Annotated in this window: 52 protein-coding genes, 5 tRNA genes and 2 pseudogenes (2 of these 59 cut by a window edge); 31 read left to right on the forward strand and 28 right to left on the reverse strand. The window is 44.4% G+C overall.

Going from position 1 to position 57,671, the window contains the following annotated elements; all coding sequences use genetic code 11:
* From ACX17N_RS06640 to ACX17N_RS06660, 5 genes are all read right to left on the reverse strand, one after another.
* A protein-coding gene (locus tag ACX17N_RS06640; RefSeq protein ID WP_458891758.1) for a UDP-N-acetylmuramoyl-L-alanyl-D-glutamate--2,6-diaminopimelate ligase crosses the window boundary here: on the reverse strand, window positions 1–535 show its 5' end (the start). It extends 959 nt beyond the left edge of the window; only the first 535 of its 1,494 coding nucleotides appear in the window; the start codon lies at window positions 533–535; the stop codon falls past the left edge of the window.
* Window positions 536–545: 10 nt separating this feature from the next.
* Complete coding sequence (gene ftsI / locus ACX17N_RS06645) at window positions 546–2,369, reverse strand: penicillin-binding protein PBP3 (RefSeq protein WP_458891759.1); 1,824 nt, start codon at window positions 2,367–2,369, stop codon at window positions 546–548.
* Between the two features lie 12 nt (window positions 2,370–2,381).
* Window positions 2,382–2,645 carry a cell division protein FtsL gene (gene ftsL / locus ACX17N_RS06650; RefSeq protein WP_458891966.1) on the reverse strand — a complete coding sequence of 88 codons (264 nt, stop codon included), beginning with the start codon at window positions 2,643–2,645 and terminating at the stop codon, window positions 2,382–2,384.
* Window positions 2,646–2,726: 81 nt separating this feature from the next.
* Complete coding sequence (gene rsmH, locus ACX17N_RS06655) at window positions 2,727–3,638, reverse strand: 16S rRNA (cytosine(1402)-N(4))-methyltransferase RsmH (RefSeq protein WP_458891760.1); 912 nt, start codon at window positions 3,636–3,638, stop codon at window positions 2,727–2,729.
* Window positions 3,639–3,813: 175 nt separating this feature from the next.
* The gene (locus ACX17N_RS06660) at window positions 3,814–4,815 is read right to left on the reverse strand and encodes a sulfate ABC transporter substrate-binding protein (protein ID WP_458891761.1); all 1,002 of its coding nucleotides are present in this window, start codon (window positions 4,813–4,815) and stop codon (window positions 3,814–3,816) included.
* A 403-nt stretch (window positions 4,816–5,218) separates the two neighbouring features.
* On the opposite strand from ACX17N_RS06660, the gene ACX17N_RS06665 reads away from it, so the two are divergent.
* From ACX17N_RS06665 to ACX17N_RS06685, 5 genes are all read left to right on the forward strand, one after another.
* The gene (locus tag ACX17N_RS06665) at window positions 5,219–5,515 is read left to right on the forward strand and encodes a hypothetical protein (RefSeq protein ID WP_458891762.1); all 297 of its coding nucleotides are present in this window, start codon (window positions 5,219–5,221) and stop codon (window positions 5,513–5,515) included.
* A 126-nt stretch (window positions 5,516–5,641) separates the two neighbouring features.
* The gene (gene gltX / locus ACX17N_RS06670) at window positions 5,642–7,150 is read left to right on the forward strand and encodes a glutamate--tRNA ligase (RefSeq protein ID WP_458891763.1); all 1,509 of its coding nucleotides are present in this window, start codon (window positions 5,642–5,644) and stop codon (window positions 7,148–7,150) included.
* A 57-nt stretch (window positions 7,151–7,207) separates the two neighbouring features.
* Window positions 7,208–7,283: transfer RNA gene (locus ACX17N_RS06675), tRNA-Ala, on the forward strand.
* 30 nt (window positions 7,284–7,313) lie between these two features.
* Window positions 7,314–7,389, forward strand: a tRNA-Glu gene (locus ACX17N_RS06680).
* 134 nt (window positions 7,390–7,523) lie between these two features.
* The gene (locus tag ACX17N_RS06685) at window positions 7,524–7,865 is read left to right on the forward strand and encodes a hypothetical protein (RefSeq protein ID WP_458891764.1); all 342 of its coding nucleotides are present in this window, start codon (window positions 7,524–7,526) and stop codon (window positions 7,863–7,865) included.
* A 22-nt stretch (window positions 7,866–7,887) separates the two neighbouring features.
* Here the strand turns inward: ACX17N_RS06685 and ACX17N_RS06690 are convergent, their stop codons facing one another.
* The gene (locus ACX17N_RS06690) at window positions 7,888–8,859 is read right to left on the reverse strand and encodes a cation diffusion facilitator family transporter (protein WP_458891765.1); all 972 of its coding nucleotides are present in this window, start codon (window positions 8,857–8,859) and stop codon (window positions 7,888–7,890) included.
* 131 nt (window positions 8,860–8,990) lie between these two features.
* Here ACX17N_RS06690 and ACX17N_RS06695 point away from each other — a divergent pair, with 131 nt between their 5' ends.
* Entirely contained in the window at window positions 8,991–9,791 is an 801-nt protein-coding gene (locus tag ACX17N_RS06695; RefSeq protein WP_458891766.1) for a DUF4198 domain-containing protein, read from the forward strand.
* 46 nt (window positions 9,792–9,837) lie between these two features.
* Here the strand turns inward: ACX17N_RS06695 and ACX17N_RS06700 are convergent, their stop codons facing one another.
* The 4 genes from ACX17N_RS06700 to ACX17N_RS06715 are packed head-to-tail and all read right to left on the reverse strand — an operon-like array spanning window position 9,838 to window position 16,102.
* Complete coding sequence (locus tag ACX17N_RS06700; protein ID WP_458891767.1) at window positions 9,838–13,029, reverse strand: efflux RND transporter permease subunit; 3,192 nt, start codon at window positions 13,027–13,029, stop codon at window positions 9,838–9,840.
* Complete coding sequence (locus ACX17N_RS06705; protein WP_458891768.1) at window positions 13,019–14,266, reverse strand: efflux RND transporter periplasmic adaptor subunit; 1,248 nt, start codon at window positions 14,264–14,266, stop codon at window positions 13,019–13,021. Before ACX17N_RS06705 ends, ACX17N_RS06700 begins: the two co-directional genes overlap by 11 nt.
* A 1-nt stretch (window position 14,267) precedes the next feature.
* Window positions 14,268–15,635: a TolC family protein gene (locus tag ACX17N_RS06710; RefSeq protein ID WP_458891769.1), complete on the reverse strand. Its 1,368-nt coding sequence runs from the start codon at window positions 15,633–15,635 to the stop codon at window positions 14,268–14,270.
* 56 nt (window positions 15,636–15,691) lie between these two features.
* On the reverse strand, window positions 15,692–16,102 hold the full coding sequence (locus ACX17N_RS06715; RefSeq protein WP_458891770.1) for a cation efflux protein, CzcI-like: 411 nt from the start codon (window positions 16,100–16,102) through the stop codon (window positions 15,692–15,694).
* Window positions 16,103–16,303: 201 nt separating this feature from the next.
* Between ACX17N_RS06715 and ACX17N_RS06720 the strand changes: the two genes are divergently transcribed.
* Window positions 16,304–16,741, forward strand: a complete 438-nt coding sequence (locus ACX17N_RS06720) for a tetratricopeptide repeat protein (protein WP_458891771.1) — start codon at window positions 16,304–16,306, stop codon at window positions 16,739–16,741.
* A 53-nt stretch (window positions 16,742–16,794) separates the two neighbouring features.
* Here ACX17N_RS06720 and ettA read toward each other — a convergent pair whose 3' ends face one another.
* The gene (gene ettA, locus ACX17N_RS06725) at window positions 16,795–18,456 is read right to left on the reverse strand and encodes an energy-dependent translational throttle protein EttA (RefSeq protein ID WP_458891772.1); all 1,662 of its coding nucleotides are present in this window, start codon (window positions 18,454–18,456) and stop codon (window positions 16,795–16,797) included.
* A 294-nt stretch (window positions 18,457–18,750) separates the two neighbouring features.
* On the opposite strand from ettA, the gene ACX17N_RS06730 reads away from it, so the two are divergent.
* Both ACX17N_RS06730 and ACX17N_RS06735 read left to right on the forward strand, forming a co-directional pair.
* A complete protein-coding gene (locus ACX17N_RS06730; protein ID WP_458891773.1) occupies window positions 18,751–20,028 on the forward strand; it encodes an O-acetylhomoserine aminocarboxypropyltransferase/cysteine synthase family protein in 1,278 nt (425 codons plus the stop codon).
* A 284-nt stretch (window positions 20,029–20,312) separates the two neighbouring features.
* Complete coding sequence (locus ACX17N_RS06735; protein ID WP_458891774.1) at window positions 20,313–21,200, forward strand: SDR family NAD(P)-dependent oxidoreductase; 888 nt, start codon at window positions 20,313–20,315, stop codon at window positions 21,198–21,200.
* A 123-nt stretch (window positions 21,201–21,323) separates the two neighbouring features.
* Here ACX17N_RS06735 and ACX17N_RS06740 read toward each other — a convergent pair whose 3' ends face one another.
* Window positions 21,324–23,513: a SulP family inorganic anion transporter gene (locus tag ACX17N_RS06740; RefSeq protein WP_458891775.1), complete on the reverse strand. Its 2,190-nt coding sequence runs from the start codon at window positions 23,511–23,513 to the stop codon at window positions 21,324–21,326.
* A gap of 259 nt (window positions 23,514–23,772) precedes the next feature.
* A complete protein-coding gene (locus ACX17N_RS06745; RefSeq protein WP_458891776.1) occupies window positions 23,773–26,136 on the reverse strand; it encodes a Tex family protein in 2,364 nt (787 codons plus the stop codon).
* A gap of 335 nt (window positions 26,137–26,471) precedes the next feature.
* On the opposite strand from ACX17N_RS06745, the gene ompR reads away from it, so the two are divergent.
* The 3 genes from ompR to ACX17N_RS06760 all read left to right on the forward strand — a co-directional run bounded on the left by ompR (window position 26,472) and on the right by ACX17N_RS06760 (window position 30,984).
* Entirely contained in the window at window positions 26,472–27,236 is a 765-nt protein-coding gene (gene ompR, locus ACX17N_RS06750; protein WP_458891777.1) for an osmolarity response regulator transcription factor OmpR, read from the forward strand.
* A 270-nt stretch (window positions 27,237–27,506) separates the two neighbouring features.
* Complete coding sequence (locus ACX17N_RS06755; protein ID WP_458891778.1) at window positions 27,507–28,967, forward strand: ATP-binding protein; 1,461 nt, start codon at window positions 27,507–27,509, stop codon at window positions 28,965–28,967.
* Window positions 28,968–29,466: 499 nt separating this feature from the next.
* Window positions 29,467–30,984, forward strand: coding sequence for an acetyl-CoA hydrolase/transferase family protein (locus ACX17N_RS06760; RefSeq protein WP_458891779.1), 1,518 nt, complete (start codon window positions 29,467–29,469; stop codon window positions 30,982–30,984).
* A 48-nt stretch (window positions 30,985–31,032) separates the two neighbouring features.
* Here ACX17N_RS06760 and ACX17N_RS06765 read toward each other — a convergent pair whose 3' ends face one another.
* The 5 genes from ACX17N_RS06765 to ACX17N_RS06785 form a co-directional block, all read right to left on the reverse strand.
* Window positions 31,033–31,545 (reverse strand): hypothetical protein, encoded by a 513-nt coding sequence (locus ACX17N_RS06765; protein WP_458891780.1) that lies wholly within the window; start codon window positions 31,543–31,545, stop codon window positions 31,033–31,035.
* Between the two features lie 143 nt (window positions 31,546–31,688).
* Entirely contained in the window at window positions 31,689–32,429 is a 741-nt protein-coding gene (locus ACX17N_RS06770; protein ID WP_458891781.1) for a class I SAM-dependent methyltransferase, read from the reverse strand.
* 110 nt (window positions 32,430–32,539) lie between these two features.
* Window positions 32,540–32,615: transfer RNA gene (locus ACX17N_RS06775), tRNA-Phe, on the reverse strand.
* Between the two features lie 139 nt (window positions 32,616–32,754).
* Window positions 32,755–32,830 (reverse strand) — tRNA-Phe (locus ACX17N_RS06780).
* A 222-nt stretch (window positions 32,831–33,052) separates the two neighbouring features.
* Window positions 33,053–33,436, reverse strand: coding sequence for a GNAT family N-acetyltransferase (locus tag ACX17N_RS06785; RefSeq protein ID WP_458891782.1), 384 nt, complete (start codon window positions 33,434–33,436; stop codon window positions 33,053–33,055).
* A 96-nt stretch (window positions 33,437–33,532) separates the two neighbouring features.
* Between ACX17N_RS06785 and hisB the strand changes: the two genes are divergently transcribed.
* The 4 genes from hisB (at window position 33,533) to hisA (ending at window position 36,296) form a co-directional block, all read left to right on the forward strand.
* Window positions 33,533–34,126, forward strand: coding sequence for an imidazoleglycerol-phosphate dehydratase HisB (gene hisB / locus ACX17N_RS06790; protein ID WP_458891783.1), 594 nt, complete (start codon window positions 33,533–33,535; stop codon window positions 34,124–34,126).
* Window positions 34,126–34,743: an imidazole glycerol phosphate synthase subunit HisH gene (gene hisH, locus ACX17N_RS06795; protein WP_458891784.1), complete on the forward strand. Its 618-nt coding sequence runs from the start codon at window positions 34,126–34,128 to the stop codon at window positions 34,741–34,743. The genes hisB and hisH overlap by 1 nt, the downstream gene beginning before the upstream one ends.
* A 102-nt stretch (window positions 34,744–34,845) precedes the next feature.
* A complete protein-coding gene (locus tag ACX17N_RS06800; RefSeq protein ID WP_458891785.1) occupies window positions 34,846–35,478 on the forward strand; it encodes a 3'-5' exonuclease in 633 nt (210 codons plus the stop codon).
* 86 nt (window positions 35,479–35,564) lie between these two features.
* Complete coding sequence (gene hisA / locus ACX17N_RS06805; RefSeq protein ID WP_142767627.1) at window positions 35,565–36,296, forward strand: 1-(5-phosphoribosyl)-5-[(5-phosphoribosylamino)methylideneamino]imidazole-4-carboxamide isomerase; 732 nt, start codon at window positions 35,565–35,567, stop codon at window positions 36,294–36,296.
* Between the two features lie 76 nt (window positions 36,297–36,372).
* On the opposite strand, the gene ACX17N_RS06810 is transcribed toward hisA, so the two are convergent.
* Window positions 36,373–36,921 carry a helix-turn-helix domain-containing protein gene (locus tag ACX17N_RS06810; RefSeq protein WP_458891786.1) on the reverse strand — a complete coding sequence of 183 codons (549 nt, stop codon included), beginning with the start codon at window positions 36,919–36,921 and terminating at the stop codon, window positions 36,373–36,375.
* A 95-nt stretch (window positions 36,922–37,016) separates the two neighbouring features.
* Here ACX17N_RS06810 and ACX17N_RS06815 point away from each other — a divergent pair, with 95 nt between their 5' ends.
* Window positions 37,017–37,916, forward strand: a complete 900-nt coding sequence (locus ACX17N_RS06815) for a DMT family transporter (protein ID WP_458891787.1) — start codon at window positions 37,017–37,019, stop codon at window positions 37,914–37,916.
* Between the two features lie 54 nt (window positions 37,917–37,970).
* On the opposite strand, the gene ACX17N_RS06820 is transcribed toward ACX17N_RS06815, so the two are convergent.
* Entirely contained in the window at window positions 37,971–39,383 is a 1,413-nt protein-coding gene (locus tag ACX17N_RS06820) for an NAD(P)/FAD-dependent oxidoreductase (RefSeq protein ID WP_458891788.1), read from the reverse strand.
* 36 nt (window positions 39,384–39,419) lie between these two features.
* A complete protein-coding gene (locus tag ACX17N_RS06825) occupies window positions 39,420–40,751 on the reverse strand; it encodes an APC family permease (RefSeq protein WP_458891789.1) in 1,332 nt (443 codons plus the stop codon).
* 98 nt (window positions 40,752–40,849) lie between these two features.
* Here ACX17N_RS06825 and ACX17N_RS06830 point away from each other — a divergent pair, with 98 nt between their 5' ends.
* Window positions 40,850–41,209, forward strand: coding sequence for a helix-turn-helix domain-containing protein (locus ACX17N_RS06830; protein ID WP_458891790.1), 360 nt, complete (start codon window positions 40,850–40,852; stop codon window positions 41,207–41,209).
* Window positions 41,210–41,595: 386 nt separating this feature from the next.
* Here ACX17N_RS06830 and ACX17N_RS06835 read toward each other — a convergent pair whose 3' ends face one another.
* Genes ACX17N_RS06835 through ACX17N_RS06845 form a run of 3 tightly spaced genes read right to left on the reverse strand, consistent with a single transcriptional unit; the run spans window position 41,596 to window position 43,600 of the window.
* Complete coding sequence (locus ACX17N_RS06835) at window positions 41,596–41,982, reverse strand: DUF4870 family protein (protein ID WP_458891791.1); 387 nt, start codon at window positions 41,980–41,982, stop codon at window positions 41,596–41,598.
* Window positions 41,983–42,014: 32 nt separating this feature from the next.
* Window positions 42,015–42,635, reverse strand: coding sequence for a DUF1294 domain-containing protein (locus tag ACX17N_RS06840; RefSeq protein WP_458891792.1), 621 nt, complete (start codon window positions 42,633–42,635; stop codon window positions 42,015–42,017).
* Between the two features lie 14 nt (window positions 42,636–42,649).
* Window positions 42,650–43,600 carry a homoserine kinase gene (locus tag ACX17N_RS06845; protein ID WP_458891793.1) on the reverse strand — a complete coding sequence of 317 codons (951 nt, stop codon included), beginning with the start codon at window positions 43,598–43,600 and terminating at the stop codon, window positions 42,650–42,652.
* A gap of 113 nt (window positions 43,601–43,713) precedes the next feature.
* On the opposite strand from ACX17N_RS06845, the gene hisF reads away from it, so the two are divergent.
* Window positions 43,714–44,472 carry an imidazole glycerol phosphate synthase subunit HisF gene (gene hisF / locus ACX17N_RS06850; RefSeq protein WP_458891794.1) on the forward strand — a complete coding sequence of 253 codons (759 nt, stop codon included), beginning with the start codon at window positions 43,714–43,716 and terminating at the stop codon, window positions 44,470–44,472.
* 288 nt (window positions 44,473–44,760) lie between these two features.
* On the opposite strand, the gene ACX17N_RS06855 is transcribed toward hisF, so the two are convergent.
* Entirely contained in the window at window positions 44,761–45,399 is a 639-nt protein-coding gene (locus tag ACX17N_RS06855; protein ID WP_458891967.1) for a sterol desaturase family protein, read from the reverse strand.
* Window positions 45,400–45,501: 102 nt separating this feature from the next.
* On the opposite strand from ACX17N_RS06855, the gene ACX17N_RS06860 reads away from it, so the two are divergent.
* Both ACX17N_RS06860 and ACX17N_RS06865 read left to right on the forward strand, forming a co-directional pair.
* On the forward strand, window positions 45,502–46,503 hold the full coding sequence (locus ACX17N_RS06860) for an AraC family transcriptional regulator (protein ID WP_458891968.1): 1,002 nt from the start codon (window positions 45,502–45,504) through the stop codon (window positions 46,501–46,503).
* A 130-nt stretch (window positions 46,504–46,633) separates the two neighbouring features.
* A pseudogene (locus ACX17N_RS06865) lies at window positions 46,634–46,903 on the forward strand (aquaporin); the annotation flags it as partial.
* A 61-nt stretch (window positions 46,904–46,964) separates the two neighbouring features.
* Here ACX17N_RS06865 and ACX17N_RS06870 read toward each other — a convergent pair.
* Entirely contained in the window at window positions 46,965–47,210 is a 246-nt protein-coding gene (locus tag ACX17N_RS06870) for a hypothetical protein (RefSeq protein WP_458891795.1), read from the reverse strand.
* Between the two features lie 44 nt (window positions 47,211–47,254).
* Window positions 47,255–48,331 (reverse strand): DNA/RNA non-specific endonuclease, encoded by a 1,077-nt coding sequence (locus ACX17N_RS06875; RefSeq protein ID WP_458891796.1) that lies wholly within the window; start codon window positions 48,329–48,331, stop codon window positions 47,255–47,257.
* A gap of 249 nt (window positions 48,332–48,580) precedes the next feature.
* On the opposite strand from ACX17N_RS06875, the gene ACX17N_RS06880 reads away from it, so the two are divergent.
* Window positions 48,581–48,952: a hypothetical protein gene (locus ACX17N_RS06880; protein WP_458891797.1), complete on the forward strand. Its 372-nt coding sequence runs from the start codon at window positions 48,581–48,583 to the stop codon at window positions 48,950–48,952.
* An 82-nt stretch (window positions 48,953–49,034) separates the two neighbouring features.
* On the opposite strand, the gene ACX17N_RS06885 is transcribed toward ACX17N_RS06880, so the two are convergent.
* The gene (locus ACX17N_RS06885; RefSeq protein WP_458891798.1) at window positions 49,035–50,912 is read right to left on the reverse strand and encodes a potassium transporter Kup; all 1,878 of its coding nucleotides are present in this window, start codon (window positions 50,910–50,912) and stop codon (window positions 49,035–49,037) included.
* Between the two features lie 124 nt (window positions 50,913–51,036).
* On the opposite strand from ACX17N_RS06885, the gene ACX17N_RS06890 reads away from it, so the two are divergent.
* The 9 genes and pseudogenes from ACX17N_RS06890 to dnaB form a co-directional block, all read left to right on the forward strand.
* Window positions 51,037–51,126: transfer RNA gene (locus ACX17N_RS06890), tRNA-Ser, on the forward strand.
* 210 nt (window positions 51,127–51,336) lie between these two features.
* Complete coding sequence (locus ACX17N_RS06895; protein ID WP_458891799.1) at window positions 51,337–52,626, forward strand: tyrosine-type recombinase/integrase; 1,290 nt, start codon at window positions 51,337–51,339, stop codon at window positions 52,624–52,626.
* Window positions 52,627–52,658: 32 nt separating this feature from the next.
* Window positions 52,659–53,723: a hypothetical protein gene (locus ACX17N_RS06900; protein WP_223082501.1), complete on the forward strand. Its 1,065-nt coding sequence runs from the start codon at window positions 52,659–52,661 to the stop codon at window positions 53,721–53,723.
* A gap of 100 nt (window positions 53,724–53,823) precedes the next feature.
* Window positions 53,824–54,111, forward strand: a complete 288-nt coding sequence (locus tag ACX17N_RS06905) for a helix-turn-helix transcriptional regulator (protein WP_458891800.1) — start codon at window positions 53,824–53,826, stop codon at window positions 54,109–54,111.
* Between the two features lie 2 nt (window positions 54,112–54,113).
* On the forward strand, window positions 54,114–54,809 hold the full coding sequence (locus ACX17N_RS06910) for a phage antirepressor KilAC domain-containing protein (RefSeq protein WP_458891801.1): 696 nt from the start codon (window positions 54,114–54,116) through the stop codon (window positions 54,807–54,809).
* Window positions 54,806–55,120: pseudogene (locus ACX17N_RS06915) on the forward strand (hypothetical protein). Before ACX17N_RS06910 ends, ACX17N_RS06915 begins: the two are co-directional and overlap by 4 nt.
* The gene (locus ACX17N_RS06920) at window positions 55,117–55,656 is read left to right on the forward strand and encodes a hypothetical protein (RefSeq protein WP_458891802.1); all 540 of its coding nucleotides are present in this window, start codon (window positions 55,117–55,119) and stop codon (window positions 55,654–55,656) included. Before ACX17N_RS06915 ends, ACX17N_RS06920 begins: the two are co-directional and overlap by 4 nt.
* A gap of 146 nt (window positions 55,657–55,802) precedes the next feature.
* A complete protein-coding gene (locus ACX17N_RS06925; RefSeq protein WP_458891803.1) occupies window positions 55,803–56,597 on the forward strand; it encodes a helix-turn-helix domain-containing protein in 795 nt (264 codons plus the stop codon).
* Window positions 56,597–57,671: the 5' portion of a replicative DNA helicase gene (gene dnaB, locus ACX17N_RS06930; protein ID WP_458891804.1), read on the forward strand. Its footprint extends 302 nt past the window's final position; 1,075 of the gene's 1,377 nt are visible here — the first part of the coding sequence; it begins with the start codon at window positions 56,597–56,599; its stop codon lies off the right edge, out of view. The genes ACX17N_RS06925 and dnaB overlap by 1 nt, the downstream gene beginning before the upstream one ends.

Raw genomic sequence — 57,671 nt, forward strand, 5'->3', positions numbered from 1 at the left:
TGGCTTCAATCGAAGCAAATTTTGCTCCTTGTTGTGCATAACTGTGCAAGGCATTTTGCAATTGCAGTGCATCAAGCGTGGTATGCGAAGAACTTTCCAGATTCGGCAGAATTCCATTACCTGTGGTACCCATTACGGCACAAGGCTGACCTTGCAGCATAAGCAACTCTGCAACCAAGCGTGAAATCGTGGTCTTACCATTGGTTCCTGTCACCGCGAGAATCTGTAAGGCCTGCGTCGGAGAGACCGCATTCAAATAGTGCTTTTGCCAACCCCCCATCAGATGACGTACGTTAGGCACCACCAAACTTGGTGCTACAGCCAACTCGGTTTCACTAATAACCGCCAATGCGCCTTTAGCAATTGCTGTCTGGGCAAATTGCACGGTTTTTTCAGGTTGGCTCAGGCTATTTAAGGCAATAAATATTTGTCCAGTCTCAACATAGCGGCTGTCTAGGCAAAAACCTTGGAAAGGTTGTTGCATCCACCCAGTGATCTGATCAGAAGGATACAGTTCTTGAAATGTAATTGACATTCAGCACCTATTACTGGATTTTTGGCGTGTCTAAAGGTTTATCTAAAGGCACATTCATTAAACGAAGAGATTCTTGCATCACACGAGCAAATACAGGAGCAGCGACTAGACCACCATAATATTGACCTTGCGGGTTTTCCACGACCACAAAAATAGCCAATCGAGGATCACTCACAGGGGCTACCCCAGAGAACAGGGCACGGTATTCTTTTTCCGAATAGCCTTTACGGTCAGCACGCAATTTATGCGCGGTTCCTGTTTTACCTGCCACACGGTAACCTGGAATATTGGCCTGACGTGCTGTCCCCCCCGGCAATGTCACCGCTTCCATCATCAGCAAGACTTGATCGGCAATTTTCGGATCAATCATTTGCTGACCTTTTGGCGGCTCTTCCAACTTATACAAACTTAATGGAACCTTCACCCCATGATTAGCCAACATGGCGTAGGCATCCACCATTTGCAATACCGTGGCATTAATACCATAGCCATAAGCCATGGTCGCGACTTCAGAGACATTCCACTTGCTTGGTGGGAGCACTAGACCAGAACTTTCACCAGGGAATTTCACCGCTGAACGCTCACCAAAACCCACCCGTTTCAAGAAGGTCGGTAAAGTGGAATACGGCAAAGACAAGGCAATTTTTGCCACACCGACGTTAGAGGATTTTTGGATAATTCCCGCCAGCGTCAATTGACCGTAGTTGTGGGTATCACGGATGGTATGATTCCCCACACGCATCGAACCCGGAGAGGTATTCACCACAGTTGTAGGCTGATATTTACCAGTTTCCAAGGCCATTGCTACCGTCAAAGGTTTCATGGTTGAACCAGGTTCAAACATGTCTGTTGCACCGCGGTTCCGCATGGCATCTTTGTTGGCTAAACCATTTTTATCATTCGGGTTATAGGATGGCCAGCTGGTCATCGCCAAGATTTCACCCGTTTTCACATCTACGGCAATGGCAGAAGCAGAACGGGCATTATTGGCAACACCTGCGGCTGTCAGTTCACGATACAGAATATATTGCAGTCGTGAATCAATACTCAGGGTTATGTTTTCACCAGACTCGACTTCTTTAATCACTTCAGGGTCTTTGACGCGATTGCCCTTTTTATCGCGCACCACTTGCTGCTCGCCGTCAATGCCCGCCAAACGCTTATTGAGCTGCATTTCCAGACCTTCAATCCCGACCCCTTCACTATTGGTCAAGCCAATAATCTGCGCATTCGGTTGTGGCTGCGGATAATAACGTTTGTAGTTTTTCTCAGTATACACCCCTTGAAAGTTACGTTTTTCAATCAGTTCCGCCTGCTGCGGAGGAACTTCTTTTTGCAACACCAAGTAACGCGAACGTGGACGTTCATTCAGTTTTTTCTTGAGTTCGGCACGATCCATGCCCACAGCATCTGCCAGCTCGTCTAAGTTTAAGTTCTTATCGGGTAACTGACGCTTTAACTTACGATTATGTGGATCATTGGCCAATTCAGCCGTAATTTCATCAAATAGCTTTTTATTATCAAAATAATCACGCGGGTCAATCACCACCTTCATCACAGGGGTACTGATTGCCAAAGGTACACCATGACGATCATAAATCACACCCCGCATGGCTTTGAGTTTTTCTGTGCGCAAAATATTGGCATTGGCTTTATTTTGCAAGAAGTCACGGTTGATGACCTGCACATAGAAGGCACGCCCCACCAGTGCCACAAAACACATGAGGACCACGGCCCACATTAAATAAAAACGCCACATCTCGACGCTGATGGCATTTTTTCCCGTAATCGACTGCTGCTTTTTACGTGGTTGCTTGATCTGCTTGTCTACCATATACAGCTAGCCTTATTTATTGTCATCTGAAGTCATAGGTAAAGAAATCACTACAGTTTGCGCTGTCGGGGGTGAGTACATCCGTAACTGGGTCACTGCTCGGGTGCCGATTTGTGCCGTAGCGCCAAACGTCTGCTGTTCAATCAACAGACGTCCCCACTCAGCATTCAGATCATCACGCTCGCGCATAAACGAACTCAGCTCACGATAATCATGACGGTATTCAAACACTTGAAATACCACCATGATTGCGCTGATAAACACCAAAATGAGCATGCAGGCATAAGTAATATATTTTTTCGTCCGCAATTTTTCTGCTTTCTTTTCGACTGCTTCAGTTTTCATTGTTCGCCTTTATTAAACTAAGCGTTCCGCAACACGAAGCCAAGCACTACGGGAACGTGAATTGGCTTTTACTTCTTCATCGCTGGCACGTACGCGCGATATTTTCTTTAAACGACGGGTATCTTGCTGTTGTTGTGGTAAACCCCATCCTGTGTCTTCAGGCAATGTCGATTCTTTTTGAATAAACTGTTTAATCAAGCGATCTTCCAAAGAATGGAAGCTAATCACTGCCAAACGACCTTCAGGCTTAAGCACCTCAACTGCTTGAGGGAGGAAAGCTTCAATATCTTCTAATTCTTTATTAATCGCAATACGTATCGCCTGAAATGTCCGTGTTGCCGCGTGTTTATTTTTTTCCCATTTTGGATGCGCCACTTTCACGATTTCAGCCAATTGACGCGTGGTGTCAATCTGACCCGCAGCCTTAATCGCTTTGGCAATACGACGGCTATAACGCTCTTCGCCATACTGAAAAATGACATTGGCCAAGGCTTCTTCTTCAATCTTCAACAACCATTCTGCTGCAGTTGGACCTTGTGAGTTATCCATACGCATGTCCAACGGACCATCCTGCATAAAGCTAAAACCGCGCTCTGCCTGATCTAACTGAGGAGATGACACGCCCAAATCGGCCATGACGCCATCGACCTGCATCAAGCCCAAGGCTTCGAGTTCTTGTTTTAAATCGGCAAAGCTGGCATGAATAATATGAAAGCGTGGATCTGCTGCAGCCAATTCTGCTGCAACCGCCAAGGCTTGTGGGTCCTTATCAAAGGCGTAGACCTGTGAATTTTCATCTAATTTTGAAAGCAATAAGCGGGTATGCCCACCTCGACCAAAAGTGCCATCGACATAAATCCCTGTATTCCGACCTGCCAATAAGGCATCCACAGTTTCATGAAGTAATACAGAAATATGAGACATAATAGTGCAATCAAACTACGAAAAATTTAACTGCACATTATTACCTTGTTTTAGTAAAGCTCCAAACGTCTTTTTGTAGGGAAATATTACTTTTCATAGAGAAAACCGTTTCTATTGTATTGTCCACGCCCTAAAAGCCACTTGACGAGTCTTTTTTGTCTGTTTTTAGCGAGGATTAATTGGCTTGATTATAAATTTGATCAAAGATTGCGCCATTCACAAAATGCGTTTGTTGCGCTTTGGCCCAACCGCCAAACACATCACCAATGGTGAACAGTTTAAGCTTCGGGAATTGGGCTGCATACTTAGCAGCGGCTTGGGCATTGCGTGGGCGGAAATAATATTGAGCTGCCAAATCTTGCCCTTTGGGAGAATACAAATAATTTAAATAGCCTTTGGCTAACTGACGATTGCCATTTTTATCGACCGTTTGATCCACAATCGCAACCGAAGGCTCTGCCAAAATTGAAATGGACGGATAAACAATTTCAAATTGCCCTTTCGCCAAACCTTTGGTCGCCAGCAAAGCTTCATTTTCCCACGACAGCAATACATCCCCGATACCTCGTTCGGCAAACGTGGTTAAGGAGCCTCGCGCCCCCGAATCTAATACTTTGACATTGCGATAAAGGTTTTTCACCAACTCACGCGCCTTAGCATCATTGCCCCCAGGTTGTTTCAGGGCGTAGCCCCATGCGGCCAGATAAATCCAGCGCGGTGCACCACCCGTTTTCGGATTAGGCGTAATAATTTCCACTCCGGGTTTAACCAAATCATTCCAGTCTTTAATTTTTTTAGGATTGCCCTTACGCACCAAAAACACCACGGTTGAAGTATAGGGGGCTGAATTATTCGGGAATTCTTTTTGCCAGTTTTTATCGATATACCCCGCTTTCACAATCTCATCAATATCATTGGCGAGCGCCAAAGTCACAACATCGGCTTCCAGACCTGTTGCAACCGCTCGTGCCTGCTTGCCCGACCCGCCGTGTGATTGCTTGAATGCAATCGCCTGACCCGTACGCTGCTTCCAGTATTGAGCAAATTCTTTGTTATATTCTTGATAGAATTCACGCGTAGGATCATAAGAGACATTTAAGAAACTTTTTGCCGCAAAGACTGGCCCAGAAACCCCTGCTAAAAGCGCGATCCCGATCGCAAAGATATTTTTATTCATTGTGTGACTCTAAATTACTATTTAAAACACTATATTTTTAATAAAATTAATTAACAATCATATGCTTATACTTAATTTATCGTAGTATTTCTAATTTTTAGATATATAAAATGTTGCAAAACAAATAGCCAAAGAGGCTGAACAAATGTCATGAAATGATCTAAAATCTGTCACAATATTACAATCTTCATGATGTCTTCATATTTATTTGTTACAACAACTCCATGAATTTTTCACTCTCGTTCAACAGAGTAAAATCATTTAGATTTTCTTGTCTTTTTGTAAAAAGTGTGACGTAAGTCTACTTTTTGGTTTCTAAAGATGTTTAAATTGTAGCTATAGTATGCAGAACAGTATTTTATAAGAATAGTTCTCAACTAGTTGGGTCAAAGGGGAAATTGAAATGAATTTACATTATTTTCAAGCCATCTGCTTAAGTTTAAGCTTGGGTTGTGTGGCGCAGGCAGGTCATACTGCTGCAATTAAAGCGACTATGGGTAAAACGGTCGCGCCTGAAAAAGTGTCTTTAATTGAAAAAGCACTGAATCAGCAAAAGCAAGGTGACAATTATTTACAAGCAGACAATAACTTGAAAGTTCTGACCGCCATTAAAGTTGCCCCAACACAAAGTTTCTTTGCGACACAAAACCAACGCTTCTCGCGTTTTTTGCAAGCGATATTCCCACAAAATAATTCTTGATCCAAACCGCCAATTTTTACCCCTTTAAAATTGGTGTCTGGCCCAATCACAAATGTTGAATTAAGCATTAAGTGATTGGGCTTTTTCGTTATAATAGCCTCAGCTTACCTTTTGAAAAATATTGTTATGACTATCCGTACCCGTATTGCTCCCTCACCAACAGGCTTTCCTCATGTAGGAACTGCCTACATCGCGTTATTTAATATGTGTTTTGCCAAAAAACACGGCGGTGAATTTATCTTACGTATTGAAGATACGGATCAAGTTCGCTCGACCCCCGAATCTGAAAAAATGATTTTAGATTCTTTACGCTGGTTAGGTCTGAATTGGTCTGAGGGACCAGATGTGGGCGGACCTCACGCACCTTATCGCCAGTCTGAACGTATGCATATTTATAAACAATATGCCTTGGAATTGGTGGAAAAAGGACATGCGTTCTATTGTTTTGCGACGGCAGAAGAATTAGACCAAATGCGTGAAGAACAACAAGCACGCGGTGAAACAGCAAAATACGATGGTCGTGGTTTAAAACTCACTCAAGAAGAAGTGCAGCGTCGCCTTGCAGCGGGTGAGCCACACGTGATTCGCATGAAAGTACCTGAAGAAGGTACATGTAAAATCAATGACTTGTTACGTGGCGAAGTGGAAATTCCTTGGGCTCAAGTCGACATGCAAGTGCTGTTAAAAACAGACGGATTGCCAACCTACCACCTTGCTAACGTGGTCGACGATCATCTAATGCAAATTACCCACGTCCTTCGTGGTGAGGAATGGCTGCCTTCTGCACCTAAACACCAGTTACTTTACCAATATTTCGGCTGGGAAATGCCAACCTTGTGTCATATGCCGTTATTGCGTAACCCAGACAAATCAAAACTGTCTAAACGTAAAAACCCAACGTCAATCAATTACTACCGTGACATCGGGGTATTGCCAGAAGCCTTATTGAACTACTTAGGGCGTATGGGCTGGTCTATGCCAGACGAGCGTGAAGTCTTTACTTTAAATGACATGGTGGAACACTTTGATGTAAAGCGTGTTTCTTTGGGTGGTCCAATCTTTGATGTGGAAAAACTCAACTGGCTGAATGGTCAATGGATCAAATCATTGACACCGGGTCAGTTGCTGGATCGTCTATTAAGCTGGAAGAGTGACCGTAACACTTTAGAAGATATCGCAGCTGCAATTCAGCCACGTATTCACTTACTGTCAGAAGCAGTGAATTGGGCAGGTTTCTATTTCAACCATATGCCGCAAATTAGCAAAGAACAGTTTGAAAGCAAGAAATTGACTGAAGAACAAGTGCGTCAAAGTCTACAGTTCGCGATCTGGCGCTTAGAAAGCCAGTTTACTTGGAACAATGACACGGTCAGCCAAATCTTGATGGATTTAGCCAACCAAATGAATATCAAACTGCGTGATTTCATGCCTGCGTTCTTTATTGCCATTGCAGGTTCAACCTCATCGACTCCTGTCATGCAGGCGATGGTGACTTTAGGCCCTGATTTGACCTTCGCTCGTTTACGCCATGCCCTTGAAGTGGTTGGTGCTCCGAGCAAAAAAGAAGCAAAAGTCTGGGAAAAACTGAATGAAAGCCTAAAATTGCCGAAAAATGATGCAATTGAACAAGCTTAATTAAATTAGCAGTTGACGTGTGATCGGAATATGCCTAATATTGCGCTCACACAGACTGGGGTCATAGCTCAGTTGGTAGAGCGCTACAATGGCATTGTAGAGGTCAGCGGTTCGATCCCGCTTGACTCCACCAAACAATCGTTTTACCTGTGTTGCCTCATAAGTCCCTATCGTCTAGAGGCCTAGGACATCGCCCTTTCACGGCGGTAACCGGGGTTCGAATCCCCGTAGGGACGCCAAATTCAAAAAGCCACTGTTCAACAGTGGCTTTTTTATTGCCGTAATAACCTGATTTCAATAAAATAATCCGAAATATTTTGGCTCAGTCCAACATTCCGCTAAACTAAAGTCAGATAAAAATGATGGAGCTGAAATGCAATACCGTTGCCCAAAATGCCAAAGTCCTAAAATTATGCCTGTAGCACAAGCCAATGCCCCAGCTGCACGTCCTGTCGTGCCGAAAAGTCTGGTGTTCTTGGTTCCCTCAATTTTTGTATTGCTACTGTTGGTTTTAATTAGCATTGCCATGTGGCTGTTTGGTGATGGTGCTGGTTCGACCTTGCAAATTGCAACAGTGATTGCCTTTGTGTTTTCTGTTATTTCAGGCTTCTTGTTTTACCGCGATTTACCTGACTTCAAAATTTCTATGCAATCTTTTATGCAATCACAAAAGAAATGGAAATGCCGCGAATGCGAGCATGAGTGGGAAATCTAAATCTCCCCCAGTTCACATCAGCTTAATGCTGATGTGAATGATCATGCCCTTGTGCTTCTAACTGTACGGCGTGGTCGGCATGCTCAAGATGTGGCTGACTATGCCGATGTGCCAAGCATTCATCATCTTCAATCTGTAAAGTCATTTCGGCAATGCCATGTTGCCGCTGTAACATCGCTGCGGCTGCCTGATATAACATTTTCTGATCGGCCTGGGGTGCATAGAGATGCACAGTCAGATGAATGTTTTTTGAACTAATGGCCCAGACTTTTAGTTGATGAATACTTTCAACTTCTGGCAATTGCAACAGATCATTCCGCAATTGTTCAATGTCAATTTCTTCAGGCACCCCTTCCAAGAGAATATTAATACTCTGCTTGAGCAGCACCCAGGTGCGGGGCAATACCCAAAACCCAATCAAGACTGCAATCAGCGTATCCACCCAAAACCATTGGGTAAAATAAATCACAATGGCGCCAATGATTACCCCAACCGAACCTAGTGCATCACTCAGCACTTCGAGGTAAGCCCCTTTCACATTTAGGCTTTCCTGTGCACTGGAAAATAAAATACGCATAGAAATCAGGTTAATAATCAATCCCACCACTGCCACAACCAGCATGCCTAAGCTTTGAATCTCAGGGGGATGGCTAAAACGCTGATAGGCTTCATACAAAATATACACCGCCACCACAAATAGCATCAGGGCATTGAACAGCGCCGCCAAGATTTCAAGGCGTTGATAACCAAAGGTCCGTTTATTATCGGCAGGGAGTTTGCCGAGTCGAATTGCCACCAATGCAATTGCCAAAGCGGCAGCATCGGTAAACATATGCGCAGCATCAGACAGCAGGGCCAAACTTTGCGTGATAAAACCCGCAACCACTTCAATCACTAAAAACAGGCTGGTCAATGCCAAGGCAAAGCTTAATTTTTTGGCATTTTGTTCAGTGACTTGTGCATGTGAATGATCATGCCCATGTGATCCACTCATTTTCCGCCCTCTTTTGATTTTTCTGATTATCACTTTAGTCTTATTTCAACTGGAGTTTAAGACTTTTTCACTTTTCAAAGTTTATGAAAATAATTATCATTTACAATATTAAAACTACACGTGGAATCTTGATGAAAATATTGCTCTGCCTCTCCATTCTATGCGTTTGCAGCACAAGCTTCGCCCATGAGCCCTTTGTTGCCCCTTTGGCGTATACAACCGAAAATACTCAAATTCCTGTAATTGCTGGCTATGCCGAACAAGCCTTACAACCTGAGTACGCCCTCAAGGACCTCCAATTAACGGTGATCCAACCTCAGCAAACCCAAGTCACCCTCGATGCTCAAGCACTCAAATCCATGAGTAGCTTTCATCTGCCATTACCTGAACAGGGTACTTATACCCTCTACACCAAAACCGCCTACCCGATTCAATATGTCAAACATCAGCAGCAATGGAAAATCTTCGCAGATGTTCCCGCAGATCAAGTGCCTGCCATCACGGAACGCGATTATGTGATTGCCAGTGACTTTAACGGTAAGTTACCAAAGAAAGTCGAAACCGTGCGTGAATGGACGCTGCAGACCTATCTCAGTAAAGGCTCGCCTTCAGCTGTAGCCAACACCACTGCACCCATTCAGGTCAGCTTTAACACGCATCCAAATCAATTGGTTGCCCAGCAAAGTATTCAGCTCCAGATCAAAAAAGACAATCTGGCTTTCACCACAGCGCAAGTAACTATACGTGCCCAAGGGGCAACTGAAGCACAAGCCCAAGATATTGCAGTACAACCCGATGGTACAGCCCGCTTCAGCTTCCCACATGCAGGTCAATATCTGGTGGAAGTTACTGAAAAAATCGATCCTCAAGCAATGCCTAAAAATCAGAACTACACCATCATTAGCCTGCAAGTTGCTCCGCCAAAATCATAAGCAAAGGAACAACTGCGATGCGCTCGTCATCGCAGTTGTGCTCCCTTTAATCTAAGTTTCGTGGTTTGCTTTCATTCATCCAGCGATACAGCACGGGCAACAGTACCAACGTCAACAAAGTCGAGGAAATAATCCCTCCAATGACCACAGTCGCTAAAGGTCGTTGCACTTCTGCCCCCGTGCCTGTTGCCACGGCCATTGGGATAAAGCCCAAAGAGGCCACACACGCAGTCATCAGCACTGGGCGTAGTCGCAAAATAGCTCCTTGCCAAGTGGCATGATACACATCGAACTGCTGGCGCAATTCCTTAATAAAGGTCAGCATCACCAGACCATTCAACACTGCCACCCCCGACAAGGCAATAAAACCCACCCCTGCCGACATCGACAGTGGAATATCGCGTAACCACAAGGCAATTAATCCACCACACAGTGCAAACGGCACGCCAGTAAAGACCAGCAGGCTTTCTTTGACATTATGAAAAACCGCCATCAATAAAATAAAGATAGTGATTAAAGCCAAAGGAATGACCAACTGCATGCGTGCTGCCGCAGAAGCCAGATTCTCAAATTGACCGCCATAATCCAGCCAGTAACCTTCGGGTAAATCCTGTTCAGCCAATTTACTTTGTAGCTCCTGCACAAAGGAACCCAAATCTCGCCCCTCGACATTGGCTGTGACCACCACACGACGCTTGCCATCTTCACGGCTGACTTGGTTAATGCCTAAAATGGTGTCTACTTTGGCTACATCTTGCAGTTGAATCAGCCCGCCATTGGCGGTTTGCAGCGGCAGCACTGCCAAATGTTGAGGTGTACGCTGCTGATCATCCAAACGAATGACAAAATCAAAACGTCGATCCCCTTGGAGAATCTGCCCAACATTTTGCCCTCCGACACTGCTGGCGACCAGATCTTGAATGGCTTTAACCGACAGTCCATATTGTGCCGCCAGTGCAGGATTCACTTCCACATTCAGCAAAGGCAAACCACTGGTTTGTTCAACATTCACGGCGGTTGCCCCCGACATGCTCTGGATTTTTGCTGCAATCTGTTGTGCTTGTTGATTCAGCACTTGCATGTCATCGCCAAAAATTTTAACACCGACATCACTGCGTACCCCTGAAATCAGCTCATTAAAACGTAGTTCAATTGGCTGGGAGAACTCACTGTTATTGCCCGGCAATGTTGCCAGAAAAGCAATCATGCGTTGACGCAGCGTATCTAGGCTCTGCTTCGGCTCGGGCCATTGTTCACGTGGTTTTAACAGTACAACGGCATCGGAAATATTGGGCGGCATCACATCGGTTGCCACTTCCGCTGTGCCGGTACGGGCAAAAATGGCTTTAATTTCTGGAAATTCTTTTAACAACAATTTTTCGGTATTTTCCTGCATACGCAGCGACTGCTCTAAACCGGTACTCGGAGAACGCATCTGCTGTACTGCAAAATCGCCTTCACTTAATTGTGGCGCAAATTCACTGCCGACTTGCGTCGCTAACACTCCTGTGAAAAACAGCATACATAACGCCAGCGTGAGCACCAAAGCCTTAAAGTCATACGCCCAATTCAACAAACGGGTATATTGCTGCTTCAGCCACAGCATCCAGCGGCTTTCCATTTCCTTAACCTCACTTGTCACCCACAACGCCACTGCCGCAGGCACAAAGCTGATAGAGAGAATCATGGCTCCCAGCAATGCCAACACCACAGTCATCGCCATAGGGTGAAACAGTTTGGCTTCTACACCAGACAACGCAAAAATTGGGAAATACACCACCAGAATAATCAATTGCCCGAAAATTAAAGGTCGTCGTGCCTGTTTTGCGGCCAAAAAGACTTCTTGAAAGCGTTCTGCACGAGTCAGTAAACGACCATGTCGATGTTGGGCTTCTGCCAATCGGCGGATACAGTTTTCAACAATCACCACTGCACCATCCACGATGATGCCAAAATCGAGTGCGCCCAGACTCATTAAATTGGCACTGATGTTTTGCTTTGCCATGCCCGACAAAGTAAACAGCATTGAAAGCGGAATCACACAGGCGGTAATCAGGGCAGCGCGAAAGTTACCCAGAAACAGAAACAAAATGACGATGACCAGTATCGCGCCTTCGACCAGATTTTTCTGAACCGTTTTAATCGCCCGATCCACCAAACTGGTACGGTCATATACGGTTTCAATCACCACCCCTTTGGGTAACGACTGTTGCACCTGTTGCAGTTTGGCATCCACTGCCTGCGCAACGCTGCGGCTGTTCTCCCCCATCATCATCATGGCAATGCCTAATACGGTTTCTTCGCCGTTATAGGTTGCTGCACCCGTACGTAAATCATGCCCGATCGACACGCTCGCGACATCGGCTACGCGAATCGGAAATCCGTTTTTAGTGGCAATGCTGACATTTTGAATGGCTTCAAGATTATTTAAAGTGCCAGGCACACGCACCGTCAGTTGTTGCCCATTCTGCTCAATAAATCCCGCTCCTCGGTTTTCATTGTTTTCAGTCAATGCGACTTGCAAATCAGCCAATGGGATTTGCAATTGTTGTAAGCGTTGCAAATCTGGTGTGACCACATAGGTTTTGTTATAACCACCAATCGAATTAATCTCGGCTACCCCTGCAACGCGTTGCAACTGCGGGCGTACAATCCAATCCTGAATTTCACGCAAATCCATGGCGCTATAAGGTGTTCCATCGGCCTTACGCGCATTCGGTTCCGCCTGAATGACCCATTGATAAATTTCTCCAAGCCCGGTAGAAATCGGTGACATGGTCGGTGTCATATCCTCAGGAAGTTCCGCTTGCGCTTCTTGCAAACGCTGGTTAATCAACTGTCTGGCCCAATAAATATCGGTACCATCCTGAAAAATAATAGTGACCTGCGACAACCCATAACGGGAAATGGAACGGGTTTGCTTTAATTCAGGCAAGCCTGCCATCGCATTTTCAATCGGATAGGTAATCCGTTGTTCAACCTCCAGCGCGGTAAAACCTGTGGCTTGGGTATTAATTTGTACCTGTGTGTTGGTAATGTCAGGCACGGCATCAATCGGCAATTGTTGATAGCTATAAATGCCAACGCCAATCCAAGTCAACACAAACAGCATCACCCAAATCGCGTTGCGAATCGAAAACTGGATGATCCGATCAAACCAGCCCTCAGGCTGAGGTAGGCCATCGGTACTTTGCTGTGCTGGATCGGCATCGGGTGAAAGAGGCTGATTAGTGTGCATGACTCGCCTCTCCTTTTTCTAACTCGGATTTGAGCAAGAAGCTGCCTTGTGCGGCATATTTTTGCCCTTGTTCCAGTCCAGAAAGCACTTCAATCCATTGACCATCGCTAGCGCTTGCACCCAGCTTGACTGGCTGGGGAGCAAATTCAAGCTTTTTTCCATGCTGCTTGACCACAAACACATGATCTTGGTCTTTCACTTTCTGTACCGCACGCGCCAAAATACGTAAGCCTTGCTGGGCTTGCTGCTGCTCTAACTGCACATTGACCATTAAATTGGGACGTAATTCGGATGCTGTAGATAAAACTTTGGCGCGGACCTGTAAGCGCCCCGTTTGCGCATCGGCTTGGCTATTTAGACTTTGAATTTGTGCTTTAAATTGATTACCCGTTTGTAGAGATTTAAAGGTAATGCTTTGATTCGGCATAATTTCAGCAAATTCACTACTCGGTGCAATAAATTCCAGCCATAACTGATCCAGCTGATCAATCACAAATAATTGATCCGCCAGTTGCACATTTTCGCCCAAGACCAAATCTTTTTGGCTGATGACGCCAGCAATTGGTGCCGTCAGTACATAGCGACCTTGGCTGCTGGTTTGCGCACCTAAGGCTGATAAACGGGCACGCGTGGCACGCACCTGAATCTGCGCCTGCTGAAAAGCGTGATAAGCACGCTGATAATCCTGTTTAGCAGAAATTCCTTCATTCCACAGTTTTTTCTCGCGCTCGTAGTCCTGACGTGCCAGTTCCAAATTGGCTTGCTCGGCTTGTAAATTGGCTTGTTGATCAACTAAATCGGGTACCAACAGACTGGCCAGCGCCTGTCCTTTACGCACCTGCTGACCCAATTCCACATAGACCGCCTCGACATGTCCAGCAAATGCTGGTGCAACATGCGCTTGACGATCAGTATTCAGCACCAACTTGGCTGGATAAGATGTCGATTTCAGCACGGGACCTAATTCTGCTACCGCCAGTTGAATGCCTTGTTCCGTTAGTTGTTGGGTGCTTAATTCAATCGCAGCCTCATGCTCCTCTTCTTCCTGATGTTCACCTTGCTCAGCATGCTCACCGCCTTCGGTATGCCCATGCTCATCTTCAGTTGTAGACGGCTTTTCTTTCAAGAATAAAACCCCGATAGACCCCAATGCCGTGATGCCAATTGCCAGCACAATTAAAAACTTTTGGGAGATTTTTCCCTGTTGATTCTTCAGCTTATTTTGTAAATTCAACATATTAATTTCCCCCACCAATCACAGATAATGCTTGTGTGTCTTGCCACAAGGCTTGATTCATTTGTGCAATCGCATCTTTATTCATGACCTGCTCGGGCTGAATGCCCAAACTCAAACTTTCAGCTTCAAGTGCACGCTGCCAGGCATCTTTCAGTAATTGCACTTTACGCATACGCACCTCTTGTAACTGCAAGGTCGCTTGCTGGACCTCTAAAATTGAAAATTTGCCGACATTGAAGCCTTGCAGTGTTTTTTGTTGCACCGTTTGAGCTAAGGGAAGTTGAGTGTGTTGCAGCGCTTGAAACTGCACCGCCAACCCTTGTAACTCAGTCAATAAACTCCCGACGTGTAAGGCATTTTGTTTGAGGTAAAACCCTTGCTGTCGCTCTAGCTGAGTTTGCTGTGCCTGCGCAATCTGCCTGCCATATTGCTGATGATCAAACAGGTTTAACGGTACAGAAACCCCAACCACCAGAACATTATCTGCATTGCTTTCTAGCGTTTGACTACGATTAACACCGATATTCAGGGTGGGATTAGGACGGGATTGTGCTTTCAATTGCTCAATCTTGGCTTGTGATTCCAACACAGAGAGTTGGCGATGTCGTTCTAGTAAATTCGCTGCAAGATGCTGCTGCACTTGCTCAGCGGTTGTGGCAGGCCATAACTGTTGTGGAGACAATGCCACGGTCAAGTTCTTCTCTCGCTCTCCCCAAGCACTGGACAAGTATTGTTGAGCCACTTGAACCTGCAAATCGGCCTGTCGAAATAGGCGAAGATTTTCTGCATGGCTCAGTCGGGCACGATCTACATCCACCTGTGCCACACTCCCTGCCTGATAACGCTTTTGAATGGCTTGGAGATTTTCTTCACTGACCTGAAGTTGCTCTTGCAGCACCTGACGTTCCAACTCAAATGTCGCCAGTTGTGACCACAAATATTTCACGGCCAGCCCGAGCTGTACCTGATAAATCTGCTGTTTTAAGGTGGTTTGCTGCTGTGCCAGCTGGGCACGTTTTTGCTTGGCTTGACGCTCACCAAATAAATCCAGACGCTGTGAAATCCCCAGTGCAAGTTCCCGATCTTGATCTGAATGCAAGCCCGTTTGCTCTATGGACAACTCTGGATTTATCCACAGCTTTGCCTGTTTTATGTTCGCACCAGCAATCTGCTGTTGGGTTTGCCATACCCCTTGCGATTGTTGATAGTCGCTGGAACGTTGAATGGCTTGCGCCAAGGTTAAGGACTGAGTCTGGGTATTTGCCCAAAGAGACGGGCTGCAAAGTGCAAGACTTAAGCCTAGCGCAAATACACGATGGATTGAACGTGCGGTATCGAAACTGAAAGTTCCGTAAATTTTAAAAGACATGCTGATGCCCCACTAAAGTTAAAATTAGTGGTGGGCAATATTTTCGGCTACCCCACCTATAGCGGGGTTAAAACAGGAGGCGGGTTTGCGGGAAATAAATGAGGGGACTGATACAAGTTTTGCCAGTTGAACTGCACTTGCGTCAATATCGGAATAAAGATCGGAGATACGGCTGATTGCTGCGCTTCAGTTAGCATGATATGTGCAAACGAGGGTAAATGATCACTATGATCATCTTGCGCAAAGGCAGCAAAATCGAAAGCAGTTTGAACTTGAACGGTCGTGTTCTGCTCCATCCCATGTGCCTGAGACTCACAACTGACCGTGGTATGATGCCCAAAATGAGCCATCCGTGTGAGGCTTTTCGGCTCGGCTTCATGTACACAAAATGCTGCCGCCACATTCCAAAAACTTTGAAACATGAACAAACTCAACAATAAGGTAATCAAAAAACCAGAGCGTTTCACAGGATAAAATACGGTCGCTACAACTTGCGGACACTATAGCAGCTTCATTCATGTAATAAAATTACACTGTCCAGATTCGGCATCATCTTCACACAACATACAGATAAAAACCATTTTGTTACAATAATTTAATACATCCCGCTGCCAGACAGTTTAAATTAAATAATGACCACTGAGGTTGTCAGCAACAAGGAGGCGACGATGAATATGAAATACCTTAAAACAGTATGGACGCTGTTATTTCACACTCCCTATCACGACTTGGTCACTCCTGTATTAGACCTCGCAGGTGAACATGAATATCAGCGTGGGTTGCATTATGAGCAACTGGCATTGTGCGAACATTACCATGTGTTCATGCAAAACAAGGTGCTGCAAACGCCAGCGCCAATAGCGATCAAGCATTCGCCGATCTCTTCTAGCAACACTCGTAATGCGATGTGGTACTTTCTTCGTTCCGCCTTACGTGGTCATCCTGAAGCTGAATTTAAAATGGGCGTTGGCTATTTAAATGGTCAACTGGGTCTAGATCGTAATTATGAGAAAGCCGAGAAGTGGTTAAAAAGAGCCGCTCGAGATGGTCATCCCGATGCAAAACGCTGCCTGTATCATGCCTATAGTGAGTTGGCATTTTCATAAACACAACGCATAAAAAAACCAGCCCGTAGGCTGGTTTTTTTTATTGGGTGAAATTAACCACCAATCTTTTTGTATTTAGTCCGTTTTTGTACTGCATCTTCACCTAAACGCGCCAAGCGATATGCTTCATATTCCGCATAGTTACCTTCGTAGAACTCAGGTTGCTCGTTTTCAAATGACAAGATATGCGTTGCAATACGGTCTAGGAACCAACGGTCATGCGATACCACCATCACTGTGCCTGGGAAGACCAAAATAGCATCTTCAAGCGCACGTAAAGTTTCAATATCCAAGTCGTTCGATGGTTCATCCAGCAAGATGACGTTAGCGCCCATTTGCAAGATTTTCGCCAATTGTAAACGGTTACGCTCACCACCTGACAATTCACCAACGCGCTTCTGCTGGTCTTGACCTTTGAAGTTAAAGCGACCGATATAGGCACGTGATGCAATTTCATAATCGCCGATTTTTAAGATATCTAAACCGCCAGAAACTTCTTCCCATACGGTTTTGTTGTTATCCAAAGTATCGCGAATCTGACCAACATACGCCACTTTAACCGATTCACCTAAAGTCACAGTACCAGTATCTGGCTGCTGCTCACCCGTCATCATACGGAATAAGGTGGTTTTACCTGCACCGTTTGGACCCACAATACCGACAATTGCCGCTGGTGGAACCGTGAAGGTTAAATCTTTATACAACAAGCGACCATCAAATGATTTGCTGATGCCCTCAACTTCAACCACCTTGTTGCCCAAACGTGGACCAGGTGGAATGTAGATTTCAGAGGTTTCGTTACGCTGTTGGAACTCACGCGAGTTAAGTTCTTCAAAACGCTCCATACGTGCTTTGTTTTTCTTTTGCTGACCTTTCGCATTTGAACGAACCCATTCAAGTTCTTTTTTCAATGCTTTCGCAAAAGATTCTTCTTGCTTCTGTTCTTGCTCTAAACGGGCATTCTTTTGTTCTAACCAAGCAGAATAGTTGCCTTGATATGGAATACCCATACCACGGTCAAGTTCAAGAATCCATTCAGCGACGTTATCCAAGAAGTAACGGTCATGCGTAATCGCCACAATCGTACCAGCAAAGTCTTTCAAGAAGCGCTCTAACCAAGACACAGATTCTGCATCCAAATGGTTCGTCGGTTCGTCTAGAAGCAACATGTCTGGTTTAGACAACAATAAACGGCACAGTGCCACACGACGACGCTCACCACCTGAAAGCAACGTTACGTCTGCATCCCAAGCTGGAAGGTTCAATGCAGCAGCGGCTTGATCCATCTGGTTGCTGAGGTTATGCGCATCCCATGAATGGATAATCGCTTCTAATTTTTCTTGCTCTTTGGCTAATTTATCGAAATCTGCATCTTCAGCTGCATATTCAGCAAACACTTCATCCAAACGTGCTAAAGCATCAAGCGGCTCACGTAAACCATCTTCTACGTTGCCACGAACATCTTTATTTGGGTCTAAAGGTGGTTCTTGCTCTAGGTAGCCAATTTTGATACCCGGTTGCGCACGAGCTTCACCAGAGAAATCTTTGTCTACGCCAGCCATAATACGAAGCAAGGTCGATTTACCTGCACCGTTTAAACCAAGTACACCAATTTTTGCACCTGGGAAAAATGACAAAGAGATGTCTTTTAAGATTTCGCGCTTCGGCGGAACCATCTTAGACACTCGGTTCATCGTATAAATATATTGGGCCACGCAGGACTCCTCAATAGAAAAACCAAAAAATCGCAAACAGCGAAAAAATATTTTGGGGCATTATACGATGAATACGCTGAAAAAATAAGGCATGAATCCGATCTTCAATGCAATGTTACAACTTTCATTTCGCTTAGATTTTATCCATACCATGCTGTATAGAATTTTGTTCAACTCGCACTGAGCCTCATTCATCTTTATGAATTTTTTAGATAATTATTCTTGAAATTTACACTTTCACTCATATTCAACAGTGATAGAATGTGCAAAATTTAACTCACGTAGATGAAGTCCATGACCTATAAAGATGAAACTTTAGCCATTCACGCGGGCTATAGCCCAGAAGCCACCACCAAAGCTGTGGCTGTACCCATTTATCAAACCACCTCTTATGCCTTTGATAACACTCAACATGGTGCCGATTTATTTGACCTAAAAGTTCAGGGCAATATCTATACCCGCATTATGAATCCAACCACGGCGGTGCTGGAACAGCGACTTGCTGCATTGGAAGGTGGCATTGGCGCATTGGCGCTTGCGTCAGGCATGGCAGCCATTACTTATGCAATTCAAACCATTACCGAAGCCGGCGACAATATTGCTTCGGTGTCGACCTTGTATGGCGGCACGTATAACCTGTTTGCGCACACCCTGCCCAAACAAGGCATTGAAGTTCGTTTCTTCGATTACCAAAACCCAGAAGCTTTACGCGGTTTAATTGATGAAAAAACCAAATTGGTGTTTGTTGAATCGATTGGCAATCCGCTCGGCAATATTATTGACCTAGAAGCTATTGCCAAAATTGCCCATGAATATGGTGTACCGGTAGTGGTAGACAACACTGTTGCGACTCCTGCGCTGCTCAAACCATTTGAATATGGTGCCGACATCGTCATTCATTCCCTGACCAAATATATTGGTGGACATGGTAACTCGATTGGGGGAGCGATTGTGGACAGCGGTAAGTTCCCTTGGGGCCAATACCCTGAACGTTTTAAAGTCCTGAATACACCTGACCCAAGTTATCATGGGGTGAATTATGTCGAAGCCTTGGGTGAAGCGGCATATATCGCACGCGCCCGTGTGGTGCCGCTACGTAATACTGGGGCAGCGATTAGCCCACTGAGTGTTTTCCTGATCCTACAAGGTTTAGAAACACTGAACCTGCGCATGGAACGCCATACCTACAATGCCCAGAAAGTGGCGGAATATTTGCAAGCTCACCCTAAAGTGAAATGGGTCAACTATGCGGGATTGAAAGATCACCCTCAGCATGCTTTGGCACAAAAATATGTCAAAGGTCAGCCTTCTGCGATTCTCTCTTTTGGAGTACAAGATGGGCGTGAAGGCGGTACGCACTTTATTGATGCCCTACAACTCTTCACGCGTTTGGTCAATATTGGCGATGCCAAAAGCTTGGCCTGCCACCCTGCAACCACCACACATCGCCAACTCAATGAAGATGAACTAAAAGCAGCGGGGGTCAGTCTGGATATGGTGCGTCTTTCGGTAGGTATTGAGCATATTGATGATTTAATTGCCGATTTAGAACAAGCCTTAGCCGCTGTTTAACAACAAAATCAAGACCTCTTCGGAGGTCTTGATTTTTGTAAGATTTCTCTTGGATTTACAAAAAATTCGTGCTAAAAATAAGAAAATTAAAACCAAAATATAGAGCAAATACTCTATATTTATTTATAAATTCAAAGACTTATTTATAGCTTTTTTCAGTATATCCGCTATCATTATGCGTGTGAGTTTTAGTCAACTTGCAGAATAATGTGAACTAAGTTCTCCAATAAAATAAAGACAATTTAGGATTTAAGTGAACTAAATTCTAATCAGGGAAACATAGCGTGAAAGCAAAATTAGAGAAACAATTTCGGGACCGTATACACGGCAAAATCGTACTGATTACTGGTGCATCCAGTGGCATTGGTTTGACTACAGCGCATCGTCTTGCTGAGGCAGGTGCACATGTGCTGCTGGTGTCCAGAACCAAAGAAACCTTGGATGAAGTCAAAGCAGAAATTGAAGCCAAAGGTGGTAAAGCCTCAGTTTTTCCATGCGATTTAAATGACATGGAAGCGATTGATGCAGTCTCTAAAGAAATTTTGGCGTCTGTCGATCATATTGATATTTTGATTAATAACGCAGGTCGTTCTATTCGTCGCGCAGTGCACGAGTCACTTGACCGTTTCCATGATTTTGAACGAACCATGCAGCTGAATTATTTCGGCGCAGTCCGCTTAGTGCTGAATTTATTACCACATATGATGGAACGCAAAGGCGGTCAGATCATTAACATTAGCTCGATTGGTGTCTTGGCGAATGCCACTCGCTTCTCGGCTTATGTGGCATCGAAAGCAGCACTTGATGCTTTTAGCCGCTGTCTATCAGCCGAAGCGCATTCACATAAAATTGCGATTACGTCTATTTATATGCCGCTGGTGCGCACGCCAATGATTGCACCAACCAAGATTTATAAATATGTACCCACGCTGTCGCCTGAACAAGCAGCGGATTTAGTGGCCTATGCGATTGTGAAACGTCCGAAGAAAATTGCCACCAACTTAGGGCGTTTGGCATCGCTCACTTATGCGGTTGCGCCAGACATTAACAACATGTTTATGTCAATTGGTTATAACCTGTTCCCAAGCTCTTCGGCTTCTGTCGGTAAGCAAGAAAAACTGAACTGGGTGCAGAAAACATATGCGCGTATTTTCCCAGGTGAACACTGGTAAGCATTGAAATTCAAAAAGCCTGTCCCATGACAGGCTTTTTTGTATTGTTATTTAAAATTGCAGGCTTAAGAGAGCTCTACATCACATCCTGTATCTCAGCAATATTCAAGCGAATATAAATCTTTAGGTTTCCAGAAAATTGACTCGTCCTGTTTGCACATCATAAATCGCGCCGACAATGGCTATCTGCCCTTTCTGCACCATATCCGCCAGTACTTCGCTGTGTTGTTGGATATATTGAATGTTATACAGCACATTCAGTGCCGTAACTTGATCCAAAAAGGCTTTACTTAATTCACGCGGCTGCATAATGCTATACACGCTGTTCACCGATTGCATTAGTGGTCCCAACACATATTGAATATGTGGCATCTCTTTGACTTCTGCGATGGGTTTCTGTTGCAAGCGTAATTGGCAAGCACTGCTGACTGCACCACAATCGGTATGCCCAAGCACGACTATTACTTTAGAACCTTTGGCCTGACAGGCAAATTCAAGTGAACCCAATACCTTTTGTCCAGCAATGTTGCCTGCTATACGCAAACTAAATAAATCTCCAATCCCAACGTCAAACAACATTTCTGTCGGGGCACGTGAATCCATACAGCCCAAGACTGCCGCAATCGGATGTTGACCTTGGTCGGCAGTAACACGAATCTGACGGTAGATGTCTCGTTGCAAACGATCATTTTGAACAAAACGCTGATTGCCCGCTTTCAGCAAATCAATCACCTCGGATGGGCTTAATTGACGTTGTAATTCAGCAGTGCTGATATCAATATCCAAAACAGCATCGTCCAATTCTTGATAATGTTGCTTAAAGCCAATCAATTTCACATCGACCTGACGCTTTAAGGCCGTTTCGGCTTGATAATCCTGAATCACCTGATAAATATCCGCATCAATCGATTCTGATTGCGTGGCATCAATAATTAACTGTTCTCCCGCATGAATATGCTCCAGTGCTGAAATTAAAGCAGAGCGATTCAGAAAGGTGACTTGTGAAGGTAATTCAATTCGCGTCACCACACCATGCAGATGATGTTCTTTATAAATTCGGACACCTTTGTGAAAGTGACCGTATAAAATAAAAGCCGCACTGCAAAATAGCCCGACCAAAATCCCCATCAACAAATCGGTCAGTAAAATCGCTATCAGGGTAATCATAAACGGAACAAACTGTTTCCAGCCTTTTAGATAGAGCTGCTGAAATAACTTCGGGTGCGTCAATTTAAATCCCGTCACCAATAAAATGGCAGCCAAGGCAGATAAAGGAATCAGATTCATTAAAGGCACGAAACACAGGACCGCCAGCAACAGCAAGCATCCATGAATTACACTCGAATATTTACTGCGTGCCCCAGAGTTGGCATTGACAGAACTACGCACAATCACCGAGGTCAAAGGCATGCCCCCTACAGCACCCGAAACCACATTCCCAATGCCTTGTGCCCACAACTCGCGGTTCGGGGGCGATGAACGTTTATAAGGATCTAACTTATCCGCTGCTTCCAGATTCAGCAAAGTTTCCAAAGAGGCGACCACCGCCAAGGTCAGTGCTCCAGTATAAATTAATGGTTCGGTTAAATAGCGCCAGTCGGGGGCCATCAGGAGTTGCTCTGGAGCCTGCCAAATGTTCGGCAATTGAATTAGATGTGATGAACTCACAGCCCAAGCAGATTGAGTCGCAATGAAAAAATAATTCGCAGCTGCTGCCAAAACCACAGCGACCAATGCTGAGGGAATCTTATATTTTTTCAGCGGGCTGCAGTCCCACATTAAAATCAGCAATAAACTGAATAAACCAATCAGTGCAGCCCCTGTATCGGCTGTGGCAAGCACGCTATAAATTTGACCCGTCCAGAGCTGTTCCCATGAGAAATTGCTAAAACCTAACAAGTAAGGTAATTGGCTAAGAATCAGAATAATCCCAATCGCTGCTAACAAGCCTAAAATCACATTGTTGGGAATAAAGTTGGCAAAGAAGCCGAGCTTGAGCAAACCAAAGCCAATTTGCAGTAGCCCTGCAAAAATAATACACAATAAAAAAGCGGCATAATTGCCGCCTAATTGATCCAATTGCACCAAGATCACTGCCGTCAGCCCTGCTGCTGGACCCGCAACACTCACGTGAGAGCCACTCAATAGCCCCACCAAAATACCACCAATAATTCCCGAGATAATGCCAGAAATAATGGGCGCACCGGATGCAAGGGCAATGCCGAGGCAAAGTGGCAAGGCCACCAAAAACACCACTAAACCTGACAGACCATCCCGCAGATGGAATCGGTTTTTTCTTTCTAAAGTCAACATAGGTAAACCGTTTATAATGATTAAATAGCAAAAAATTTACGTCTGTATATTAATATGCAGACGCCCTCAATCTTGTCGGACAATCTGCTGGGTTAAAAGTGAAGTTCTGCTGTGCTGTTGTGACGGTTTATCAGCTTTTCATATTCTTTTTGTTGATCTTCAGATTCGGCTCATCTTGAGATTGCAAACACGACAACACTTAGTTTTAGAAATAAAAAAAACCTCCCAATGGGAGGCTTTTTTATTGCGATACTAAAGATTACTTCGAACCTTTAATCCCTGCTTGTAATAACAAAGCACCTAAACCACCGATTTTGTTGTCTTGTGGTTTATTGGCTTGCGGTTTATGACCGCCTTGACGCTGTGGACGATCCCCTTGTGGACGCGCTTGTTGTGGGCGTTTAGCTTGCGGCTTACGCTCACCACGCTGTTCCTGAGCATGTTCACGACGTGGCTGACGCGGTGCTTTTGGCGCTTCTGCCCCTTCTGGACGCATCGACAAGTTCACGCGGTTACGCTCTGCATCCACTTGTAAAACACGCACCTGAACAATTTGACCTGGTTTCACCACTTTATGCGGATCAGAAACGAATTCATTCGCTAATTCAGAAATATGTACCAAGCCATCCTGATGTACACCCACATCCACGAAAGCACCGAAGTTGGTCACGTTGGTAACGACACCTTCCAATTGCATGCCTTCAGTGAGTTGTGCCACTTCGGTAATGTCTTCACGGAATTTAGCGGTACGGAATTCTGGACGTGGGTCACGACCTGGTTTTTCCAATTCGCTTAATACGTCTTGAATGGTTGGCAAACCGAACTGCTCATCGGCAAAATCTTCAGCTTTAATCTGACGGATAATTTCGCTGTTACCGATAATATCTTTGACTGTGGTCGCTTTAGCTGCCACCATTTTTTCAACAAGGCCATAACTCTCAGGATGCACCGCAGAAGCATCCAATGGTTCGCTACCGTTTTGAATGCGTAAGAAGCCTGCCGCTTGTTCAAAAGTACGCTCACCTAAACGTGGTACATTTTTCAAAGCTTGACGGCTATCAAAACGACCATTGTCCTTACGGTATTCAACGATCTGTTGAGCAATCGCTTTATTTAAGCCTGCGATATAACCCAAAATTGCCGCAGAAGCGGTGTTCACATCCACACCCACCGCGTTCACACAGTCTTCGACCACTGCATCCAAAGTTTTAGCCAGACCAGTTTGGTTGACATCGTGTTGATATTGACCCACACCAATCGATTTCGGATCAATTTTAACCAATTCTGCCAGTGGATCTTGTAAACGACGTGCAATCGACACCGCACCACGAATCGATACATCCAATTCTGGCAATTCAGCTGCAGCCAACTCAGATGCTGAATAAACCGATGCACCCGCCTCACTGACTGTCACACGCGTCACTTTCAGCTCTGGATGTTGTGCCATCATTTCGGCCACTACAGCTTCGGTTTCACGGCTTGCTGTACCGTTACCAATCGCGATTAAATCGACATTGAATTCACGGCATAGACGTTCCAATTCAACAATTGAACCCGCTTTGTCTTCTTTTGGCGCAAATGGGTAAATGGTGCTGTGTGCTACCACATCGCCCGATTCATTCACAACGGCCAATTTCACCCCGGTACGGATACCAGGATCCACGCCGAGCGTACAACGGCTGCCTGCAGGCGCTGAAAGCAACAGGTGGCGCAGGTTTTCTGCAAACACTTGCATTGCTTCCGCTTCGGCATTGAGGCGCTTTTCAGTCAGTAACGAATGTTCAATGCTTGGACGAACCTTACCTAACCAGAACAGTTTCGCTGTTTGCTTTAAAAAGTCCTGACGCGCTTGTGGCTGAACTTGGTCTAAATTGTATTCCGTTTCAATACGCGCCAATGCTGCAGTATCTTCACCATCTACTTTTAAGCCCAATACGTTTTCTTGACGGCCACGCAACATCGCCAATAAACGATGTGAAGGCACTTTGTTCAAGTTTTCAGAGAAATCGAAGTAATCACGGAATTTTTTGCCGACTTCTTTTTTCTCTTCACTTGCCACTAGGCTTTTAAGGATAGCTGTTTTCGCAAATGTCGCTTTTAATTCTGTCGTTAATGCAATATTTTGCGCCCAGTCATCAATCAGAATGTGCTGGATCGCATCCAATTGGCTTTCCACATCTGGATATTCTTCATGACTAAAACCAGCCAAAGCTGCACTTGGCTCCACTGCATCTTGAAAGATTTTTTCTGCAATTGGACCTAAGCCTGCTTCTTTTGCCTTGAACGATTTACTGGTTCGTTTTGGACGATACGGTGCGTAAATCTCTTCTAAAGCATTTTTGGTTTCAGCAGCATTTACACGTGCCAATAAATCATCTGACAATTTATTTTGTTCTTTCAATGATTCAATGACTTTCTCGCGACGCTCGTAGAGGTCACGTAAATAAGCCAAACGTGTATCGAGCTGACGTAACTGAGTATCGTCTAAGCCTTGGGTTACTTCTTTACGGTAACGTGCGATAAATGGAACGCTTGCGCCTTCATCGATTAGTTTAATCGCAGCTTCGACTTGATTTGAACGTACGGCAAGCTCTGTTGCCAACTGCTGAACTAAGTCAGTCATCGTGTTTGATCCCACAAGGATAAGTTCTAAAAGCCATGATTATAAAGACCAAGACCATAAAATCCACAATTGTTTTATTAAATTTCATTCTGATTGAATTTGCCAATTTGGTATTTTTTCATCATTCGAACATTTTTTTCACATATTCTGGCAAAGAACTACAGTAAATCAAGCGTTAATCCGCTATTTTAGATGTATATATTTGGTATCTATGTCTTGATTTTATCTGCAATATTTGTTGCTTTAGAACATAGCAAATCGATATAAATGAATCGTATACTCCTAGTGATTTCTCGACGCCGTATACGATGACAATAAAGAATAAGGAGCACATCATGAGTTTAGTGGTACCTGCAGAACATGGCGATGCCGTACATGCCGAAACTGATCGCGTTGAACGCATTCTCGTCGTGGATGATGATGTGCGTTTACGTACGCTGTTACAACGCTTCTTAGAAGACAAAGGCTTTGTGGTCAAAACAGCACACGATGCCACCCAAATGGATCGCCTACTTCAACGTGAATTGTTTTCGTTGATCGTGCTTGATTTTATGCTTCCTGTGGAAGATGGTTTAAGTATTTGTCGTCGTCTACGCCACTCAAATATTGATACCCCAATTATTATGCTGACTGCACGTGGTAGCGATTCAGACCGTATTGCAGGCTTAGAAGCGGGTGCAGATGACTATTTACCAAAACCATTTAACCCGAATGAATTGCTCGCACGTATTCGTGCGGTTTTACGTCGCCAAGTCCGTGAAGTGCCAGGCGCACCAAGCCAGCAAATGGAAGTGGTGAGCTTTGGGCCTTGGGCGCTAGATTTATCGACCCGTACCCTGACCCGTGAAGGTCAAGTTGTCACTTTAACTACGGGTGAATTCGCGGTACTTAAAGCCTTGGTACAACATCCACGCGAACCACTCACTCGTGACAAGCTGATGAATTTAGCCCGTGGTCGTGAATGGGGCGCGATGGAACGCTCAATTGACGTACAAGTGTCTCGCTTACGTCGCCTGATTGAAGAAAACCCAGCACGTGCCCGCTACATTCAAACCGTTTGGGGCGTGGGTTATGTTTTTGTTCCAGATGGCGCGGAATAATTCGGATTCAACGAAATCGCCCAAATACTTTTTAGGAATTTCGTGACGTCCCATTCGCAACTGTTCGAGGCAGGAGATTTTCGATAAGCATGTTTCTGCGAAGGCTCCGATGGATGCTTATATGCGACGAGTTTTGCGAATGGAAATGGTTTTGCCTACTTTTGCCGAAACAAAAGTAGGTCCAACCGAAGGTTAAAATGGGAATTCAAATTCATCACAATAAACCCCTGAAAAAAGCCTCACCATATTCTTAAATTATTGGTAATAGCCGTGAAACTAGATCCCATCGACCCGCAAGAATTTACCGATTTTGTCACCTATTCAGAAAAGAAGCGCACCCCTTCAGAACGCTTTCTCGACAAAATCAAGCCGCGCTCTGCCGCCATGCGTACCACGGTACTGGTGCTGTTTATAGTATTTTTTAGCTTGTTTATGTCGTTATGGTTCTTCTGGAAAACTCTGTATTTACCTGAAATTCAACAGCATGCGAGATTTCTAGCCGTTGAGTTAGAAATGATCAATAACCCGCGCTTAAAGATTTATCATGATGATGTGCAACTGGATATTGATGAATGGCTGAAACAGCGCGTTGGTGTGGAATATGTCACCGATCCCAAAGAATATCCGAACGTTAAAGACAAATTGATTGCAGACTTCTTTACCAACCGCATTGAGCATCAGTTGGCTAAAGAGTTAAACATGAAAGATGTCACGGTGTATTTCCAGTTTAAACCCAGCCCAAGAATTTGGGTACAAACTCCTGAAATGAATGGGCACTGGGTACGTGAACCACTCAAAACTTACGCCAACTATAGCCCTGAACTGATTTTAGGTTGGCTCTTGGGTGTTCCACTGATTTCTGCGGTCATTATTCTGACCTTGGTCCGCCAATTAAACCGGCCATTACGTCGCTTACAAAATGCGGCCAACAGTTATAGTAAAACGGGCACTGCGCCTTATTTAGAAACTAATCATGGACCGCAAGAAATTCGCGAGGTGAATCAGGCCTTTAACCACATGATTTATACACTGGATCAGACTGAACGTGATCGTCGCATTATGCTGGCCGGTATTTCACACGATTTGCGCACACCATTGACGCGTATTCGACTCAGTGCAGAAATGATGCCCGATGATGACTTTTTAAAAGAAGGGCTGATTTATGACGTGGAAGATATGGATGCCATTCTGAATCAATTCATTTCCTTCATGCGAGATGGTTCAGATGAAGTACTGCAAGCGACTGATATCAACAACTTACTGCAAGAATTAGTGATTCAGTTTAAACCGCTCGACATTCGTTTTAGTCCGCAAGCGCTCCCTTTAATTCAAGCACGCAGTTTGTCACTGAAACGCTTAATCGGTAATTTAATCAATAACTCCAAGCGTTATGGTGCAGAACCGATTGAATTATCAGCCCATGTTGAAGATGAACATATTGTGATTAGCGTAGCTGACCATGGCGAAGGTATTCCGGAAGACCAGATTGAAGAATTAATGCAGCCCTTTGTCCGTGGCAATGCCGCGCGCACCGTACAAGGTAGTGGCTTAGGGTTGGCGATTGTGAAACGGATTGTCGATATTCATCAAGGTAAACTGATCATTCAGAATCGTGAACAAGGTGGGCTAGAAGCAATTATTTTATTGCCTTTACCCAAAGAAGAGCCTGAAGACCAGGCAATCAGTAACCCGATTGAAAAACTCAAACAAAGCATCAGTGAACATTTTTAATCTGTTTCAAAGCTGAGCAGGCATCAAGGGCATTGCTCAGCATTTTCTTTTGTCTTAAGCATCAAAATATCTGCGGTGCACTCTGCAATAGTGAGCCGTATTGCCTAGGCATTTCTAGGCGTATTGAAAGCTACAGTACCTAAGTTGTTTATTTAGACTCAACAAACCGCAAGAACTGAAGCTAAATTAAAAGCCGCATCTCGCTCATTTTTACTCAACTTTTCTTTTTTAAAAAAGCTTGACTGCCTGAGAGCTACATTGAATACATGATATTTGTAACAAATTTTGCAGCTTTTTTGTTCAATAACCGTACAGTCAGTATTAAAAATAAGCGAATTCTCCCGAAATATCCCCTATCAAATCAATTGATTAAAAATTATCAAAATTTGTTATACCTGCATTTTCCTAAAAAATTAGACCTTAGCATAACAGGTATGCAAAATGCCTTTTCTGATCGGTACAATCCCTATCAGTTTCAAAATTCCAATGAGAGTCAACCATGTCATTAGATCGCATTCGTTTAGCTTCACTTCACGACAAAGTCATCAGCGCAGAACAAGCTGCGGAATTCATCCAAGACGGTATGACCGTTGGGATGAGTGGCTTTACCCGTGCTGGCGAGGCAAAAGCTGTTCCATTGGCTTTAGTAAAACGTGCTCACACCAACCCATTAAAAATCACATTAATTACGGGTGCGAGTCTAGGAAATGACCTTGACAAACAATTGACTGAAGCGGGCGTTCTTGCGCGTCGTCTTCCGTTCCAAGTCGACAACACCTTACGTAAAGCCATCAACAATGGCGAAGTAATGTTCATTGATCAGCACTTGTCTGAAACTGTTGAGCAAATGCGTAACCTTCAGTTGAAAAAGCCAGATGTTGCAGTCATTGAAGCGGTTGCAATCACTGAAGATGGCGGTATTGTTCCAACAACATCGGTGGGTAACTCTGCCAGCTTTGCAATTTTTGCTGAGAAAGTGATTGTTGAAATCAACACCAACTTAAGCCCAGCATTTGAAGGCTTACATGACATCTATATTCCAACGTATCGTCCAACACGCCAACCAATTCCATTAACTCAAGTGGATGAGCGTATTGGTACCACTGCGATTAACATCGATCCTTCTAAAATCGTGGGTATCGTATTTAACAGTGATTTACACGACTCTCCATCAACTGTGACTGCTCCAGATGATGAGACTCAATCGATTGCCAACCACTTAATCGCATTCTTCGAAAAAGAAGTGGCTGAAGAGCGTTTGCCGAAAAACTTAGGTCCGCTTCAAGCAGGTATCGGTTCAATTGCAAACGCAGTATTGACAGGCTTGAAAGATTCTAACTTTGAAGACCTCATCATGTACTCAGAAGTACTACAAGACTGTACCTTTGAATTGATTGATGCCGGAAAAATGAAATTTGCTTCAGGTTCTTCAATTACCCTTTCGGCAAAATACGGCGAGAAAGTGTTTAACAACCTTGAAGCCTACAAAGACAAATTGGTACTTCGTCCACAAGAAATTTCGAACCATCCAGAGCTTGTACGTCGTTTAGGTATTATCGGTATCAACACGGCGCTTGAGTTTGACATTTACGGTAACGTGAACTCAACTCACGTATGCGGTACCAAAATGATGAACGGTATCGGTGGTTCAGGTGACTTCGCCCGTAATGCTCACTTGGCAATCTTCGTGACCAAATCAATTGCGAAAGGTGGCGACATTTCTTCTGTTGTTCCATTTGCATCACACGTTGACCATGCAGAACACGATGTCGACATTCTTGTAACTGAACAAGGTCTTGCCGATCTTCGTGGTTTAGCACCTCGTGAACGTGCTCGTGCCATCATCGACAACTGTGCACACCCAATGTACCGTGATGCGTTAAACGATTACTTTGATCGTTCATGCGCTAAAGGGGGCCATACTCCTCACTTATTGCGTGAAGCGCTTTCTTGGCACTCTAACTTCGAAGAAACTGGTCACATGCTGGCAACTCAAGCGGAAGCAAAATCTGCTTAATCTGATCCATTAAAAAACGCCCCACATGGGGCGTTTTTTTATTCTTAGTTAATGTGGGTTCAATAAAAACAGCTTCATCAATCCCTCAACATTCATTTGCTGTTCCACAGTCCCGATTGAAACCACGCCCAGATTCAACTGAATTTGAGCTGGCGACTGCATGTGCTGCAACGGGCTGTTGCGGTTCACCACAGGATCAATCAAGCGATATAAGCCCAGTCGAGGATCATCCGACCGTAAACCCTCAGCAATGGAATAGACCTGTAACAGCATGGGGAGCGGCAAATCAAAATTTGGAATCTGTTGTGGCGGTAAAATCTCCTGCGAAGCACGTGCCGTATCCATCCATCCAGCTTGCTGCGGAGCGAGTTCAAGTCTCATCAAATAATGTTCAAAAATTTGCTGCCTGCTGTGATCAGGCTGGGATTGGATATCGCCCGTTTGCGTGCGTAAATCCTGTTCAGATAATACCGAGAGATTAACAGCGTCATTGGCATAGCTATGACCGATTAACAATGCACCCAAAGCCAGTGCACTGAAGACTTGGGGAGAGAAATGCATGGCAAAATGTCCATTAAAATTTCTACCCTTTTTATTTTAAAACTCAGGCATCGATTTAACAGTTGCTTCCGCGTAAAGTGCTACATTGGCAGATGGACGGTACAGTCCAGAACGCATTCTTTACTTCATTTTCAAACCGGATGCTAGTCTTTCCGCCCGACGCGCAGCAAGACCGGAAAGCTTAATTCCAGCATCGGATTCCCTTGGCTCAGTAAAAGCTGCCGTAGCCCTTGTAATGGGTCACGATGCGGCTGAGCGCGCTGATAATGCTGCAACCCCGACCAAGTGGCTAAATACTGCAAGAATTGCGCACTACTCCAGGTATAGTTCAATGCTAAAGCTGGCACAGCCAATTCCTGAAACGGAAAGGGAATGGTTTGATACTGTTCATCGATATAATGCCGCTCAGGGTCCCAATAGCCATGTAAGGTTTTGAAATAAAGCTGCTGTAGTGCTTGCTGCAACTCCGCGTCCTGCAATTGAATTAAGCCGTAACCAATCACCGCCATCACGCCATCAGGCTTAAGCACGCGCTTCACTTCAGCATAAAACGCTTCAAAGTCGAACCAGTGAATCGCCTGCGCCGCACTGACCAAATCTACGCTACTAGAATCACAGGAGCTATGCTCGGCAGCGGCTTGCACATAACGGACATTCGCAATTGCGGGGGCATACTGCAGTTGCTGTGCGCTCAAGTCCGTCGCAAGCACCTGCGCAAAATGTGGCGCAAGTAACTGGGTAAATTGCCCTGAACCTGCCCCGCAGTCCCACGCCAGTCGACGCGCTGGAACATGAGCCAAAATTGCGGCTAAAATTTCGTTCGAATATTGCGGCCGTGCCTGTTGATAGCGTTGACTGTTTTCAGAAAATAAGTCTTTGCGCATGATGTTATCCTGTTGTATTTTTATTTTAGCGTTCGGCAATTCATCATCTATAGCATGACTTTTCTTCAGACATAAAAAAACCCCAAACAATGTTTGGGGTTTTTTGAATATGGTGGCGAGACCCAGGATCGAACTGGGGACACACGGATTTTCAATCCGTTGCTCTACCTACTGAGCTATCACGCCGATGCCGTGTATTAAGCCGTATCTGAGTGGATTAGTCAATCCTAAATCTGATTAATTTTAATCGTTCGAATATTTTTTACCCAAAAAAAATCCCTGATGGGATCAGGGATTGAAAACACAAATTCGGTTTTAAAATATATGGTGGCGAGACCCAGGATCGAACTGGGGACACACGGATTTTCAATCCGTTGCTCTACCTACTGAGCTATCACGCCGATGGGGCGTATTAAAGCGTTTTAAGATACAGGCGTCAAGCGACTTTTTATCTTTTTTGTATCAAATGATGGCTTTTTCATCAAATTTCTAGCAACAACAAACAGTTGCCTGTGAATCTTGTCTCATCAATTGCTGAACCTATAAAAAAAGCAGCCTTTCAGCTGCTTTTTCCTATTTCACTTTAACCCAGTAAAAGGCATAAGCGCATCCATAGACGTGGACTAGCCAGGCAATTTATTTAAATGCGCCAGACAACGGTGAATCGCACCACAGCCCGGTTCAAACACCTTCACCCCTTTGGCTTCTTCTATACGACACACTTCAGCAACCAAGCGTTCAGCCACGCCACGACCACGATTGGCAGGATGCACCACAATATATTCTAAGGTCTTACTTTCGCCCTGCCCGGTACACCAAATTGCACCGATCACTTTAGTATTAAATTCTGCAGTGTAAACTAGGGTATACTGAGCCAAGTTTTGTTCAAGTTGTTCAATGGCATCTTGCCCGTCACCAAATTCTGGGCTGGTGTCATACAATCGCTCAAGCTGGCTGCGAATTTCTTCATTTTCTAGTGAAGTATAAGCATGTACGGTGATAGGCATTGATTAACCCTCCTGAGCAATCTAATATGCGGTGATTTCGTCACGGCGAAAAATAGTTTACATCAATCATTTTTGACGTTTTTGAGGAACGTGTCTATGACAGAACGTATCAGTGAAGTGGTAAGAAATACCAACGAAACCAAAATTCGAGTTCGTTTAAATCTCGATGGTACAGGTCAAGGCACTTTAAACACTGGAGTTCCTTTTTTAGACCATATGATTGATCAAATCAAGCGCCATGGACTATTTAATATCGATATTCATTGTGATGGCGACTTGGAAATCGATGATCACCATACCGTTGAAGACTGCGGGATTACCTTAGGTCAGGCATTTGCTAAGGCTTTGGGCGACAAAAAAGGCTTGCGTCGTTACGGACATTTTTATGCCCCGCTAGATGAATCTTTAAGCCGTGCTGTAGTCGATCTCTCAGGCCGTCCAGGTTTGTTTATGGATATTCCGTTCACGCGTGCCATGATTGGTCGTTTTGATGTGGATTTATTTTCTGAATTCTTCCAAGGTTTCGTCAATCATGCGCTAGTGACGGTGCACATTGACAACCTAAAAGGTAAAAATAGCCATCACCAAATTGAAAGTGTCTTTAAAGCTTTTGCTCGTGCACTGCGTATGGCTTGTGAAGTTGATCCTCGTGCGGCCAACACCATTGCCTCTACCAAAGGAAGCTTGTAATGACACGTATTGCACTTCTTGACTATGGTATGGGCAATTTGCACTCGGCTGCAAAAGCATTGGAGCATGTCGGTGCCACTGTCGATGTCACCAATGATCCTAAGCTCATTGCCCAAGCGGATAAAATTGTCTTCCCTGGTGTTGGGGCGATGCGTGACTGTATGCAAGGCATGCATGAAGCTGGCATTGATGCCGTGGTGCGCCAAGCAGTATTTAACAAGCCGGTTTTGGCGATCTGCGTCGGGATGCAAGCCCTCATGCAACATTCTGAAGAAAATGGCGGTGCCGATGCACTGGGTATTTTTGAAGGTGAAGTGAAACACTTCCCTCAGATGGATGGCTTAAAAGTGCCACACATGGGCTGGAATCAGGTGCATCAAGCCGACCCAAGCCATCCGATGTGGAACAACATTGAACAAGATGCGCGTTTCTACTTTGTACATAGTTTCTATGTGGAGCCGAAGGACAGCAGCATTGTGGCAGCCACCTGTGATTATGGCATCCAGTTCTGTACCGCCTTACACCAAGAGAACTTGTTTGCGACGCAATTCCACCCAGAAAAGAGCCATACCGCTGGGTTACAATTGCTGAAAAACTTTGTGGAATGGGATATCTAAACCCAAGCCATTCAGCCATACACTTAAAGCCTAGTTGACCTAGGCTTTATTTTTGCCAGATGATAGTGCCTAGCCCCTTGCTGAATTACATGGCTGAAGCCTATGACCTTACATCCACCCTCACCGCTTCCAAGCAAAGAACAGATTCAGCGACTTCCTCTATTTCAAAATTTAGCCCCTGAACAAATCCAACTAATTTCCAACTTGGCACAATGTCATGCCTTACAAGATGAGCTGTTTGCCGCGCCAGTATTTGGTTTTGATTCCGAATCGAAACCGACCTTTCGTAAAGGTGAAGTCGCCACAGGCCCACATGTGATTCAACTGGCCACCGCAGAGCAAGCCTATATTTTTCAGATCAGTCCTGCGATTTTAGATTTTTTAGCACCAATCTTAGAAAGTTCAACACAACTTAAAGTCGGTTTTGGCTTGAAAAACGATGCGCATCTGTTTCGTAAAAAAGGGATTCACTTTAATCAGGTGCTGGATTTATCCAAGGCCTTTACTGCTTTTGGCCTAACCACTCCAATTGGAGTAAAGAATGCCATGGCGCTGCTGTTTCAGGTCAATTTTCCCAAAAGTAAAAGTGTCAGTACCTCGAACTGGAGCAAATTTCCCTTAAGTGCTGCGCAAATCCAATATGCTGCTGCCGATGCCTATGCCCCAGTGCTGATTTATCAGGAATTACTACGTTTAGGTATTCATCTGCCTGCTGCACAGCATAGAACGAAATAAAAGCAACATCTTAGCTTAGATATTTGCCAATACTTTGCTAAGATTGCTGCAAATTACTTCAATGAGATCGGGTAAGGAGCGAAAGCATGCTGATCATCCCTGCAATTGACCTGAAAGATGGCAAATGTGTACGTTTAAAACAAGGCCGTATGGAAGACGATACCGTATTTTCTGATGACCCTGTAGCCACTGCACAGCATTGGGTGAATGAAGGCGCACGCCGCTTACATTTGGTCGACTTAAATGGTGCTTTCGCAGGTACTCCGATTCATAAGCCTGTGGTTGAAGCGATTGCGAAAGCGCAACCTGAATTGCCAATTCAAATTGGTGGCGGTATCCGTTCACTCGAAACCATTGAACACTACCTTGATGCGGGTGTGTCTTTCGTGATTATTGGCACCAAAGCGGTGAAAGAGCCTGAGTTTGTCGAAGAAGCCTGTAAAAAATTCGCGGGTCGTATCATTGTCGGTATTGATGCCATGAATGGCATGGTGGCAACCGATGGCTGGGCCAATGTCACTGATGTGAAAGCGACTGATTTGGCCAAACGTTTTGCCGATGCAGGCGTGTCGAGCATTGTCTATACCGATATTGCGCGTGATGGCATGATGCAAGGTGTCAACGTAGAACAAACTGTACACTTGGCGCAATATTCAGGCTTGCCTGTGATTGCTTCGGGTGGCGTGACCAACTTGGATGACGTGCGTAATCTCAAAGGTCAACCCGGCATTCTGGGGGCGATTACAGGTCGCGCGATTTATGAAGGTTCATTGAACTTACGTGAAGCCCAGCTGTTATTGGATGAGCAAGCGCTCTAAGCCTAGACACTGAAAAAAGAGGTCACATGACCTCTTTTTTTATCAATGAAAATTGGATTCAGCCGATTAGTGCGGTTTAGTAAATCGCATTACGAATAAATTTCAGTGGAATCGCTGCCTGATTGATGTAGCGATATTCTATGGTACTGGCATACACAATCGACTCCCCTGCGCGCAGAATTTTAATTTCACTTGCCAAATCCAAGGTCAGTTCCCCTTCAATCACATACAGCATCTCGCGCCAGCCTTCGGGGTCAGGTTCAGCACAGTATTGTTCATTCGGTGCCAACGTCCACGTCCATAATTCGACTTTTTTGCTGGCTGGGGCAGATACCACCAATTTGGCTTCACTCTGTTCCTGCGTACCCTGCCAAGCCAAGGCATTCACCACCGCTTGCCCTTGTTGTTCAGGCGCGGCAATCATTTGGGCAAAATCAACCTCAAGCACATCCGCAATTAAACTGAGTTTTGCCAGACTGATATTGTCCTGTCCAGTTTCGACCCCTGCCACCATACGACGACTTAAGCCTGCCAAATCCGCCAATTGCTGTTGGCTTAGGCCTCTCAGATTGCGATAGTGACGCACGTTTTGACTGACATATTGTAAAACTGAGGGAGACTTCATACAGGTGTTTCAAGAAAACATTGAGCAGTATATTGCACAAAAAATAAAAGCATGGCAAGCTATGTGCAATATATTGCACAATACCAAGCTCATCTATGTTCACTCAATCGCTCGGCAGCAAAGCGCCTGTGATCGCCCTGATCTTAATTACCTTTATTTGGGGTGGTACCTTTTTGACGGTGAAATATGCCTTAAATTTTAGTTCTCCGATGTTCTTTGTCGGGCTGCGTTTTGCTTGTGCCGCAACTCTAATCGGCTTACTGTCCTTTAAACAGCTAAAGCACACTACCCGACAGGATCTGTGGGCAGGCTTTATTATCGGCTGTATGTTAACCATTGGTTATGGCACACAAACCGTGGGCTTAAAGACCATCAGCAGCAGTGAATCGGCATTTTTAACCGCGCTATACGTGCCTTTGGTGCCGGTCTTGTTATGGCTGCTGTTCCGTAAAGTTCCGCATTTTATGATTTGGATTGGGGCAAGTTGCGCATTTTTCGGTTTAGTTTTGCTCACAGGCAATGGTTTCCAAGCCATTTCCTTAAACTTTGGTCAGATTGTCACGTTGTTAGGCGCGATCGGCATTGCCTTGGAAATTATCCTGATTGGCTATTTTGCCCCGAAAGTGAATTTGGCTCGCGTTACCGTAATTCAACTGGCTGTGGGTTCAGTGATGTCTTTTGCCGCAATGCCACTGGTGGGAGAACATCAACTTCCTGCATTTTCATGGCCACTGGTCAGCATCGCCTTTGCTTTGGGATTGGCCAGTGCCATGATTCAATTGGTGATGAACTGGGCACAGCGTTCGGTCAATCCCTCTCAGGCTGCCATTATTTATGCGGGTGAACCGGTTTGGGCAGCAGTCTTTGGCCGTCTGGCGGGAGAGCGTTTGGCGCCGCTGGCTTTGCTGGGCGGTGTACTGGTGGTGTTTGGTATTTTAATCAGTGAATGGAAACCGAAGCTACTGAAGTCAAAAACACAAGCCGAGCAACTTTAATTTAAAAGATGAAGTCGCCTTGCTATCCAGCGACTTCATCATCATGATGAATAATTAGAAAGACACCATTTTACCTGGGTTGAGCATCGCCCCCAAACTATAGGCACTTTTCGCCATCGGAATCACCACGGGGGCTAGTGCACGACCAAACAGAATGTCCTGATGCTGGATCTGGGTCAGCATCTTAAAATCATCGCTTTGACCACAAAAATCATCAGCGATGGCTTTGCCAATACGTACCGTCTGCGCCACGCCATGTCCACTCCAGCCGTGTACTGCATAGATCGGGTATTTCTCACCAAACTTACGACTATCCGCTGCACCATTCATGGTCAAGTCGGTTGTTCCACTCCAAACGAAATCCAGTGCGACATGTTGCAATTGTGGGAACACATGCTGAATGTGCCCCAACAAATATTGCTGAGTCTTTTCGGGCGTCCAGCAGGAGCCTGTGCCTTCACCACCAAATAACAAACGGTTCTGCGACACACCCCGGTAATAATCAATCTGAAACTGGGTATCGTATACCGGGGTATCCGCAGGGAGCAGTTCTTTTAATTCCAGCTCCAACGGGGCTGTGGTACAGACATAGGTATAAAATGGAATCGTGGTCTGGTTGTGCTGTTCTAAAAGTTTGAACGAGGCATGATGCACGGCCATCACCACACTCTGGCGTGCTTTCACCACGCCAGTGGGCGTCGTGATATAGATGCCGTCTTCGCGCTCTTGGAGCGAAAGCACTTCGGTTTGCTCATAGATTTGGCCACCATTCAAACAAAATCCATAAGCCAAGCCACGATTTAAGGCCAAAGGATGAATCTGCCCGCCTAAGCTGTCGAGCAAACCGCCATAATAATTATCGGAATTGACGTGCTGTAGCAACTCATGCTTGCCCATCACACGAGTATGGTCTTCTCCTAAGTATTTACGGGCATCTGCAGCTTGTGTCAGTGCCACCAAATGCCCTTCATGCACCGCTGCGGTAATATGACCATGCTTGCGCTGTACATCCAGTTCATAGCGCGCGGTGATATCATCAATTAACGCCATCGCTTCAGTCGAGGTAAACTGCCACAAACGTTTCGCCTCGGCATAGCCAAAATGGCTGATCATTTCTTCGGCTTCCCAGCGTGCTAAACCTGGGGTGAGTTGCCCACCATTGCGTCCTGATGCCGCACCACCAATCCGATGTTTCTCGAGCAAGACCGTATCAACGCCTTGCTCCGCCAAATGCAATGCCGTCGATGTACCCAATAGTCCACCACCAATCACCACCACATCACAAACGATATCGGCATTCAGCGCATCAAACTGCTGCCAATCCTGTAGGGAACTCTCGTAATAATTGGCCGGATGCTGAAACTGTCCACGCGTCTCAGGAATCCAGTTCCACTCTTTACCGCTTTGTTGCTGGTGGCTGGCTTTAAATTCGACATCGTCTAAAATTTTTGGCTTATTGATATTCATTTTTACACTCACTTCTCTGGGTACTACATAGCGCTATTAGTAGGCATTACCAATCACAATATTTTGCTTTTTCAATTTCTTATAAATAAAGATCACAATCCCGACTGCCAACCACGCCAAACCAAACAACAAGGCTGATTTTTCTAGGTTGACCCAGAGACACAGAATGACCATCACCGAAATTAGCGGTAAAAACAGGTTTTTGAATTTATTTTTCCAGCCTTGACGTTGCTGCTCATGTACATAAAACTTCATGAAGACTGAGAAATTCACTGCGGTAAAGGCAATCAAGGCGCCAAAGCTGATCATGCTGACTACGGTCGCCAAGTCCAGCACCATCGCCAGCAGACAAATGATGCCAATGCTCAAGACTGCATATAACGGAGTCCCCAATGTGCTGTGTACCTGCCCCAAAGTGCCTTTATGGAAAATGCCATCGCGCCCCATAATATGCAGCAAGCGCGAGGCACTGGCATGTGTTGCCAAGCCTGAGGCAAAGGTATTCATGATTTGTGCACAAAGGAAAACCGCTTGGAACAAGGCTCCACCGACATACATCACAATTTCGGGCAAAGCCGCATCGGGGTCTTTAAAGCGTACATTGCTTGGGAAATACAACTGAATAAACCAAGAAGCGGTAAAGAAAATCACCCCGCCAATTAAGGTGGTATAGATCACGGCACGGGGAATGGTTTTCTTTGGATCTTGGGTTTCATGCGACAACGTAGTGACCGCATCAAAACCCAGAAAAGAGAAACATAAGATGGACGCCCCGGCGATCAGCGGCAAAATCTCAGTATTGCCATTCAATAATGGCGCCAGAGTCAACACATGGTTATAGCCTTGCGCATGCCCGACGCCTTGAATCACCAGATAGACAAACAGCAGCATTAACACTACAGGTGCAAACACGAAGATCAAACTTAAATTGGCCAGAATATGAATTCGGAAGCAGTTAATCAGCGTCACCAAAGCGCTAAACAGTAGCACCCATGCCCAGTAGGGCACCGCAGGAATCACCGCTTCCAAATAAATCCCCGCCAGCAAGGCATTGATTAAGGGCAACAAAATATAATCCAATAAAGCGCACCAGCCGACAAAAAAGCCGGCCTGCGGGCCACATGTTTCTGCTGTATAGCTATAGGCAGAACCGGGTTTATCGCTCACTCGGCTAAAACGGGCATAACTGATTGCGGTTAGTAGCATGGCAAATAACGCCAACAGATAGGCCAGAGGTACCCGACCTTCGGTTATGCCAGAAACAATTCCGAAAGTATCGAATACGGTCATGGGGGTCATATAGGCCACACCAATAATAATGACCTGCCATAAAGACAATCTTCTGAAAGAAACCTCGGTTTTTTTCATTTTGTCACCACTTACACATTTTATTTAACTTAATTATTTTTTTGCAACAACTATGCCATATAATATAAAAAATCTTATTTTAAAAATGAGAACAGTAAATGCCTAGATACTCCGTTGAAGTGCGAAAAGCCGCAATTCAAGCCTACAAAATAACCGACTACAAAGTTGCGGTCTGCAAACAATTCAACATTTCCCGTGTCACTTTAGATGCGTGGATTAAGCTGGAAGAAGAGACGGGCGACCTCGCACCAAAGCCCAGTGAAAAACGCGGTGCACCCAGTCATATCAAGGACTGGAGCGCTTTTCAAAGCTTTGTTAAAAAAACAAAATTTCAGAATATCAGTGACCTAGTTCCTCTGTTTGAACAGGAATTTGGCTATGCTGTTTCTTATGCCGTTTTGGTTCGAGCCATCCATGTTTTAGGTTTAAGACGTCGTCGTGGTCGCTATTATGCTTAATGTGTTTCCATTCTCATTCTAAATAAAAGTAATATGTAAATTTAAATAAATAACTGTACATATATGTAAAGTTATTTTATTAAAAAAGTAATTTAAAATTATTAAAAACGTAATTTTATTAATATAAAAAAGTACATTATAAACATTAAAATATTAATTTTAAATTATTAAAAACGTGAACTATTTATCACAAATAGGTTTAGTTGATAAATGAAAAATGTAAAGTCAATTTGTATAAACAGCCCAGCTTAAAGCACAGGACTGACAAAGAATGGTGCAAATCGGCTCAGAGTTGGGCAAAAAAAGAGTGGCATAAGCCACTCTTTTTTTTATCTCAAGCTGCTAAAAACGTCATTTTCAGCGCTGCTTAGGCGAAAGCACCGAGTTTAGATCGGTTGATTGTCATTCAAGGTAATAATGCCCCGAATGGCACGGTAAACAATCCAAATCCAGGCTATCGTGATCACACTGATACAGAAGATGGTACTGCCCAAAGCCACACTGGCAAACAAGTCTGGATTATCGCCTGTGAAAAACAGGAAAAAGAACGGTACAAAGGCAATCACATTCCAGAACAAATACCACCAAAAACTGCGGATTTGCCATAAGAAATGGCTCTCGAATATAGAACCTCTGACATCATTCAATTTGACATAGTTAATAATCAGGGCGATGAATGCCAACAAGCCACCCGTAAAAATGGCAATGATATAAAGGACATATAAGACCAGCGTTAAGCTACGATTCGGATCTTGATCAACGGGATTATTCATTGTTTTCCCCCTTCTTGTTAATATTCTCGCCTTTAGATGGACAAGCTATTGAACGGCGAGATGAGCCATAAAATCAGTAAGATATTGCATGCTATAGTACAGAAATATACCTGCTTAAAAGGTTGTTTTTGTGTTTTGTGTCTAAGTTTTTGCTGTGCCAACCATGCGGCAGGCCAGCCCCCCAAAAAGGCCAGAATATGCAGCGTCTGTTCCGGTACACGACGCCCGCCCAATTGTGCCGCTTCTTTATCTTGTGCATAAAACCAGTAACTGGCTGCATTCATTAAACAGACCAAGAGCAGCACCAAGCCACTGAGCAAACCGAGCATCACCAAAATCGCCAGCACGATAAAATAAGCGATACAGGCCAGCTGCATCAAAGAATGTTTTTTCGGTGCAGCGGGTTTGGCTTTTGGCTTAGCGCGTTTGGCTGTTTGTGAGGCTTTTAAGTAAGTTACTTGCTGCGCACGATAGCGCCCCTGCCCATCTAACAACACGTTATATTCCAAGGCACAACCAACAATTGGGCGCGGACCAGGGCGAGCAAAATCCTTAATATGCAGGAAAACACGCTCTTTATTGGCGTCATCGGGTTGAATAAAGCCATAGCCTTTCTCATCAAACCATTCTACCAAGCGTCCCTGATCTCGCATGTAACCTTCCTTGTTTAGCCGTTTACAAATTTTAAGCGTTCAATCAGCATATTACGCATTTCTAAAGGATTTTTCTGCAAAATATCATCCCCTGTCCGTCCTTCAGCCGCATTTTTCTGTGCTACTTGCAAACGCATCATCCAGAAACGCCCTGCAGCCATGGCTAAATACAATTGCAAGCAGGCTTTCTCATCTTCGGTTAATGGCCGAACCGTTTGATAGGCATTTAAAAATGCGAGGGCTTTGTCTTCATTTAAATGCACTTCTGGATATTCGGTACAGAAATCATTCAGGGTAATCGCGATATCAAACAGCAGTTCATCTTTGTTCAATTCATAAAAATCGAGGATACCTTGGAGTTGGTCACCTTCAAACAAAGTATTGTCACGGAACAAATCGGAATGGATAAAGCCTTTTGGACGGTCGGGATATACCGCAGTCATGGCATCGTACAGACCCAACAATTCATTCAGTAAGGCCGTATCGGCAACATTCAGTGTCGGTTTAATTTCCCGCGACACTTGACGCCAGTATTGATGGTTACGGTATTGTGCGCGTTCTAAAGGAAAATCCAGTAACGCTACATGCATTTTGGCTTGAGCCAGCGCAATCGCTTCAACCTGAGCCGTAGATGCAGGCATCGGGTGTTTACCCATTAAACGCGGTGCAATCTGTGCCGGCTTTTGTTTAATAAAATGAATGGCTTGTCCTGAATGTCTTAAGGGAACAGGGACAGGTAAACCCTGTTGTCCCAAATGTTCTAATACAGGTACAATTTCACCCGCACCATGTTCATCCATTTCTTCAAATACGGTTAATACGTATTGGCTTTGGTTTTCACAGACCAAAAAATAATTTGTATTTTGAATACCTCCTTGAATGGGAATCAGGTCAATCACCTCTAATCCATAAGGGGCTGCGAAGTCCTGAACTTCCTTTAAAGTCAAAGTGGTATAAACCGACATAGAAAACCTGCGAAAAATCTTACATAAGTTTGATAGAATACCGTTTCAATCTACCAAGGTGTAGCGCTTGTGTAGGTGAGTTTCATAATCGGCTGTAATTATTGGAAAAAATTATGCTAGCTAAACGTATTATTCCTTGCTTGGACGTTGATAACGGCCGAGTGGTAAAAGGTGTACAGTTCCTTGATATTCGTGATGCAGGCGACCCCGTTGAAGTTGCCCGTCGTTATAATGAACAAGGTGCCGATGAAATTACCTTCCTTGATATTACCGCTACACATCATGGACGTGACACCACTTACCGTACCGTAGAACGTATGGCCGAAAGCGTATTTGTGCCACTGACTGTTGGTGGCGGTGTGCGCAAGGTCGAAGATATTCGCTTACTGTTAAATGCGGGTGCCGATAAAGTCAGCATTAACTCCGCGGCTGTGACCAATCCTGAATTTGTGCAAGAAGCTTCGCAACGCTTTGGTGCCCAATGTATTGTGGTTGCCATTGATGCAAAAAAAACCGGTGAAAATAAATGGGAAATTTTTACTCACGGCGGTCGCAAACCAACAGGCATCGATGCCATTGAATGGGCAGTAAAAATGGCCAACTACGGCGCAGGTGAACTGCTGATTACCTCGATGGATGCCGATGGTACCAAAGCCGGTTATGACCTCGGTTTAATGCGCGCGATTAATGACCGTGTCACGATTCCAACCATTGCTTCTGGTGGTGTAGGTACCTTACAACACTTGGCCGATGGCATTTTAAAAGGCGGTGCCGATGCCGTCCTTGCAGCGTCTATTTTCCACTTCGGTCAACACACCATTCCCGAAGCCAAACAATTCTTGGCTGCGCAAGGCATTGAGATGCGTCTTTAACAGTCTCATGCTATGTAAAAATAAAAAGAGTGCCTACGCGCACTCTTTTTTATGCATCCCTCTTTCAGGCCAATCTGCACATAAAAAAAAGGAGCCTTGAAGACTCCCTATAAACCACGAAATTTACAGCCTTGGGTTCAGCATAATGCTTAAACAAGTAAAATTGAGATACAGACCTTCGTGACTAAGGAAATCAGACAACGAATCGTTACACTCTAAACATCATCCATTCATCCGTATTGACCATTAACGCCAAAATTATTGACCAATTGCGACAAGCATCTGATTTTATTGCAATGCATCCGTCACTGCGGCTGAGTGTTCACGGGCTGCAAGCCGAGGTCGCTCCACCCATTTGGCCGGGAAATAACGTTGTGCGCAGTGATTCAGCAGCGTCGAAACCGCTGCTGGCAAGCTCACCCCCAAAGGATTCTGTTCTTGTAAGTCCGCAGCAGAAATCACCCGTGTTCCCAGTAAATAGTCAAACCACGGTTTGGTCACACACCAGTTGGCATCCTGATTGGCATTCATATGATGATCATAATGCCATGGGATTTTTTTCATCGCCCATTCTGGCTGCAAATGTGCACGGCGATGAATATAAAAATAATTGCAGGCACTATACACGGCTGCCGCAGCCATACCCTTGGAAATCGGATAAAATAGGGCACTACTGACCCCGGCTGCCACCAGCAATGACAGCACTTCATTTTTGGTGCGCCAGTGCGACAAGCCTTCAACATAACTGTCATCAAAAAACTGCTGTTTTCGCACTTCGCGGTGATGTTCCCAATGTGATTTCATACTTAAAGGCACAGGGCTATATCGTGGCTTGCCAGCCCGATGCGTACCATGTAATAGATATTTATGCGCGACCCATTCAAAGCCATTGGCAACCACCAAGCCGACTACAAATCCTTTCCACATCATCTTTTCTCCATTCATGACTTGAATATAGAAAACTGAATATGATAAATATTGACCATCCACGCGCTTAATATTGACAAATTACGACAATAAAAACAGATGATGCAACCTCTCAATGACTATATGGGCTCAGTCTACGGTGGACTCGGACACCTACTCTATAGCTACTGCCAAGCGCAGGGACTGAATATTTCCACTCAATTGGCAAAGGTTCAAAATCTGGAACGTTTTGACTATCGTATCTGGCATGAACTCTTAACCGAATTACAGCAACAACTGCCTCATCCTGCGTTGGGGCTGGAAATCTCAACCTATGTAGAAAGTAAACATCTGGGCATATTGGCCTATATTGCCCTCGCCTGTGAAACCTTAGGAGAAGCTTTAAATCGCTATTATGATTTTCATCGACTCATATATGATGGCATGCCGCTGCAAGTCGAACAGACTGCCGACTACCTTGCGATTCGCTGGGGGGAAATTCCGCCTCAGCTGAGTAGCCAGTTAACCGATGAAATTGCCATTGCACTGATGGTCCAGTTCTTGAACCGAAACATGGCGAAACATCCAATTCAGCTGCATGAAGTCCATTTTCGCCATGCCGCCCCAAAGAATAGTCGGCAATATGAACAGTTTTTTCACTGTAAGGTCCGTTTTTCTCAGGCGACTGCGCAAGTGCTGTTACCGCTTGAGGAACTGCACAAACCATTACTACAAGCCGACCAGACCCTGCAACAATTACTGATGCAGCAGGCTGAGGCGTTACTGAATCAGTTGCCACACTCGACTCAGCTGGATCAGCGTTTACAACAAGCCATTTTGGCGGGCTTACAAAAAAATCTGTATCAAATTGAGGTGATTGCCCAGCAATTAAATATTTCTGTGCGGCAATTACAGCGTTATTTACAAGCGCAGGGCACCAGTTATCAGCAACGGACGCAACAAGTCCGGCAAATGCTGGCAGAACAATATTTACGGGATCCGCACCTCAGCCTACAGCAAATTGCCTTGCTGCTGAGCTACTCTGAACAAAGTGCCTTTCAGCGCGCTTTCAAATTATGGACCGGACAAACGCCACAGCAGTTTCGTAAAATATATCTGCAATAAAGAGCACCGCTTAAAAAGTCCGCTTAAATTTCTATCCTCTTTACCTTGGGTCACCTTTTATTTCACGCCAAAGATAACCCGTGATCCATCAGAACAAAGCAATCAGCCTTAATAAAAATATGGGGCTGAGCTGGAGTGCTTTTTTCTCATCGTCATTCTGGGCATGACCGACAAGCGCGCCTGCGGGCTTTGCACCAATTGTGATGAGTCTGACTCTGAGCCTGATTCACTGGATGCGTATACCCATCCCCAATACCTCGGTCAATCCTGCGCGTAAGTACAGGAGTCGCGCTGTGTGCCAAAACTGCAGCGATGTGTGTGCTATGGTTATTCTAGATAGCCAATGCGCGGTGCTGTTATCGGGAGTCTGGTATATACATTTATTCGGCAACAGAAAACCGCAACTCGGGACTTAAATCAGCTTCTTCTTTGCTTGGTCGATACAGCTTGCAGCGATATACTTATAAAAAGGGATTTTCCACTTCCTGAGTGGCATGTGGCTCAATAAGCGCAGGCAAGTCAGGCGTGGCTTCTAAGGTTGCGACAATTGCATTCAGATAGGCCTGTAACACTTTGGCTGCAGCTAAACCGGCCTGATCTTTACCAATTTGCAGATTTCCGTAAATATTAATGCGATCCAGCTGATTTTCCAAAGTTAAATCATGAATGGCATGCGAGGCCGTGTCATTTTCAAATGGTTTAAACATGTGCAACCTCCGTACCCGATGTCATGCTGCGACGCATAAAAATTCTATTTCACTAACTGCAACATATACTGCAATAAAGCCTCTATCAACTGTTTCACAATTGCATCTTGGGTTTCTGCATCAAGGCTTGGACTCGTACTGTGCGAGGCTTTACTCTGACCTGAACTAAAGCTTTGCTGTGCCGCTTTAATTTGCTCTGGGGAAAGGTCTTCAGCACACTGACTTTCAGCATCCCAATGCGAATAGGCAATCGCTTGCTTGGCTTTCACGGCATTGGCCGTCAAAGGCAATTGATAGGTATTGCGTTTTTGCTCTTCGGTCAGTTGCGGAAATAAGTTCACACCTATTTGCTCTTCCAAATAGCACACACTCACAATCTTCACCTGTTGCGAATTATTATTCGGGGCATAGTAAACCCCGATCGCGCCTGTTTTCGGAATATAGACCGCTTTATAAACCGCCGTCGGGACCATGACCCCCTGCCCGATCACTTTTAAGGTTTTGCTGGTAAATGTCGGACCCGTGACCACATATACATCGGTCTGATGTTTGGTCACAATTGCGCGAGTGGCTTCTTCCAGTTTACGCCAGACTTCCTGATTATTTTTGGGCGCCTGTGGCACCATATTGGCGAGCGAAAAACTGTCAAACTGTGAGGCTTTATTCGGCATATCGGCATTGGGTGCCATATGCCCGCGGTCATAACCTGAGCCACGATAATCAGACAAGGTCGCACGATATTGCTCAGGGATACGTGATTCTTCGTGAAAGCTATCTTCACGCGGAATTTTTTGACTTAAACGTTCTGGCGTTAAAGCTTCCGCCACCCAAAGTGGCGTTTTAGACACGCCGGAATACATGACATTAAACCCATTAAAACATAAGGCATAACTCTGCTTTTGCAGACTTTGCTTGCTTAAATACGGTGGGATATCACGATAAAACTGATCCAGACAGGCTGAATTTGAGGCGCTCGGTAAAGACAGGAACTGACTAATCCGCTCCTGCCCAAAGGCAATGGCAAAACTGCCTGCTGCAACCACCCCCAACACAACTTTTGAACTATGCTGATTAAAAAACCAAGGAAAGGATTGCTTGGAACTACGTTTCTTACTTGCCATTGCTTTATAAAACTACTAATTTTGCGCGAGCTTAACAAAGCCCCTCCGTAGAAGTATATCTCCTTGCGCTTGATCGTTTAACAATTCAACAAAATTGCAACAACCTCAGACCAGTTGTAACAGATTGTCTTGTTTTTGCTGAATTTTAGCGGACTTCTCGATGCAATTCGGTAGTTTCATCTGTCATCTCTATTTTGTTTATGCCAAGGTAAGCCCACTGAAATGGCAAAAATAAAAGACGGAGTTAAAATGTCTGTAAAAATGATCGCCTGCGGGCTGATGTTGGGTGCAATCAGTGCCACTGCTTTGGCTGAGCCTGCGGTACAAGCCGGTGAAACCCTAGAGAGTTTATCTAAAGCCAAAATGAGTACCACTATTAATGGCCAGCCAGGCTCCATTCAAGCATTGGTCGACTCTGGCAAAGTCCGTGTGCTCGAGAGCCAAAACTCCGCTGCTGTAGCCGCCATGCCTGCTGCTACAGCTGGGTTAGACGCTTCAGCAAGCCAAGCTAACCCGACAGACAGCTCTATGGCAGAAACTGGGCACAATCCTGAAATACAGACCATGCCTGAGCAACAGCTCACACCAGCAAATACACCACCTGTCCCGATGCAGCAATAACAGCTTAGCGAGCTTTTATCTGCCTGAAAGCAAAAAACCAAGGTCGATGCCTTGGTTTTTTTATTGATTGCTCTAGATCAGGCTAGATTTCAATTTGGCTGCCCAGCTCCACCACACGGTTAGGCGGAATTTTATAGAAATCGCTAACTGGACTGGTATTCCGTTGCATAGAAATGAACAGTTTTTCTCGCCACGGCGTCATGCCTTCGCCCACGGTACTGATAATCCGTTCACGCGAAACGAAGAAACTGATTTGCATTAGATTGTATTCTAAGGCTAAGGCTTGATATACCCCTTGCAGCGCTTGAGGAATATTCATCTCATCTTTAAAGCCGTAATACAACTCTACCCGATAAAAATGCGAGTTCAATGTTTCCACGTGGAACCGTTCTTGAGCACCGACATAAGGCACATCTTGGATTTTCACCGTCAAAATAATATTTTTCTGATGCAAAACTTTATTGTGCTTCATGTTATGCAACATGGCATGCGGAACCACCGTTGGTGTACCCGTCAGGAATACCGCTTCGCCTTCAACCCAGTTGGCTTCTTCACCAATACTTTGCACAAATAAATCCAGTGGCAACGTATCTTGCTGGAGTTTGGCAAAGGTGAGTTCGCGGCCTTGTTTCCAAGTCATTAACAACAGGAAGGCAATACTACCAATCAGTAACGGCACCCATCCGCCCGAGAAGACTTTCAGAGAGGTGGCGCCTACCAAGACCAAGTCTAATATCAAGAATGGAATAATCAGTAACATCAGCTTTGGCCAGCTCCATTTCCAAGTCGAACGAATGAAAATGGCGATCAGCAAGGTATCGCAGAACATCGTCATGGTGACGGCCAAACCATAAGCATGTGACAACTGCGAGCTGGTCTGGAAAATCAAAATCAGGACAATAATCGAGGCCAACAACACCCAGTTCAGCAACGGCACATAAATCTGTCCCTGTTCCGAATCTGAGGTGTGTTTAATGTTTAAACGCGGCAAATAACCCAATTGAATGGCCTGACGAGTCAGAGAGAAAACCCCTGAAATCACGGCTTGTGATGCAATAACTGCCGCCATGGTGGCCAAGAAAATCATTGGATAGAGGCCCCATTCGGGCACCAATAAATAAAATGGATTTTCAATCGCATTTGGGTCACGCAGCAATAATGCCCCTTGCCCAGCGTAGTTCAGCAATAAACATGGTAACACCACGAAAAACCACGCCATACGGATTGGCACAGGACCAAAATGTCCCATGTCGGCATACAAGGCTTCTCCCCCCGTAACCGTCAGCACCACGGCACCCATAATGAAGAAAGTCATCAATGGATGATTCATAATAAACTGAACGGCCCAATGTGGGCTAAACATTCCCAACACTAAAGGCGTTTGAATGATACTGGAAATTCCCAATATGCCGAGGGAAAAGAACCACAATAAGGTGATCGGGCCAAAAAATTTACCAACAAAGGCTGTGCCATGCTTTTGCATGATAAACAGTGTCGTCACAATGCCAATTGCAATGGGCACGATATAAGGGTCTAAAGCATCTGTGGCAATTGAAAGCCCTTCTACCGCAGACAATACTGAGATTGCTGGCGTAATAATGCCATCGCCGAAAAACAGCGAAGCCCCGATAAAACCAACAGCGATCATGAGCAATTTTTTACGATCACTCAATTTGGTATTGCGTAAGTTCAATGCGAGTAGCGCCATGATTCCGCCCTCGCCATTGTTATCTGCGCGCATCACAATTGCGACATATTTAATGGTAATGACCATGGTCATGGTCCAAAAAATAATCGACAAAATGCCCAATACGTTAGCAGGGTTAATCCCCAAGCCATGCGCTGCATGGAAAGATTCTTTCAATGCATAGAGTGGACTGGTTCCGATATCTCCAAACACAACCCCTAATGCTGCTAAAGTAATTGCAGGCAATGCGGCTTTTTTTGCAGAACTTTGCATATGTTGCCTTTAAAAATGGAACAGTATTTTTGTGCAATAGTATCATTAAGAAAAATCTTTTTCTTCAAATCAATTGTTTCTGACTTGGCAGACTGTCTTTTTTTGGATATTATCGCGCTCCAATGGTGAGGTGTCCGAGTGGCTGAAGGAGCACGCCTGGAAAGTGTGTATACGTTTACGCGTATCGAGGGTTCGAATCCCTCTCTCACCGCCAAATTCGACTTTTACGGTAGTTCACCGTAGTGCAAAAGGCTTGACCTTAAAGGGGTTGAGCTTTTTTTATGCCCGATGCACTACGGGGAATAACGGTAGTATACCGACAACTTTGTCGGTATATTTGTCGGTATAAATCCAAATCAGCTAAGTTTTGACCAGAAACTCCCCAAAAGTGCTGATTTTATACCGACAACCAGGAGAAATCAGAATGGCAAAACAGTCTAATAAACTGACTGCTAAAGAGGTTAAAAACCTTAGCTTTGATGTGAATGGCGCAAAGAAACAGAGACACCCTGACGGCGGTGGACTGTATTTGTTGATTGATGAAACAGAAGCGAAATACTGGCGAATGGATTACCGTCGACCAGTAACTCAAAAATATAACACCCTGGCAATCGGCACCTACCCAATGGTTAGCCTTGAGCAAGCAAGATCCAAACGTGATGAATTTAAGAAGATGCTGTCAGATGGCATCGATCCGGCTGAGAAACGTAATAATAAGAAACGTGAGCGGCGTCAAACCTTAGAGAATACCTTCAGTAAATTCGCAGCAGAATGGCTAGAGATCCGTAGACATGAGGGAAAGGTAGACCACGAAACAATTCGCAAACTGGATAAAGATATATTACCGTTTATTGGAAAGTTACCGGTTGCAGAGTTGACCACTGAACAGCTGGAACGTGATGTGACTGATGCACTCGTTGAACGAGGTGCACTTGAATCAGCAAGACGTATTAAGTCCATTATAAACATGGTACTCAAGCTTCCATTGAAGCGAAGAATCATTACCTATAACCCTGCTCCAGACATCATTCTTCCCCAGCCGACTAAAGGCAATCATAACGCTGTGACGGATGAAAAAGAGTTGGCAGATCTATTGCGTAAAACATGGCGTTTAACCAAAGACTTTCCTCGTACGAGAATTAGAACTGAGTTAGCAATAAAGCTATCAGCATATATCTACCAGCGCCCTGGGGAAGTCAGAACCCTACTTTGGGAATCAGTAGACTTTGAAAATAGATGCCTGTCCTTTGCAGCAAGTAAAACCAATCAAGACCACATCGTACCGTTATCAATTCAAGCGTATGACATTCTCAAAGAACTTGAAGAATTACGGACCACTTCAAAATACGTTTTTCCAAGTGTCAAAACTTCATCTGAATGCATGAGTACAGACACTCTTACCCAGGTATTAAAACGATTGGGTTTTAAAGGGAAACACACAGCACATGGATTTCGGGCAACGGCGCGAACACTCTTGGATGAAGAAATCGAATATAGAACCGATATTGTAGAGCACCAGCTCGCTCATAAGGTTAAAGACCCTAATGGTACGGCTTATAACCGAACCAAATTTTTACGCCGTAGACGCGAAATGATGCAACTCTGGGCTGATTATCTGGACACACTTCGTCAAGGTGGGGATGTATCTAAGTTTAAGCCAAACAACGATAGTGAAAATTTAATTCACTTTAAAACTAATGCCAAGATGGCATAACTCTGCTGCGTTTTCTAAAAGGATAAATGGTCATGAGTAATATTAAAGATATTAAAAATCCAGCTCCTTTCTATACATTGAAGGATGCAGCGAAAGAGTTAAACCGAGCCTTAGAAGTTGATTACTATGATGCAAAGAAGCTATTAAATATGGCCTTGGTATATGACCTGCAACTCTACATTTTTGTAAGAGGCTGGGAAGGTTATGCAGCCTACGGCGAAGAAATGTCAGAAGCCTGGGAAGAGTATGCAGATGTAGAAAAACATGGGGGGTATACACAGCTGCATTTCGATATGGATGCCACATTAGAGGCCATTATTACGGCAAGACTTAATTTAGCTTTACGTGAAGGATGTCTGCTTGAGGCAAAACTAGAATTAATTAATGAATTAATTTTAAGAAAAAATATTATTGCTGATGGCAGCTCAGGTATCTTTTTCAGCAATATTCTAGATATTCAGGATTCTTTTACAGGAAATCCCAAAAACCTTTTTTTAGAAGTCTTTAAACAACGGCCTTCTCATGAACTGATACGCGAGCTCGGTAAATGTACACTTTCTGCAGATGTTATTGCTTCTGTAGAAAACATTAATATTGCTTGGATTCAGCTTTTAAAGGAAAACAGGTTTTTTCACCATAATGCTGTTACACCTCCCCCTGTAATCGATACTACAATTGAAAAAGAAGGAGAGCCTGCCGTTTTCCAAGCAATATCTAGAACAGATCTTCTAATAACCCATTATCAAATTTCTAGAATTATTGAAGGCTCTTTAAAGCTTAGAGGCAGAAAAGTTGAAACGATTGAAACTTTAATTGAAAAACAAGTTCAAAAGCCTCGTGGAATAAGCCCAGCCAGAGAACGAGCTAAATTAGCAGCAAAAACTCTAGCTAATTATCTATGGAGTCAAGATAGGGATAACAAAATTAAAATTAAAGAAATGGCTATTACAGTTTATGCGGAGCTAAGCCAGACCGAACACCGTATTGAATTACCTGATCAGGCCATATCATTAAAAGACTGGATTAAAGAAGTAGCTCCTCCTTATTCTAGAGAGCCTGGAAGGACCAAAGAAAAATATATATCAAGTGAAACTTAATATAGATCAAGTGGAACTTTCCATCTATTAACATATAAGAACCAACAACATACTACCTCTAACGCCGTTGCAGTACGGTACATAGTTAGAGGTTTTTTTCATGTCTACTCAACAACAAACTACGGCGCCAAAAGGCTTTTATCGCATGTCACAACTTGCAACTACGGCTGCACGTAAAGAACGCAAGTACATTGCTAAAGATGGAACAACTAGAATCATCAAAGCACGTCCTGAGCGCCAAGGCTTACTTCCAATGGGTGAAACAACTATCTGGGATAAAGTGCGCGCTGGTGAGTTCCCTACCCCAATTAAACTAACTGAGCGCATCACTGCATGGCGTATTGAGGATATTGAAGCATGGATGCAATCAAAAGGATTGGAGGCTTAATAATGAATGCTTCTATTAATGTACTTTTTCCATCGCAACAAATGCTGAGTTCAGATATCGCTAGCCTAACTAACATCCGCTTAGATTCTGTCAAAAGAACTATCGAACGTTTAGCTGAACGCCGTGTTATTGCTTTACCACCAACGGTGGAAAAGCCTACAAATGGCCGTACAAGTACTGAATATGTGTTTTCTGGTGAACAAGGAAAGCTTGATTCAATTACTGTGGTTGCGCAGCTCTGCCCGGAGTTTACCGCAGCAATTGTAAAACGCTGGTATGAGCTTGAGCAGCAGACTCCAGCATTCGATATCAGCAATCCTCAGCATCTCCTGCAGGCGATTGAAGTCCAAGCTAAACAGAATCTCCAGTTAAGTGCTGAAAACCAAGTACTCTCAAAAGCCATCGAAACAATTACACATACAGAGCACGGCGTTAAGTTTCAGCAAGCCTGCAAAATTTTGAATGTGAAGCAGCAAGAACTGGCTGAATGGCTTCGGAAACATAATTGGGATCGGTATCTAAACAATGCCAGAGCTTCAACTTATTACAGTGAAAACCGCGGGTACTGTGAAACTAAGTATTCACTCAAAGAAGGTGTAAAACCTTCCGGTCAATCATACAGCTATACACAGACCGAATTCTTCATATTGCCAAAAGGCATGCAGATCCTAGCTAAAAGGTTTGGGGAGCGGTCATGAATTTTCAAAATATTTTCTGTTTAAGGCTTCTCAAATTAAAAATGATCGGCTATATTGATCGTGTTCGGTGCAAAATCATCGAATTAGCTTTGGTCGGCTATGAATACACAAGCGCATACAGTCCGCTACGGGCTTTTTTTATGCGTAAAATCTCTATGCTTCTGCATCTCTATGGTGAAGCTGGAGAGGGACATCTTCGGATGTGCAGGTCTCTTGTGTACCTGTCGACCAACCCTTTTCAGCTTTGCCACCCTCACTTGGTCGTGACTGGTAAAGCTCCTAAACAAACACAAGGAGCGCATTCATCATGAACGCTAAAGTTAAAATTTCAGAACAATTAGTCCCTTTTTACAGTGCTAAACAACTATCTGATGCTTACGCTATAGCCATCGAAACTACAGCTCAAATTCAAACGCTCATCGGCCGTATTAGCAAAAATGTAGTTTTTCTAAAATCCAGATACAAGAATGAAGTCCATGCAAATACATTTGCTGAATTGGAAAGCTTAATCTCAATCGCTCAATATCTTTCTGATGAGTTCAGCAATACGTTTGACGTTCAAAATGAAAAACATCAAAACATAATTACTGAATGTGATGCTGGAGATTTACTTGAAATCTATAGTCTTGCTCATGAAGTACATACTTGGTTTTCATCCACAATTTATGAAATAAAAGATGAACTAAGTGCTGTAAAAAAATCTTCTACAGAACTTTGTGATGCAGTTTTCGCAAGCATAGAAAACCTTATAAATATTGCAGACTATTTATCTGACAATCATAGAAACACGTTCAAAATAGAATGTGAAAAGTACGAACTTGAGTGGGAGGTTAGCAAAAATGACTAATACTCCCCACAAGGCAGAACATTTACCTTTACTACAGGATGATAAAGTAAAGCCCTTCCCCTCCCATTATGTTGAATCAGTCAAAATGACTCCTCAGCGCCTAATGAACGCCGTAGCAAATAACAAAAATCGGCAAGGGGGATCCAGTGAGCATTGATGCAACCCGTTGGGCATGGACGGCTGAGGTTCAATCTTCAACTCAGCGCCTAGTCTTGCTCTCGCTTGCAGACCGTGCAGGCGAAGAACACACTGCATGGCCGAGCATCGAGCGCTTGGCCAAAGATACGGTTTTGGACAAAAAAACAGTGCAAAAAGTTATCCTCGAACTCATAAGCCTTGGCCTTGTCTGCGATACTGGTGATCGTACAGGACCAACAAAACGGGTACGTGTTCTTAAACTCATTGGTGTCCCTGGACGAGAGGACTATTCCAAAGATTCGTCCAAGACTGATGTAAAGACGGAAAACAAAAACAAGGTAAATACACCCAAAAACGGGAACATTAAACAACCCCAAAAACGGGATGATTCAAACGAAAGTAATACTGAAGATGAGTCTTTAAGTGATCCTTTTTTGGCAGTTCCCAACACCCAAGAACAGCAATTAATGAATCTTTCACATCAACACGACTGGGTGCCGAATCAACAACAGTTAGAGACAAAACTCAAAATTGCAGGCCATGAACGAAATCTTGAACTAATTATGGGGTTACCTAGCTTTGAATTTGAGCTGAGCCATTTCAATTCATATTTCGATGGTAAGGTTCTCTCCAACTCTCAGAAGCTTCATAAATTTACGGCGTGGATTATTGATAAATTTGAACGTTATCAGAAAGCTAATCCTGGTTATGTCGGTAGCGTTTCAACTCAAACTGAAGCATTGACTCAGCCATTTTTTGATTTGAATGATCGCAAGCCGAAAGGCTTGTTAGGGAGCACTTAATGAATACAACCAAACCAATTCATAATGTGCAAATCGAACAAGCTGTCTTGACTGCACTTATGACAGTTGCAGGATCATACGCTAAGATCGAAAGCTTACTCACAGAGCAAGATTTCTATGCCACTCGCCATAAATTGATATTTAGTGCGATTACTGACCTTGATTCTAAAAACTCTCCATACGATGCGGTGTTGGTACAGGAATGGCTTGAAGCGAGAAATAAAGCAGAAGAATACGGCGGTGAACCATATCTCATGCAAATGATGAGTGATGCACCGTCAAGCTACTATAATTTAATTTCGTATGCTGAAAAGCTGAAGGACCTGACAGCTTGTCGCCAAGTTGAAGCTGAAGCCTTCAAAATCATTCAACAAGCAAGGCAACTAACAGTAAGCCGCGGTGAACTGGTCCAAAATGCTCAAGCTGCTTTTGCTGATCTCAATACCGAATCAGCAAGCGAATCTCTATTTCATATTCATGATGCTGCTTCTAATACCTTCCATGAAATCAGTCGAAAAATGGAAGCAGCTATTGCAGGAACAACTCTAATCAACGGTATTCAGACTGGTATCTATGACCTTGATAAAAAGCTAGGTGATGTTGAACCTGGATGCCTTTTAGTCGTTGCTGCACGTCCTGCCATGGGCAAAACAACGATGATGCAAGTGATTGCCAATCATGTTGCTGTCGTTCAGAAAAAGCCTGTTTTAATCATGTCCGGGGAGATGCCAAAAGAGCAAATTGCGATGCGCCTTTGCTGCGCCGTGGCACCTGCTGACATTGGCTTATTACGCAATACCCCTCACCTATTACCACGAGAGGAATTTACAGCCTATACAAATGCAGTGGTTATGTTGAGAAGTGTGGATATGCATATCAATGATACCTCTCGTCCTTCAATTGCGAGCATCCGAGAGTCTATCCGTAAAGTTAAACATAAATACGGAACAGTGGGTGCCGTGCTTGTTGATTACCTACAGATCATGAAAACTACCAAACCTTTTGCGCGTGAAGATCTCAAGATTGCTTATTTCAGTGGTGAGTTAAAAGCCATGGCAAAAGAATTTGACTGCG

The organism is Acinetobacter sp. GXMZU3951, from assembly GCF_054457875.1.

Bases quoted from the DNA above. Each gene is read 5' to 3' on its own strand.
- ftsI (WP_458891759.1), bottom strand. From the start codon at position 2,369: ATGGTAGACAAGCAGATCAAGCAACCACGTAAAAAGCAGCAGTCGATT.
- ftsL (WP_458891966.1), bottom strand. From the start codon at position 2,645: ATGCTCATTTTGGTGTTTATCAGCGCAATCATGGTGGTATTTCAAGTG.
- rsmH (WP_458891760.1), bottom strand. From the start codon at position 3,638: ATGTCTCATATTTCTGTATTACTTCATGAAACTGTGGATGCCTTATTG.
- ACX17N_RS06660 (WP_458891761.1), bottom strand. From the start codon at position 4,815: ATGAATAAAAATATCTTTGCGATCGGGATCGCGCTTTTAGCAGGGGTT.
- ACX17N_RS06665 (WP_458891762.1), top strand. From the start codon at position 5,219: ATGAATTTACATTATTTTCAAGCCATCTGCTTAAGTTTAAGCTTGGGT.
- gltX (WP_458891763.1), top strand. From the start codon at position 5,642: ATGACTATCCGTACCCGTATTGCTCCCTCACCAACAGGCTTTCCTCAT.
- ACX17N_RS06685 (WP_458891764.1), top strand. From the start codon at position 7,524: ATGCAATACCGTTGCCCAAAATGCCAAAGTCCTAAAATTATGCCTGTA.
- ACX17N_RS06690 (WP_458891765.1), bottom strand. From the start codon at position 8,859: ATGAGTGGATCACATGGGCATGATCATTCACATGCACAAGTCACTGAA.
- ACX17N_RS06695 (WP_458891766.1), top strand. From the start codon at position 8,991: ATGAAAATATTGCTCTGCCTCTCCATTCTATGCGTTTGCAGCACAAGC.
- ACX17N_RS06700 (WP_458891767.1), bottom strand. From the start codon at position 13,029: ATGCACACTAATCAGCCTCTTTCACCCGATGCCGATCCAGCACAGCAA.
- ACX17N_RS06705 (WP_458891768.1), bottom strand. From the start codon at position 14,266: ATGTTGAATTTACAAAATAAGCTGAAGAATCAACAGGGAAAAATCTCC.
- ACX17N_RS06710 (WP_458891769.1), bottom strand. From the start codon at position 15,635: ATGTCTTTTAAAATTTACGGAACTTTCAGTTTCGATACCGCACGTTCA.
- ACX17N_RS06720 (WP_458891771.1), top strand. From the start codon at position 16,304: ATGAATATGAAATACCTTAAAACAGTATGGACGCTGTTATTTCACACT.
- ACX17N_RS06730 (WP_458891773.1), top strand. From the start codon at position 18,751: ATGACCTATAAAGATGAAACTTTAGCCATTCACGCGGGCTATAGCCCA.
- ACX17N_RS06740 (WP_458891775.1), bottom strand. From the start codon at position 23,513: ATGTTGACTTTAGAAAGAAAAAACCGATTCCATCTGCGGGATGGTCTG.
- ACX17N_RS06745 (WP_458891776.1), bottom strand. From the start codon at position 26,136: ATGACTGACTTAGTTCAGCAGTTGGCAACAGAGCTTGCCGTACGTTCA.
- ompR (WP_458891777.1), top strand. From the start codon at position 26,472: ATGAGTTTAGTGGTACCTGCAGAACATGGCGATGCCGTACATGCCGAA.
- ACX17N_RS06760 (WP_458891779.1), top strand. From the start codon at position 29,467: ATGTCATTAGATCGCATTCGTTTAGCTTCACTTCACGACAAAGTCATC.
- ACX17N_RS06765 (WP_458891780.1), bottom strand. From the start codon at position 31,545: ATGCATTTCTCTCCCCAAGTCTTCAGTGCACTGGCTTTGGGTGCATTG.
- ACX17N_RS06770 (WP_458891781.1), bottom strand. From the start codon at position 32,429: ATGCGCAAAGACTTATTTTCTGAAAACAGTCAACGCTATCAACAGGCA.
- ACX17N_RS06785 (WP_458891782.1), bottom strand. From the start codon at position 33,436: ATGCCTATCACCGTACATGCTTATACTTCACTAGAAAATGAAGAAATT.
- hisB (WP_458891783.1), top strand. From the start codon at position 33,533: ATGACAGAACGTATCAGTGAAGTGGTAAGAAATACCAACGAAACCAAA.
- hisH (WP_458891784.1), top strand. From the start codon at position 34,126: ATGACACGTATTGCACTTCTTGACTATGGTATGGGCAATTTGCACTCG.
- ACX17N_RS06800 (WP_458891785.1), top strand. From the start codon at position 34,846: ATGACCTTACATCCACCCTCACCGCTTCCAAGCAAAGAACAGATTCAG.
- hisA (WP_142767627.1), top strand. From the start codon at position 35,565: ATGCTGATCATCCCTGCAATTGACCTGAAAGATGGCAAATGTGTACGT.
- ACX17N_RS06810 (WP_458891786.1), bottom strand. From the start codon at position 36,921: ATGAAGTCTCCCTCAGTTTTACAATATGTCAGTCAAAACGTGCGTCAC.
- ACX17N_RS06815 (WP_458891787.1), top strand. From the start codon at position 37,017: ATGTTCACTCAATCGCTCGGCAGCAAAGCGCCTGTGATCGCCCTGATC.
- ACX17N_RS06820 (WP_458891788.1), bottom strand. From the start codon at position 39,383: ATGAATATCAATAAGCCAAAAATTTTAGACGATGTCGAATTTAAAGCC.
- ACX17N_RS06825 (WP_458891789.1), bottom strand. From the start codon at position 40,751: ATGAAAAAAACCGAGGTTTCTTTCAGAAGATTGTCTTTATGGCAGGTC.
- ACX17N_RS06830 (WP_458891790.1), top strand. From the start codon at position 40,850: ATGCCTAGATACTCCGTTGAAGTGCGAAAAGCCGCAATTCAAGCCTAC.
- ACX17N_RS06835 (WP_458891791.1), bottom strand. From the start codon at position 41,982: ATGAATAATCCCGTTGATCAAGATCCGAATCGTAGCTTAACGCTGGTC.
- ACX17N_RS06840 (WP_458891792.1), bottom strand. From the start codon at position 42,635: ATGCGAGATCAGGGACGCTTGGTAGAATGGTTTGATGAGAAAGGCTAT.
- ACX17N_RS06845 (WP_458891793.1), bottom strand. From the start codon at position 43,600: ATGTCGGTTTATACCACTTTGACTTTAAAGGAAGTTCAGGACTTCGCA.
- hisF (WP_458891794.1), top strand. From the start codon at position 43,714: ATGCTAGCTAAACGTATTATTCCTTGCTTGGACGTTGATAACGGCCGA.
- ACX17N_RS06855 (WP_458891967.1), bottom strand. From the start codon at position 45,399: ATGTGGAAAGGATTTGTAGTCGGCTTGGTGGTTGCCAATGGCTTTGAA.
- ACX17N_RS06860 (WP_458891968.1), top strand. From the start codon at position 45,502: ATGCAACCTCTCAATGACTATATGGGCTCAGTCTACGGTGGACTCGGA.
- ACX17N_RS06870 (WP_458891795.1), bottom strand. From the start codon at position 47,210: ATGTTTAAACCATTTGAAAATGACACGGCCTCGCATGCCATTCATGAT.
- ACX17N_RS06875 (WP_458891796.1), bottom strand. From the start codon at position 48,331: ATGGCAAGTAAGAAACGTAGTTCCAAGCAATCCTTTCCTTGGTTTTTT.
- ACX17N_RS06880 (WP_458891797.1), top strand. From the start codon at position 48,581: ATGTCTGTAAAAATGATCGCCTGCGGGCTGATGTTGGGTGCAATCAGT.
- ACX17N_RS06885 (WP_458891798.1), bottom strand. From the start codon at position 50,912: ATGCAAAGTTCTGCAAAAAAAGCCGCATTGCCTGCAATTACTTTAGCA.
- ACX17N_RS06895 (WP_458891799.1), top strand. From the start codon at position 51,337: ATGGCAAAACAGTCTAATAAACTGACTGCTAAAGAGGTTAAAAACCTT.
- ACX17N_RS06900 (WP_223082501.1), top strand. From the start codon at position 52,659: ATGAGTAATATTAAAGATATTAAAAATCCAGCTCCTTTCTATACATTG.
- ACX17N_RS06905 (WP_458891800.1), top strand. From the start codon at position 53,824: ATGTCTACTCAACAACAAACTACGGCGCCAAAAGGCTTTTATCGCATG.
- ACX17N_RS06910 (WP_458891801.1), top strand. From the start codon at position 54,114: ATGAATGCTTCTATTAATGTACTTTTTCCATCGCAACAAATGCTGAGT.
- ACX17N_RS06920 (WP_458891802.1), top strand. From the start codon at position 55,117: ATGAACGCTAAAGTTAAAATTTCAGAACAATTAGTCCCTTTTTACAGT.